This window comes from Paraburkholderia sp. SEWSISQ10-3 4, from assembly GCF_030464785.1.
Lineage (GTDB): Bacteria > Pseudomonadota > Gammaproteobacteria > Burkholderiales > Burkholderiaceae > Paraburkholderia > Paraburkholderia aspalathi.
The window spans coordinates 115,344-172,518 of sequence record NZ_JALPRI010000014.1 but is presented as its reverse complement, the minus strand read 5'-3'; the positions used below and the strand labels follow the sequence as shown (position 1 = coordinate 172,518).

Annotated in this window: 54 protein-coding genes (2 of these 54 only partly in view); 33 read left to right on the top strand and 21 right to left on the bottom strand. The window is 61.4% G+C overall.

What is annotated here, in order from left to right; all coding sequences use genetic code 11:
• Positions 1-405: the 5' portion of an acetylacetone-cleaving protein gene (locus tag M0D68_RS24140; RefSeq protein WP_256456368.1), read on the bottom strand. The gene continues 33 nt to the left of window position 1, outside the view; only the first 405 of its 438 coding nucleotides appear in the window; the start codon lies at positions 403-405; its stop codon lies beyond the left edge, outside the window.
• 327 nt (positions 406-732) lie between these two features.
• On the opposite strand from M0D68_RS24140, the gene M0D68_RS24135 reads away from it, so the two are divergent.
• Positions 733-2,055, top strand: coding sequence for a TIGR00366 family protein (locus M0D68_RS24135; RefSeq protein WP_093632328.1), 1,323 nt, complete (start codon positions 733-735; stop codon positions 2,053-2,055).
• Positions 2,056-2,109: 54 nt separating this feature from the next.
• Here the strand turns inward: M0D68_RS24135 and M0D68_RS24130 are convergent, their stop codons facing one another.
• On the bottom strand, positions 2,110-2,328 hold the full coding sequence (locus tag M0D68_RS24130; protein ID WP_093632330.1) for a hypothetical protein: 219 nt from the start codon (positions 2,326-2,328) through the stop codon (positions 2,110-2,112).
• A complete protein-coding gene (locus tag M0D68_RS24125) occupies positions 2,328-2,675 on the bottom strand; it encodes a hypothetical protein (protein ID WP_167378270.1) in 348 nt (115 codons plus the stop codon). Before M0D68_RS24125 ends, M0D68_RS24130 begins: the two co-directional genes overlap by 1 nt.
• Positions 2,676-2,965: 290 nt before the next feature.
• Between M0D68_RS24125 and M0D68_RS24120 the strand changes: the two genes are divergently transcribed.
• The 5 genes from M0D68_RS24120 (at position 2,966) to M0D68_RS24100 (ending at position 6,357) form a co-directional block, all read left to right on the top strand.
• A complete protein-coding gene (locus tag M0D68_RS24120; protein WP_266225599.1) occupies positions 2,966-3,352 on the top strand; it encodes a lysozyme inhibitor LprI family protein in 387 nt (128 codons plus the stop codon).
• A 188-nt stretch (positions 3,353-3,540) separates the two neighbouring features.
• Positions 3,541-4,563 (top strand): tryptophan--tRNA ligase, encoded by a 1,023-nt coding sequence (gene trpS, locus M0D68_RS24115; RefSeq protein WP_266225598.1) that lies wholly within the window; start codon positions 3,541-3,543, stop codon positions 4,561-4,563.
• Positions 4,564-4,710: 147 nt separating this feature from the next.
• Positions 4,711-4,995, top strand: coding sequence for a hypothetical protein (locus M0D68_RS24110; protein ID WP_175053332.1), 285 nt, complete (start codon positions 4,711-4,713; stop codon positions 4,993-4,995).
• Between the two features lie 114 nt (positions 4,996-5,109).
• A complete protein-coding gene (locus M0D68_RS24105; RefSeq protein WP_211701780.1) occupies positions 5,110-5,448 on the top strand; it encodes a hypothetical protein in 339 nt (112 codons plus the stop codon).
• Positions 5,449-5,646: 198 nt separating this feature from the next.
• Positions 5,647-6,357: a 1-acyl-sn-glycerol-3-phosphate acyltransferase gene (locus tag M0D68_RS24100; protein ID WP_093632338.1), complete on the top strand. Its 711-nt coding sequence runs from the start codon at positions 5,647-5,649 to the stop codon at positions 6,355-6,357.
• 42 nt (positions 6,358-6,399) lie between these two features.
• Here M0D68_RS24100 and M0D68_RS24095 read toward each other — a convergent pair whose 3' ends face one another.
• From M0D68_RS24095 to M0D68_RS24075, 5 genes are all read right to left on the bottom strand, one after another.
• Positions 6,400-7,572 (bottom strand): patatin-like phospholipase family protein, encoded by a 1,173-nt coding sequence (locus M0D68_RS24095; protein ID WP_266225597.1) that lies wholly within the window; start codon positions 7,570-7,572, stop codon positions 6,400-6,402.
• Between the two features lie 139 nt (positions 7,573-7,711).
• Entirely contained in the window at positions 7,712-9,079 is a 1,368-nt protein-coding gene (locus tag M0D68_RS24090) for a sensor domain-containing diguanylate cyclase (RefSeq protein WP_266225595.1), read from the bottom strand.
• Between the two features lie 194 nt (positions 9,080-9,273).
• The gene (locus M0D68_RS24085; RefSeq protein ID WP_266225593.1) at positions 9,274-10,167 is read right to left on the bottom strand and encodes a LysR family transcriptional regulator; all 894 of its coding nucleotides are present in this window, start codon (positions 10,165-10,167) and stop codon (positions 9,274-9,276) included.
• Between the two features lie 72 nt (positions 10,168-10,239).
• Positions 10,240-10,848, bottom strand: a complete 609-nt coding sequence (locus M0D68_RS24080; protein WP_266225592.1) for a cysteine hydrolase family protein — start codon at positions 10,846-10,848, stop codon at positions 10,240-10,242.
• A gap of 124 nt (positions 10,849-10,972) precedes the next feature.
• Positions 10,973-11,860, bottom strand: a complete 888-nt coding sequence (locus M0D68_RS24075) for a LysR family transcriptional regulator (RefSeq protein WP_266225591.1) — start codon at positions 11,858-11,860, stop codon at positions 10,973-10,975.
• A 98-nt stretch (positions 11,861-11,958) separates the two neighbouring features.
• Here M0D68_RS24075 and M0D68_RS24070 point away from each other — a divergent pair, with 98 nt between their 5' ends.
• The 13 genes from M0D68_RS24070 to M0D68_RS24010 all read left to right on the top strand — a co-directional run bounded on the left by M0D68_RS24070 (position 11,959) and on the right by M0D68_RS24010 (position 25,732).
• Positions 11,959-12,735 carry an HpcH/HpaI aldolase/citrate lyase family protein gene (locus tag M0D68_RS24070; protein WP_093632348.1) on the top strand — a complete coding sequence of 259 codons (777 nt, stop codon included), beginning with the start codon at positions 11,959-11,961 and terminating at the stop codon, positions 12,733-12,735.
• A gap of 22 nt (positions 12,736-12,757) precedes the next feature.
• On the top strand, positions 12,758-13,636 hold the full coding sequence (locus tag M0D68_RS24065) for an amidohydrolase (protein ID WP_093632748.1): 879 nt from the start codon (positions 12,758-12,760) through the stop codon (positions 13,634-13,636).
• 17 nt (positions 13,637-13,653) lie between these two features.
• Positions 13,654-14,805, top strand: a complete 1,152-nt coding sequence (locus M0D68_RS24060) for a DUF5624 domain-containing protein (protein ID WP_266225590.1) — start codon at positions 13,654-13,656, stop codon at positions 14,803-14,805.
• An 83-nt stretch (positions 14,806-14,888) separates the two neighbouring features.
• Positions 14,889-16,205 carry an MFS transporter gene (locus M0D68_RS24055; RefSeq protein WP_200618608.1) on the top strand — a complete coding sequence of 439 codons (1,317 nt, stop codon included), beginning with the start codon at positions 14,889-14,891 and terminating at the stop codon, positions 16,203-16,205.
• Positions 16,192-17,298, top strand: coding sequence for a hypothetical protein (locus tag M0D68_RS24050; protein WP_266225588.1), 1,107 nt, complete (start codon positions 16,192-16,194; stop codon positions 17,296-17,298). Before M0D68_RS24055 ends, M0D68_RS24050 begins: the two co-directional genes overlap by 14 nt.
• Before the next feature lie 122 nt (positions 17,299-17,420).
• Positions 17,421-18,536 carry a porin gene (locus tag M0D68_RS24045; protein WP_200618606.1) on the top strand — a complete coding sequence of 372 codons (1,116 nt, stop codon included), beginning with the start codon at positions 17,421-17,423 and terminating at the stop codon, positions 18,534-18,536.
• Between the two features lie 120 nt (positions 18,537-18,656).
• Positions 18,657-20,249 carry a carboxylesterase/lipase family protein gene (locus M0D68_RS24040; RefSeq protein ID WP_266225587.1) on the top strand — a complete coding sequence of 531 codons (1,593 nt, stop codon included), beginning with the start codon at positions 18,657-18,659 and terminating at the stop codon, positions 20,247-20,249.
• Positions 20,250-20,439: 190 nt separating this feature from the next.
• A complete protein-coding gene (locus M0D68_RS24035) occupies positions 20,440-20,688 on the top strand; it encodes a hypothetical protein (RefSeq protein WP_200618604.1) in 249 nt (82 codons plus the stop codon).
• A gap of 220 nt (positions 20,689-20,908) precedes the next feature.
• Positions 20,909-21,376, top strand: coding sequence for a rhodanese-like domain-containing protein (locus tag M0D68_RS24030; protein WP_093632362.1), 468 nt, complete (start codon positions 20,909-20,911; stop codon positions 21,374-21,376).
• A 42-nt stretch (positions 21,377-21,418) separates the two neighbouring features.
• Positions 21,419-22,399, top strand: a complete 981-nt coding sequence (epsC, locus tag M0D68_RS24025) for a serine O-acetyltransferase EpsC (RefSeq protein WP_200658807.1) — start codon at positions 21,419-21,421, stop codon at positions 22,397-22,399.
• Positions 22,396-22,671, top strand: coding sequence for a helix-turn-helix domain-containing protein (locus M0D68_RS24020; protein WP_093632366.1), 276 nt, complete (start codon positions 22,396-22,398; stop codon positions 22,669-22,671). Before epsC ends, M0D68_RS24020 begins: the two co-directional genes overlap by 4 nt.
• 108 nt (positions 22,672-22,779) lie before the next feature.
• A complete protein-coding gene (locus tag M0D68_RS24015) occupies positions 22,780-23,712 on the top strand; it encodes a family 2A encapsulin nanocompartment shell protein (protein ID WP_054040017.1) in 933 nt (310 codons plus the stop codon).
• The gene (locus M0D68_RS24010) at positions 23,687-25,732 is read left to right on the top strand and encodes a family 2A encapsulin nanocompartment cargo protein cysteine desulfurase (protein ID WP_266225584.1); all 2,046 of its coding nucleotides are present in this window, start codon (positions 23,687-23,689) and stop codon (positions 25,730-25,732) included. The genes M0D68_RS24015 and M0D68_RS24010 overlap by 26 nt, the downstream gene beginning before the upstream one ends.
• A 49-nt stretch (positions 25,733-25,781) precedes the next feature.
• On the opposite strand, the gene M0D68_RS24005 is transcribed toward M0D68_RS24010, so the two are convergent.
• From M0D68_RS24005 to M0D68_RS23985, 5 genes are read right to left on the bottom strand one after another with little or no spacing between them, the layout of a single operon-like run.
• Positions 25,782-26,060 (bottom strand): DUF971 domain-containing protein, encoded by a 279-nt coding sequence (locus M0D68_RS24005; protein WP_266225582.1) that lies wholly within the window; start codon positions 26,058-26,060, stop codon positions 25,782-25,784.
• Complete coding sequence (locus tag M0D68_RS24000) at positions 26,060-27,061, bottom strand: HEAT repeat domain-containing protein (protein WP_266211642.1); 1,002 nt, start codon at positions 27,059-27,061, stop codon at positions 26,060-26,062. Before M0D68_RS24000 ends, M0D68_RS24005 begins: the two co-directional genes overlap by 1 nt.
• A 24-nt stretch (positions 27,062-27,085) precedes the next feature.
• Positions 27,086-27,331 carry a ferredoxin family protein gene (locus tag M0D68_RS23995; RefSeq protein WP_054040025.1) on the bottom strand — a complete coding sequence of 82 codons (246 nt, stop codon included), beginning with the start codon at positions 27,329-27,331 and terminating at the stop codon, positions 27,086-27,088.
• Between the two features lie 9 nt (positions 27,332-27,340).
• Positions 27,341-29,074: a fumarate reductase/succinate dehydrogenase flavoprotein subunit gene (locus M0D68_RS23990; RefSeq protein ID WP_266211641.1), complete on the bottom strand. Its 1,734-nt coding sequence runs from the start codon at positions 29,072-29,074 to the stop codon at positions 27,341-27,343.
• Positions 29,071-29,850, bottom strand: coding sequence for a GntR family transcriptional regulator (locus M0D68_RS23985; protein WP_266225580.1), 780 nt, complete (start codon positions 29,848-29,850; stop codon positions 29,071-29,073). Before M0D68_RS23985 ends, M0D68_RS23990 begins: the two co-directional genes overlap by 4 nt.
• A gap of 241 nt (positions 29,851-30,091) precedes the next feature.
• Between M0D68_RS23985 and M0D68_RS23980 the strand changes: the two genes are divergently transcribed.
• Positions 30,092-31,420, top strand: a complete 1,329-nt coding sequence (locus tag M0D68_RS23980; protein WP_266225578.1) for an LLM class flavin-dependent oxidoreductase — start codon at positions 30,092-30,094, stop codon at positions 31,418-31,420.
• Between the two features lie 110 nt (positions 31,421-31,530).
• Here the strand turns inward: M0D68_RS23980 and M0D68_RS23975 are convergent, their stop codons facing one another.
• Entirely contained in the window at positions 31,531-32,886 is a 1,356-nt protein-coding gene (locus tag M0D68_RS23975; protein WP_200654409.1) for an LLM class flavin-dependent oxidoreductase, read from the bottom strand.
• Between the two features lie 367 nt (positions 32,887-33,253).
• Here M0D68_RS23975 and M0D68_RS23970 point away from each other — a divergent pair, with 367 nt between their 5' ends.
• From M0D68_RS23970 to M0D68_RS23930, 9 genes are all read left to right on the top strand, one after another.
• Positions 33,254-34,768 carry a sugar ABC transporter ATP-binding protein gene (locus tag M0D68_RS23970; RefSeq protein ID WP_266225577.1) on the top strand — a complete coding sequence of 505 codons (1,515 nt, stop codon included), beginning with the start codon at positions 33,254-33,256 and terminating at the stop codon, positions 34,766-34,768.
• Positions 34,765-35,820: an ABC transporter permease gene (locus M0D68_RS23965; RefSeq protein ID WP_266225576.1), complete on the top strand. Its 1,056-nt coding sequence runs from the start codon at positions 34,765-34,767 to the stop codon at positions 35,818-35,820. The genes M0D68_RS23970 and M0D68_RS23965 overlap by 4 nt, the downstream gene beginning before the upstream one ends.
• Before the next feature lie 122 nt (positions 35,821-35,942).
• Complete coding sequence (locus tag M0D68_RS23960) at positions 35,943-37,181, top strand: SfnB family sulfur acquisition oxidoreductase (RefSeq protein ID WP_266225574.1); 1,239 nt, start codon at positions 35,943-35,945, stop codon at positions 37,179-37,181.
• 31 nt (positions 37,182-37,212) lie between these two features.
• Positions 37,213-38,595 carry an LLM class flavin-dependent oxidoreductase gene (locus tag M0D68_RS23955; protein WP_266225572.1) on the top strand — a complete coding sequence of 461 codons (1,383 nt, stop codon included), beginning with the start codon at positions 37,213-37,215 and terminating at the stop codon, positions 38,593-38,595.
• A 119-nt stretch (positions 38,596-38,714) separates the two neighbouring features.
• Positions 38,715-39,713: a substrate-binding domain-containing protein gene (locus M0D68_RS23950; protein ID WP_266225612.1), complete on the top strand. Its 999-nt coding sequence runs from the start codon at positions 38,715-38,717 to the stop codon at positions 39,711-39,713.
• A 41-nt stretch (positions 39,714-39,754) separates the two neighbouring features.
• Positions 39,755-41,113 carry an LLM class flavin-dependent oxidoreductase gene (locus M0D68_RS23945; RefSeq protein WP_266225570.1) on the top strand — a complete coding sequence of 453 codons (1,359 nt, stop codon included), beginning with the start codon at positions 39,755-39,757 and terminating at the stop codon, positions 41,111-41,113.
• A 132-nt stretch (positions 41,114-41,245) separates the two neighbouring features.
• Positions 41,246-42,085, top strand: coding sequence for a CmcJ/NvfI family oxidoreductase (locus M0D68_RS23940; protein WP_266225568.1), 840 nt, complete (start codon positions 41,246-41,248; stop codon positions 42,083-42,085).
• Positions 42,086-42,336: 251 nt separating this feature from the next.
• A complete protein-coding gene (locus tag M0D68_RS23935; RefSeq protein WP_266225567.1) occupies positions 42,337-43,710 on the top strand; it encodes an MmgE/PrpD family protein in 1,374 nt (457 codons plus the stop codon).
• Positions 43,707-45,035, top strand: a complete 1,329-nt coding sequence (locus tag M0D68_RS23930) for an LLM class flavin-dependent oxidoreductase (protein WP_093632393.1) — start codon at positions 43,707-43,709, stop codon at positions 45,033-45,035. Before M0D68_RS23935 ends, M0D68_RS23930 begins: the two co-directional genes overlap by 4 nt.
• A gap of 119 nt (positions 45,036-45,154) precedes the next feature.
• Here the strand turns inward: M0D68_RS23930 and M0D68_RS23925 are convergent, their stop codons facing one another.
• The 6 genes from M0D68_RS23925 to M0D68_RS23900 all read right to left on the bottom strand — a co-directional run bounded on the left by M0D68_RS23925 (position 45,155) and on the right by M0D68_RS23900 (position 50,733).
• Complete coding sequence (locus M0D68_RS23925) at positions 45,155-46,009, bottom strand: amino acid ABC transporter ATP-binding protein (protein WP_211701755.1); 855 nt, start codon at positions 46,007-46,009, stop codon at positions 45,155-45,157.
• Entirely contained in the window at positions 45,996-46,802 is an 807-nt protein-coding gene (locus M0D68_RS23920) for an amino acid ABC transporter permease (protein WP_093632397.1), read from the bottom strand. Before M0D68_RS23920 ends, M0D68_RS23925 begins: the two co-directional genes overlap by 14 nt.
• Positions 46,792-47,553: an amino acid ABC transporter permease gene (locus tag M0D68_RS23915; RefSeq protein WP_093632399.1), complete on the bottom strand. Its 762-nt coding sequence runs from the start codon at positions 47,551-47,553 to the stop codon at positions 46,792-46,794. Before M0D68_RS23915 ends, M0D68_RS23920 begins: the two co-directional genes overlap by 11 nt.
• The gene (locus M0D68_RS23910; protein WP_266225565.1) at positions 47,550-48,395 is read right to left on the bottom strand and encodes a transporter substrate-binding domain-containing protein; all 846 of its coding nucleotides are present in this window, start codon (positions 48,393-48,395) and stop codon (positions 47,550-47,552) included. Before M0D68_RS23910 ends, M0D68_RS23915 begins: the two co-directional genes overlap by 4 nt.
• Before the next feature lie 388 nt (positions 48,396-48,783).
• Positions 48,784-50,424, bottom strand: coding sequence for a chaperonin GroEL (groL, locus tag M0D68_RS23905; RefSeq protein ID WP_093632401.1), 1,641 nt, complete (start codon positions 50,422-50,424; stop codon positions 48,784-48,786).
• A gap of 18 nt (positions 50,425-50,442) precedes the next feature.
• Positions 50,443-50,733: a co-chaperone GroES gene (locus M0D68_RS23900; RefSeq protein WP_007177123.1), complete on the bottom strand. Its 291-nt coding sequence runs from the start codon at positions 50,731-50,733 to the stop codon at positions 50,443-50,445.
• A 290-nt stretch (positions 50,734-51,023) separates the two neighbouring features.
• Here M0D68_RS23900 and M0D68_RS23895 point away from each other — a divergent pair, with 290 nt between their 5' ends.
• Both M0D68_RS23895 and M0D68_RS23890 read left to right on the top strand, forming a co-directional pair.
• Complete coding sequence (locus M0D68_RS23895) at positions 51,024-52,241, top strand: acyl-CoA dehydrogenase family protein (RefSeq protein WP_266225563.1); 1,218 nt, start codon at positions 51,024-51,026, stop codon at positions 52,239-52,241.
• A gap of 54 nt (positions 52,242-52,295) precedes the next feature.
• Positions 52,296-52,640 (top strand): DUF3088 domain-containing protein, encoded by a 345-nt coding sequence (locus M0D68_RS23890; RefSeq protein WP_266225561.1) that lies wholly within the window; start codon positions 52,296-52,298, stop codon positions 52,638-52,640.
• Between the two features lie 103 nt (positions 52,641-52,743).
• Here M0D68_RS23890 and M0D68_RS23885 read toward each other — a convergent pair whose 3' ends face one another.
• Positions 52,744-53,973 carry a porin gene (locus M0D68_RS23885; protein ID WP_266225560.1) on the bottom strand — a complete coding sequence of 410 codons (1,230 nt, stop codon included), beginning with the start codon at positions 53,971-53,973 and terminating at the stop codon, positions 52,744-52,746.
• 311 nt (positions 53,974-54,284) lie between these two features.
• On the opposite strand from M0D68_RS23885, the gene M0D68_RS23880 reads away from it, so the two are divergent.
• Positions 54,285-55,919, top strand: a complete 1,635-nt coding sequence (locus M0D68_RS23880; RefSeq protein ID WP_266225559.1) for an ABC transporter substrate-binding protein — start codon at positions 54,285-54,287, stop codon at positions 55,917-55,919.
• 187 nt (positions 55,920-56,106) lie between these two features.
• Positions 56,107-57,175, top strand: the 5' portion of a protein-coding gene (locus M0D68_RS23875; RefSeq protein ID WP_266225558.1) for an ABC transporter substrate-binding protein. Its footprint extends 536 nt past the window's final position; 1,069 of the gene's 1,605 nt are visible here — the first part of the coding sequence; its start codon is at positions 56,107-56,109; its stop codon lies beyond the right edge, outside the window.

Below are 57,175 nucleotides of genomic sequence, written 5' to 3'. Positions count from 1 at the left end.
GGTCACCACCACGATCGGCGTGCCATCTTCCTTGATGAAGGATAGCGGCCCCAGGAACGTCATGTAGAACTCGCTGTCGACCGGGAACGCGGTTTTGTCATGACGCGCATTTGCGGACTCGTAACCGTACGCCGGCGCGACGACCGTGTCGCCGCCGTGTTCGCTACCACCGCGGACGTCCATGCGGCCCTTCGTCAGCAAATATTCGCCCGGCCCGACGTGAAAATGCGCGTTGAAGGACGAGCCCGCGGGGCAATCAAAAATCGCGGTCCATGCGCCCATTTCGGGGGAGGCGTGAAGCATCTTCCAGCGGATTCCTCCTTGCGAGAGAGCCTCCGGGAAGGGCTTCCACGGGATCTCATCGATTTGAACCGCTTCTTCGCGAACCTTCGGTTTGATGTCCATCGTCGTCTCCAGATTTCGCCAAACCGAATTCGAGTTCGGCGTGGTTTGTGGGTGATTCAACGATATCGCAGGGGCGCGCCGGAGGATTGCACGGTAGTGCAAGTCGAGTTGCCTGTCAGTGCACCGGAGGGCTCAGAACACGTCTTATCGGTTTAATTACAACGCGCTTCGCGCCCGCCTTCTCAACGACTGCAAAAGCAATTGCGCTCCTCGACGCAGGATTTTTCGTTGTGTGCAAAAATCGGCGCGCGACATAAGGTCCATACGGTTTACAGCCCATAACAAGGACAGTTGGCCGCATCTATAAAGGTGACGAGGAGTAGACAATTGATTCAGCGTATTTCCGCTTTTTTCACTCAGGTGGTGCATCGGGTGTTGCCCGATCCCCTGATTTTTGCCATTTTGCTCACCGGCGTCACCTTCGCACTCGCGCTTGGTTTGACGCCGAAAGCGCCCGCCGACCTCGTGATGCTGTGGGGCTCCGGATTCTGGAACCTGCTCGCATTTTCGATGCAGATGGCGATGATTCTAGTAACGGGACATGCGCTGGCTAGCTCGGCGCCCGTCAAGCGAGTGCTTGTCGCGCTAGCGAGCTCTGCTCGCACGCCAGGTCAAGGCGTGATGTTGGTGGCGTTTGTGGGCGCCGTTGCGTGTGCCATCAATTGGGGATTCGGTCTCGTTCTAGGCGCGATGCTTGCACGAGAGGTCGCCCGACGCGTCAAGGGAACCGACTATCGGCTGCTCGTGGCGAGTGCTTACATGGGTTTCCTGACCTGGCACGGTGGCTTGTCTGGCTCTGTGCCGCTCGTCGCTGCCACCAAGGGCAATCCGATGGAGAAGACCGTCGGTCTGATTCCGGTTTCGCACACCATTTTTACGGGCTACAACGCGTTCATCACCATCGGCCTCATTATTCTTTTGCCCATCCTGGCAAGACTCATGATGCCGAAACCTGAAGACGTGGTTACGGTAGACCCGGCTCTATTGCAGGATCCGCCGAGTGTGGAGCGCAAACTTGCGCCCGACGCGACGTTCGCTGAGCGAATGGAAGAAAGCCGTGTACTGGCCATCCTCGTGGCAGCACTCTGCGCCGTCTTCCTCGTCATCCGGTTCATCAACAAAGGGTTCGCACTGGATATCGACACCGTCAACCTGGTGTTCCTCGCAGCGGGCATCGTTCTTCACAAGACCCCCATGGCGTACGCACGCGCGGTAGCGGCGGCAGCGAAGGGCGCGTCCGGCATCATGATTCAGTTTCCGTTTTATGCCGGCATCCAGGCGCTGATGGACCACTCGGGTCTCGCGGGTGTCATCACGAAGTGGTTCGTTGATATCGCCAACGTCCACACATTCCCGTTGCTCGCGTTCCTCAGCTCGGCACTGATCAACTTTGCCGTGCCATCCGGTGGTGGTCATTGGGTCGTGCAGGGCCCATTTGTTATGCCGGCCGCGCAAGCGCTCGGCGCGGACCTCGGCAAATCCGCGATGGCGATTGCGTATGGTGAGGCCTGGACAAACATGGCGCAACCATTCTGGGCGCTTCCGGCGCTTGCCATTGCAGGCTTAGGCGTGCGCGACATCATGGGCTACTGCGTCACGGCGCTTCTGTTCTCGGGCGTTATTTTTGTGGCCGGCATGTACCTGTTCTAACTTCCAGGAAAGGGCGGTCCGTCTCGACGTGAGGGGGATCGCCACGCCATACCTCTAACCGTGGCTGTCGACCCACGCGCGAGCCCAGTCAAGTCCGGCGTGCTGGGCTTGCTCTTCGGTATCGAAATAGCCAAGGACGCCGGATGCTTCAACGAGCTTGTTGTTTCGAGTAATCGTGCCGCTTGCTGCGTACCGTTCCGGCTGGAGAATGCCTTCCTGCTGCAGGATGGCGTGCCCCCACACGCTATAGCCGTGGTAGCTCTCCAATTCCATCAGCGCGTGACCTCAGCCGACATGCCACGAGAATCAACCCGAAGCACATTTCCCTCGGGCGTGAACTGGCGCGGAATTGCCGACATATCGGGTTCGTCTGTCGGCGCGGTTTTCTGCACGTGGCTTTGCTTCGCCAGCAGCCTGGGCGCGGATGTCGGCGAGCGCCGCGCATGCACGTTCATCGGGTGAGCAACGACGGGTCGATGAACCGCGAGCTTGCGTGCAGCGCCGACCCTATGGGGAGCGGTTGCACGGGCCTCAGGCGGATTCCAGACTTCCGTGTAGCCAGCCGCGTATACGGCCGGCGTGAGCGTCGCCATCAGTATGGCCAATCCAATACGTTTCACGCTTTCTCCTTGCCTGCTTTCCGTTGCAGCCACTCTTTGCAACTCACCCCTTGCCCGACGCAGCCACCATCGCAGCCGGGACAATAAAAGTGCCAATTCGTTGCCGTGAAATTGCGCCGCGCAGTACTGTATAAATATACAGGTTTTTCGTGGCCCGTGTCCATCGTTACCGCTCTGTGGCAACTGCGCAAATTGGGTTACCTTCACACGTGCTGCGGGAGAAGGCTGAAAGGCCGGAATTGGCTCGCGACTTTGAGGTCAACCAATTGGGCTGCGCAATGGGTTCAGTCATGTCAAGAACGACGATGGATAAACAACGAGATCACAGTTTTGGCCATCATCTGCGCCTGGCGCTGTTGATAGCGATCACAGCCGGCTCAGTACCCGCTTCAGCGGCGAGCTTCGACTGCAATCGCGCGCGTCTGCCGGACGAACAAGCGATATGCGCATCCCGGCAATTGAGCGAATTGGACGTCGAGATGTCAGTGCGCTACCAGATGCTGACGGGTCTTGTTGCCATGGGTACGCGCGGTGACATGGGGGACGAGCAACAGTCCTGGTTGAGCGCGAGGAAGAAATGCGGTGCGAACCAGGCTTGCCTGCTTGGGGCATATCGGTCGCGAATTCAGACGCTAAAGGACGAGTACGCCCACCTGGCTAGCCGTGGGCCATTCTAGAAGCAGCGTGCTGCGTTATACTCACTTCATGGAAACGAATCCGATCTCGCTGAAGCTGTATTGTTGGTGGCACGCCTGACCCAGGCGGCCCGTTTTCACACGTACATCTACAACGTGATGCCGCCAGTCCTGGCGGCATTTTGTTTTTGCGCGCATGACTGGTGGTGTCCCCAAACACTGAGTTCACCATGTCACAGGCGAAACAACCCGTTATCCTCACTGGCGACCGGACAACCGGTCCCTTGCACCTCGGCCACTACATCGGCTCGCTGCGCACCCGCGTGCAGCTTCAAAACGAAGCGCAGCAGTTTTTGCTGCTCGCCGATGCGCAGGCGATGACGGACAACGTCGGCCGTCACCAGAAGGTGACCGACAACGTTATCGAAGTCGCGCTGGACTATCTGGCTGTCGGTATCGACCCTGCCAAATCAACGATCTTTATCCAATCGCAGGTGCCGGAGCTCGCGGAATTGACGCAGTATCTGCTCAATCTCGTGACGGTTGCACGCCTCGAACGCAACCCGACCATCAAGGCGGAAATCGTACTCCGCGGGTTCGAGCGGGATATCCCCGCCGGTTTCCTGACGTATCCGGTCAGTCAGGCCGCCGACATCACTGCGTTCAAGGCGACGCGCGTGCCTGTCGGTGACGACCAGTTGCCGATGATCGAGCAAACCAACGAACTGGTGCGCCGTTTCAACAGCACGGTCGACAGGCAGGTGCTGGTCGAATGCGAAGCGGTGCTCTCGCACGTCGCGCGGCTGCCGGGCCTCGATGGAAAGACCAAGATGAGCAAGTCACTGGGTAACGCTATTACGCTCGGCGCGAGCCCGGACGAAATCACCAAGGCCGTGAACAACATGTACACCGACCCTAACCACCTGCGCATCAGCGACCCAGGCCAGGTTGAAGGCAACGTTGTGTTCGCGTTTCTGGATGCGTTCGAGCCGGACGTACCGATGGTCGACGAACTCAAAGCACACTATCGCCGTGGTGGTCTGGGGGACAGTGTGGTCAAGCGCGCACTCAATGATCGGCTGCAGGCGATGCTTGCACCGATTCGGGAACGCCGCCAGGAGTTGGCGACCGACCGCGCGGAAGTGCTTAACGTTCTGCGCCGCGGGACCATGCGCGCTCGGGAAGTGGCGGATGCGACGGTATCAGAGGTGAAAGCTGCGCTTGGTTTGAATTACTTTCAGAACTCACGGTAGAAGATCAGCAAGCCGCGTGGCTGTAAACCCGGCGCAGGCCGGGCGTCGCGCGGTCGTACTTGCCCAGTCGTAGCTTTGGCGGGGCGGTGTGATGTATTGTCACATTCAGTTGATATACAGGACGGGCAATCCTCGAAGGAGATTGATTTGACCGTTCGAAAATCAACGTTGTACGTCGAGAATGCAACAAAGCATCCGTTTGAGAGCTGCTTCGTCGACCTTGGCGGGCACTCCGCAGAGCGGGCCCTCACTGTGCTCACTGCCGCAGTCCATGCGGCTCAACGTGAAATGAATGCTTTTGACTGGATTGCAGACGCGCTTCCCGGCGCGACGCTCAAACCGGCCCTGGCATTCGGCACAGTCGGCGAACTGTATCGGTCATACACGAGACCCGCTGAGCTGGGACGCCTTAAAGGAATATTGCGCTCCTAACAAGGGCATTCCAATATGTCCCGCTTTCAAGCATAGGCGTCTATAGTGGAGTCATCGTCCCGCCACGGGCGAGCTTCGTTTTCTGGACCGACGCAATTGATGGGGGACGGCGATATGCCTGCTGATTCTGGTTTGGCTTACGACCCACAGGGACAAACGCCTGGGTCATTGCTGACGCTGGTTGGATATCTCGAACTCTCGCTGGATGAGGGCGAGTGCGTCGTCATGATGCGGCAAGGTACAGACGTCTGTGCGGTCTACATCGGCGACCCGGCGGACGAGGACAACCCGTTGACCGGTCACGGAACGATCGCAGCAGGCGTGGCCAATGAGATTCTCGAACTGACTCACGCCGGCCTGAACCGGATAACGGTCGGCGACCAGACGTACCGGTTCGTTCGAAGCTTCACTCATATCGCAGACGTTGGAGCCGTGATATTTGCGCCAGCGTAGGCTTGTGAGCATCTCATCCTGCCTTTGCGGCATCGCGAGCCGGTTCTGCCAACGCGTCCGCTTTCGTCTCCAGAAACCCGGTCCCGAACCACTCCACTGTCCTTTGGAGGCGGGTGGCATACGAACGCATCGCTCGCGGCATGGTCTCACCTGTCAACGGTGAATGTTCCACCGCAAACCAATCTGAATCAGGCCCCGATGCGTTCGACTTTCACTAAATGGCTCTTCATCGTCTACGTTCTCGGTAGCGGGACACTTTATTCAATGGCCATACTGCTCCTGTTCCCCTTCGTCGGCAGGGGTGGACGATACTGGTTGGCAAAACAATGGTGTCGTGCACTGGTGGCGGTGATGCGCTGGCTGCCGGGCGTTTCATGTTCGATAGAAGGGCTTGAACATCTTCCTGAAGGGCCGGCGATACTGCTGTGCCGTCACGAATCGACCTGGGAGACGCTCGCATTTCTTGCGCTCTTTCCACGGCGCATCAGTTTTGTTTTCAAGGAAGAGCTTCTTCGTATTCCTTTTTTTGGCTGGGTGCTGCGTGGCCTTGACATGGTCAGCCTGAACCGCGGCTCCGCTCGGCAGGCTCATCAGGCGGTGACGCAGGAAAGTGCTGAGAGGCTGACGAAGGGGGATGTCATCGTCATTTTCCCGGAGGGGACGCGGGTGCCACACGATGCCCCGTTGAGAATGACATCGGGCGGCGTTCGATTGGCTTGCGCGACTGGTGTGCCTGCTGTTCCGGTGGTGCTCAACGCGGGCAAAGTCTGGCCGGCGAAAGGCTGGCCCAGCGGCCGTGGACAAATTCGTGTGGTGGTCGGCCCGGCATTCTCTCCTCGGGACCTGTCACAGCAGGAACTGGGGCGAGCCGTCCACGAATGGATGAAAGACGAACTGCTGCGGCTTTGATACCGTTCCAGTCTGACTGCAGGCTCGTTTTGCCGTGCTTCTTTAGTTACCTTTGGCCTCATCCCCAGACCCCATTCGAAACACCGAGATCCCCTCCATAGGGTCCAGTGTTTCGCGCCAGGGTGCTCGCTCCAGCAAGCGGATCGTGTCTTCATAGCCCACGGCCCAGCGTCGCTCGATGCCACTCGACGAAAAATCGATATCCCTGTTCAAATCGTCGTTGTCGAATGCCGGCGCGTCGAGCTCCAATACTTGCATCGTCGTGCCGCAGCCCCAGCCGAGGAGCGCTTGAACCTCCGGCGTATCGCGTTTCTCTTCAGGCACGTGCTGACTGAGTTCGCGAATCACATGCCGCAGCCGGTGAATCTGCTTCTGTCGATCGAGATGGCTTTCCGCGCGACTCGAATACTGAATGTCGCGCTGCCGGCTCATGACCTGCAGGATGGATTCGGGTTCCGGACCGCTCGATGGCCACAACTGCACCGAAAAAATCACCGAGCTGCAGCGTGGCCGATCATCAAGCACGGCTTCAAGCGGCGTGTTCGAATAGATGCCGCCGTCCCAGTACGATTCGCCTTCCAGTCGGACCGAAGGGAAGCCGGGTGGAAAAGCGGCGGATGCCATCACGTGCTCGACGTCCATCGGTGCATCGCGATTAGTGAAGTACCGCATACGTCCGCTGCAGACATTGACCGTGCCGACCGTCAGCCGCGTCGCCTTGCGATTCAGGTAGTCGAAGTCGATCAACGAAGACAGGGTTTCACGCAGCGGCTCGGTCGAATAGAACGCCGCGCGCTCCGGCCCAACACGCGCCTGAATATTCGCCCATGAGCCGGGTTGCGGGGTGAAGAACGACGGCACGCCTTGCGTGACGATCGCGAGATCGCGCGACCAGTTGGCGAGCCCTGGCAACAGCCAGCTTGCCGCATCGACGCCACGGCGCGCCACGCCGTTCCAGAACTGGGTTAATCGCTCAATACGGTTCTCGGGCAGATTGCCCGCGATGATCGCGCCGTTTATCGCACCGATCGACGTGCCGATCACCCAGTCGGGTTTGACCTTGCGGTCATGCATCGCCTGATAGACACCGGCCTGGTACGCGCCGAGGGCGCCGCCTCCCTGAAAGACAAGAACAACCTGTCCGGGAATATCCGGTGCGGCCTCCGACTGGCCTGCCGCGTTAGCGTTGCGTTTGCCGTGCGTCTTGTAGCCCATTGCAGGTCTCCCGGACCAATGCCGCGGTGCGGGTGATTTTGCCACGGGTGGGGTGGGCCTGGCGCTGCGGTTTTCCCTTGCTACCGTAGTGGGGAGCTTGCGGGGTTTCAGGACTCTGCTGCCTGAAAGGCATCCAGCTTTATTGTCTGGGCGTGACGGACTGGACCCGATTGCGTCCTGCACGTTTCGCGTCGTAGAGCGCCGCGTCCGCCGCCTGAACGAGTGCGTTGGGTGTGTTCAGCGTGCTCTGCTCGCTCGTCGCGCACCCGGCACTGATGGTGACCTGACCGGCAGGAATTGGCGCCGTCAGTTCCAACTGCATGACGGCGAGCCGGGCTTGCTCGGCAATGACCGATGCTTCTTCCGATCCCGTGTTGGGCAACACCACGGCGAATTCTTCGCCACCGTAACGGGCGACGAAATCGCTCGACCGGCGTGCTGTTCCTGCCAGCGCTTTCGCAATTGCGCTGAGGCAAACGTCGCCGCGAAGATGGCCAAAGGCGTCGTTGTAGTCCTTGAAATTGTCGACATCGATCATGACGAGCGAGAGCGGCTGACCGTTGCGCGCGGCACGTTCGAATTCCCTGCGAAACTGGTCGTCAAAGTAGCTACGGTTATAAACGCGCGTCAGGGCGTCGCGTGTGGACGTATGCAGAAGCGAAGCGTGCGCTTCGGACAATTCGCGGTAGAGCACGGTCACTTCCCAGACCAGCACGCATACCAGCACGCCGGGCGCCAGCATGCTGAAAACCCGTGCGACGTACCAGCCAAGCGTGAACTGAACCGTGCTCAACAGATTCAGACTGGCGTCCGCAAGGGAGGCGAGCAGGGCAATGGCGATCCACAGATCGAGCACGGTCCGCAGGCGCCCTTTGAACAGGACCACGCCGATCGCGAGCGCATCGAGCGCGCAGATGACAAGTCCGGTGCGGCCGCCTAAAAGCGCGTTCGTTTCGGAAGCCGTATGAAAAGGCGCGGACAGGTTCGCATGAATGGCGAATACACCAAGCGCTGCGGCAAGCGCAGTGGGAACGCCGATTAACGCCCAGGTCCAGACATCGATGCGAGGCAGCCCGATCGGCTTGCTCGGGAGGCGGTCGCGGATGAGCGCGGCCAGAATGACGAGCAGCGGAAATCCTGCATGCCAGAAAACCCACATCCACGCCGCGCTCTGAGGGCCTGCACCGAACAGGCCGGTGCGCGTGAAAACGCCTGGGAACATCAGCAATTGCAAAGCGACGGTAATCGCCGTGAACGCATACGCTCCGCCCAGCGCGCCGAGCATGGGTTGTTGCGTCACGCTGAAGCGGGCGCCAAGAAGAAACGCGGCGATTCCCGACGTGGTGAACACCGTGAGCGCACACATCGGCATGAAAGGCGTGATTGCCGGCAACGGCTGGTGCGCACGCTGACCGGCAATCGCGAATATGAGCAGAACGAGCAACGCACATGTACCTGCAAGAACGGCCTGTTTGCGTGTCGCGGGCCCTATAAGCAAGCTGTCCATTCTGACCTGGTCGGTTGGTGTTCTGGTCGTCTCAGTACATTCGTGTCGCCAAAGGCACAACGCATATGCCGTGCCCGACAATACATCGCGGAGTTTTTCATGGACCGCGTTGATGCTTTGCCGGCAACGCGCGATGGAGCGCCGCAGCCGGTCGGAACCTATTGTCCTACAGATCGGCCCCGATAATCGAGTTGTCAGCGTTCGCGATAGTGCTCGGCCATATGGTCGACGAAAGCTCGCACCTTGGGCGCTACGTGCCGTGTTTGCGGGTAAAGGGCGTAATAGTGTCGCGCGCCGAGGGAGTAACCGGGCAGGAGGTGGACGAGGTGGCCGCGAGCCAGATCGGTCTGAACGGTGTGCCGAGTGAACGCGGCGATGCCCGCACCTGCCAGGGCGGCGGAGTAAAGCGCGGTGATCGCGTCGAATGTGAGGCGGCCGTTCAGTTCGACGTGGGCCGGTGCGCCTCGCCCGGAGGTCAGCATCCAGTGGTCCGCCGCATGGGCGCCGGAAAAGGTCAGCAACTCGTGTTTGGCGAGTTGTGGAGGCGTGCGCGGCAGTCCGTGTTGTGCCAGATAGGCGGGTGACGCGACGAGGACGATGTCCGATACCGTCAGCGTTCGGGCAACCAGGCTGGTGTCGGCCAAAGGCCCGCTGATCCGCAACGCAACATCGAAGCCCTCCGCCACGAGATCGACAAACTGATCGCTGCAAGACAGGTCGAGCTGGAGGTCGGGGTAACGTTTCTGGAACGCCGGAAGCCAGTCCGCCAGTTCAAGCGTGCCGATGGCAAGCGGCACGCTGACGCGCAAGCGGCCAGCCACCGTTTGATGCTCACCGGCCATCGCCTCGCTTGCAGCATCGACACGTTCGAGAATGTCGACGCTCGCCGCGAAGTAGCGCTCGCCCGCAGCGGTGAGCGCAAATCGCCGCGTGTTACGGTTGATCAGCTGGACACCGAGCGTGGCTTCGAGTTGCTTGAGTTGGCGCGATATGGTCGAGTGAGAAGTGCCGAGCCGTTCGGCGGCAGCGGAGAATCCTTTGGCATCCACGATGCCGCGGAAGACCCGCATGGCGAGCAGTTGATCCATGAATCGAGCCCGTTGTCGAAGCGTCGGATGCTATCACGACCCTGCAGCCGAACGGCATGGCGAAGAAGCCCGTTACGAAGTTAGCGACAGCAAATCCCGTGTGTTCACCACGGAGCCAAAGGTATCCGCGATTTCGGCTAACGCAGACAGATGCAACATCTCATGCGAGACGCTATACGTGCCGTTGAACTCGATGTCCCGGGTCGCGCATGCGTCGGCTACCACCACAACGTCAAAGCCCGCAGGCACCGCATCACGCGCCGCGCCGGCAACACAGGCGTGTGTCATCAGACCGCACAACACGAGATGAGTCACGCCTTCTGCTTTCAGCGTCTGAGCAAGATCGGTGCTGGCAAACACACTCACGGAAGTCTTCGTGATCAGCAGGTGGCTGGGTCCCGGCTGGATATCGGAACGGATCTCGGCGTTCCGGCTATTAGCGGCGAATAACGGCGACTCTGCCGGCGCAATGTGCTGCACGTGCACGACTTTCCAGCCATGACGATCGGCGTAATCGACGAGGGCGCGCGCATTCTGCAACGCACTGATGCCGTTGGGAATCGGCAATGAACCTGTGAAATATTCGTTCTGGAAGTCAATCACCAGCAATGCGGTGGTGCGTGCCGGCAAAGAAGCTGGCGTACCCGCACCGAGGATGCTACGCAGTGTGCGCTTCGACATGATGAGGTTCCTTTCGATGGACTGGAAAGGAACGAAGTCTAGGGGCCGGAGGGTGTCGCTACAATGCCGTGTGCATCACAAGTTCTGTGCATGATGTGCACAGTGTCGACGGTATCAGCGCACTCTACCGAAGCCCCAGCGCCAACTCCACAAACAGCATCGCCCGCGCGTTGGCGTCACCACGACGATGAGCGATGTACAGCGTCGTGATGGTGTCCGTCTCGTCCAGCTCTCTGAACACCACCCCCGGCACTGCGATGGTCTGCAGTGTCGAGGGCACGAGCGCAATACCGAGCCCGGTAGCGGTCAGCCCGATCAGGGTGGATGCCTGCTGGGCCTCCTGCACGACCTGAGGTTCGAAGCCACGCTTCGCACACAACGCGATAATCTTTTCGTGGACCGCGACCCCCGCTTGCCGCGGATAGGCGATGAACGGCTCGTCGCGCAGATCCTTCACCTTGATCGACGCGGCTTTGGCGAGCCGATGCCGCGCATGCATGGCGAGCACGAGCGGCTCTTCCATCAACGGCGTGAACACCAGATCGGTAGGGGGCACGCTTTCGGGCATCCGCAACAAACCGACGTCGATTTCGCGCTGCTCGATCGCCTCGATCTGCCGCGACGACGACAACTCCAGCAGCGTGATATTGACCTTCGGACGCTGCGTCCGGTACGCATGAATCAGCTTGGGAAAAAACGGCGATAGCGTCGAAGCATTGGTAAAGCCGACTCGCAAACGCCCGACGTCGCCGCTCACGGTCTCCCAGACGCTTTCCTTCGCGTGTTCGATCCGCGCGAGGATCGCCCGGGCGTCGTCCAACAAGGCCAACCCCGCCTCGGTCAGCGCGACCGAGCGGCGCGTGCGGTGGAAGAGCCGCGCGCCCAGTTCCATCTCCAGCGACTGGATCGCGAGGCTCAGCGGCGCCTGCGTAATGCCCAGCCGCTCGGCGCTGCGGCGGAAATGCAGCTCCTGCGCCAGCACCACGAAAAATTCCAGATGACGGATATTCATTGATTTGCTCTGTAAATCAATAACCTTGATTTGGAGAATAAATCAAAACTGTTTCCCGGGCGATACTGTTTTCCACTTACTCAAACGACGGAGACAGCATGAACGGTGCGGAACTGGTCGAACGCCTGCGAGCGCGACACAAGATCATTGCGCTGGGAATTCGCGCTTCGCGCACAACGGATGCGGTGCGCTGGGCCAAAGCGGCCGGCTACGACACGATCTGGGTCGATATGGAACACAGCTCGTTGCCGGTCGATACCGTGTCGCAACTGTGCTCATGCGCGGTCGACCTCGGCCTGATGCCGTGGGTGCGCGTGCCGGAACGCGACTACGGCACGATCAACCGCGTGCTGGACGGCGGCGCGCTCGGCATCATCGTGCCGCGTGTGGAAACCGCCGAGCAGGCGCGCGACGCGGTGATCGCCACGCGCTTTCCGCCGCTCGGCCAGCGCTCGCAACTGGCGACGCTGCCCTACGTCAACTTCGAAAAACTTCCCGCTCGCGAACTCAACCGCCGTCTCAATGACGCGACCGTGCTCAAGGTGCTGATCGAAAGCCGCGCCGGCGTCGAAGCGGCCGATGCGATCGCGGCGATCGAAGGCGTCGACGTGCTCGCGCTCGGTTGCAACGATCTCTCCGCCGATCTGGGCCATACCGGTGAATCGGCGCATCCAGAGGTCGTAGCTGCATGCCGCAAGGTGATCGCGGCGGCGCAGCGTCACGGCAAGGTGGTGATCGTGGGCGGCATGCCCGAGTGCGAGGCGCTCAATGAATTGCGCCGCGAGGGCGCCGCACCGTTTGTCTTTGCCGGCATCGACAGCGATGTTTATCTGGCGGCGCTGCGTGAACGCGTCGAACAGGCACGTCAACTTTAATTCGAACTTCCACTTTCAGATCATGGCAGAAACCCCGCTGATTTCCACGCCGATGCGTGACTATGAAACCCTGTCGCGCCCCTCGTTCACGATGCCGCCGCTTGCCTGCGACGCGCACATGCACGTGTTCGGTTCCGAAGACAAATATCCGAAGGTCGAGCATCCGCATTACACGCTGCCGGACGGTAAGCTCTCGCACTATCTGCAGATGATGAGCGTGCTGCACCTGAAGCGCTTCGTGATCGTGCAGCCGAGTTTTTACGGCACGGACAACCGCTGTCTGATCGACGCGCTGCACGTGGCGGGTTCGATCGCACGCGGTGTCGTGATGATCGAGGAGAACACGGACGCGGCCACGCTGGATAGCTTCCGTCAGTCCGGCGTTCGCGCGGTGCGTCTTGATCTGTTTGCGCGTTCCGGCCTGCCGACCGTCGAGATCCAGCAGTACATCACGCGCATGGCGCGCCTGTGCGCGAGCCTCGGCTGGCACGTGCAGTTCTATGCGCCGGGCTGGGTCGTGCGAAATCTGATTCCGTTTCTCGCTGACGTTCAAACCGATTTCGTCATCGATCACATGGGCTACATGCTCGAAGAAGACGGCCTCACGCAGGCGGATTTCGACCGTCTCCTCAGCTTGCTGAAGGACGGCAACTGCTGGCTTAAACTCAGTGCGCCGTATCGGATCGCCAAACATCGCGGCTATGAAGCCGTGGCGCCGATGGCCGAGGCGATCATCAAGGCGGCGCCGCAAAAAGTGATCTGGGGTTCGGACTGGCCGCACATTCCCGATTCGACGCGCGACACCGGCGAATTGCTGAATCTGCTCGGCGCATGGACCGACGATCCCGTGGTGCACAAGATGATTCTGTCCGACAACCCCGCACGCTTGTTCGACTACTGAGGCAATCCAACCACACTATGTCCTACCAACCCAACGCAGCGTTTGCCGGTCTCTTTCGCGCGTTCACGTCGGACCCGCAGAGCATTGGCATCCATCTGACGCAGCAGATGGCGCAGCTGCAGGCGGACGATCCAATGCTGGTGTCGACCGGCAGCGATATCGTGCTGTTTCCCGGCGCTGGGCGCGCGCCGTCGATCGAGAGTTTTCGCAAGTCGACGCGTGGCTTCATCGAGTTGACGGCGGTATCGCATTTGCCGCTGGCGCTGGCTTATCTTGCGCGAATGCGTGAACTGTCGCCGCACGACAATGCGTGGCAACGCGACGCGTCGAACCTGCGTAGTCATGCGGAGGCAACGCGCGCGGCGAACTCGCTGGAGTTGTGGCGCGATCAAGTCGCGGTCGCCAGCTTTGCGGGCCACGAGCAGAAGATCGCCGATCTCGTCGACTACACCTGCGGCGTGACGATCGATCTGCTCGATCGGATCGAGAAAGATCACTCGCTGCTGAGCTTCGAACGTCTGAACGAAGAGTACTTCGCCGCGCCGTCCACGAGTGCGTTGCCGGTGCCGATGAACGACGTGATGTTCGCGACTTTCGGGCTGGCGTTTCTCGACATCGTCTACCGCATCGGCAACTGGTTTCGCGCACAAGCAATCGACTGGAACCGTCTGATGTTCCTCGTCAGCGGACAGTCGGGCCGGCCGACCGCCGGTGTGAGCTGGGCGTCGAACAACATCTGCTATCTGGTGTGGTGCGCATCGGATCGTGTGCTGTTGCCGGAGCGCGTGCTCATCGCACCGCATGCACCGTCGTTCTCGGTCGCCGAATTGCCGGACGCCGCGGGCATGGCGGAATTGGAGCGCACCTATCGGGCGTTGTGGCTGAACACCCGTTCGAGTATCGATGTCGCGCGCTTGCTGTTTCCCGGGCAGCGGCCGTTTCACTTCGATCCGGTGCCGGCCGGCGGCATGCCGCCCATCACCTCGATCGACGACCGCGATGCGACCACGGCGCGCCTGCGCCGCATCATGGAAGATCCGACGCAACTGTTGTCGAACTGCGTTGCCGATTACATCGTCGATCAGTTGTACAGCAATGGCAATCAGCCGCAAAAGGTTGCGATTCCTGGCTTTACGAATGTGACTTTCCCGAGCGCCGTGCAGTCGTAACGACGGACGCCGGACTCATACCCGCGCGTAAGGGCAGCCGCGCGGGCCATAACAAAATGCCCTTGATGAAGGAGACAGGCTTCATGAATTCACTTGCACAAGAGCCGTCGGCGGGTCCACCGCTCAGCAACGTGCTGCGCATCACGCTGGTGTGCTTCGCGGTGTCGATGATCGACGGCTTCGACACGCTGATGCTGTCGTTCGTCGCGCCCTTGCTGGCGAAGTCGCTGCAGATCGATCACGCCACACTGGGCCGCGTGTTCGGCGCCGGTTTCATCGGCACCGTGCTCGGCTCGCTGATCATCGGCCCGCTGGCGGACCGTTTCGGCCGACGGCCGATGCTGCTGCTGGCGCTTGCCGTAACCGGCATTTTCACGCTGGGCTGTGCCTTTGCCACGTCGGCAACGATGCTGGCCGCGCTCCGGTTTATCGGCGGCCTCGGTATGGGCGGCGCCATTCCGCCGGTGGCGGCGATCACGGCCGAGAGCGGTTCGCCGCAACGCCGCTCGTCGCTGGTGATTCTGATGTTCATCGGCTTTCCACTTGGCGCGGTGGTGGGCGGTGCGATCACCGCGGCGTTGATGGTGCGTTTCGGCTGGCCCTTCGTGTTCCTGATGGGCGGCACGTTCGCCTTGCTCGCGATGATTCCGGTGCTGCTCGTGATTCCGGCGCAAACCTTGAGCCGCGCCGAACGGGTGGCAGCGCGGTTGCATGCGGCGCGCGGTCTGAGCGTGATCGGCGGCGTGTTTGCCGGCGGCCGGCTGCCGGCGACGCTGGCGCTGTGGTTCGGCGTGCTGTCGAGCATGATCCTGTCGGGCTTCCTGGTCAGCTTCATGCCGACCATTCTCAACATGAACGGCGTCGAACCGGGCCGCGCGGCGCTCGGTTCGGTCGTGCTCAATTTCGGCGCGATCGGCGGCGCGCTGGTGATTTCCACTCTGGTCGGCAAGCGCGGGCCGTTCGTGCCGGTGGCGATTTCCTTTCTGGGTGGCGCTGTGTTGACGGTGGCGTTAGGCCAGATCATCGGTGCGGGCAATGTCGCGCTTGCGATGCTGTTTGCCGTCGGCGGGTTTCTGGTCGGCGGGCAATTGACGTTTCCGGCGATTGCCAGCTATCTCTTTCCCGCTAACGTGCGGGCGGCCGGTGTCGGCTGGACGCTGGCAATCGGACGCATCGGTTCGATCGTCGGGCCGGTGGTCGGCGGCATCCTGCTGTCGCAGCATCTGTCGTTCGAAGCACTTTTCATGCTGGCGGCGATCCTCGCCGTAGGCGCGGCGCTCGGCATCATTCTCGCCAATGTGCTGCGGCCGCGTGAAACAGAGAGTGGCGCGGTCACGCCGACTGCGTCGTTTGCGATCACGAGTTCGGAGTTGGGAGAGGCGGGTCATGGCAAGAACTGAATTAGGCGCGGGTCTGCTCACCAGGCTGCAGGAGCTGCCGACCAGCGGCGCGCGCGCAGTCGAAGTCTTTACGACGGACGAGGGCACCTTTCTCGGCGTGCCGCAACTCGCGCGCGATGTGCCGGGTGAGGCGCCTTACATGAACGGCGGCGACAGCGACATCGAAGCACCGATCTACCGCTGGCAGGACGGCCGTTTCGTCGAGCATGAAGCGCTGCCCTTGCCCGGCGGCGAAGACCTCGAGTACTTCGAAATCGACGGCCGGCGTTTTCTCGCGGTGGCGGGCATTCGAACCGGCAAGGGGCCATACGATCTCGATACCGATGCAGTGCTGTATGAACGCATCGCCGGCGCATGGGTGCCATTGCAAAGCTTTCCGGTATTCGGGGCGAAGCAGTGGACGGCTTTCTCGTTCGACTCGCGTCATTTCCTCGGCTTGTCGCAAGGCGTGGTGGTCGACGGTGTCGAGCCGAAACATCCTCGCGAATCGTGCCTGTTCGAGTGGAATGGCGAGCGCTTTGTGCCGTTCCAGACTTTCAACGGACAGTGGGGCTACAACTTCGCGTTCGTGTCGTTCGGTGGCGAGCACTATCTCGCGTATGCGGACCACGTTAGCGGGTCGTCGGTGAATCGCTGGAACGGCGAGCAGTTTGTCCCGCTGCAAACGTTCGAGGAAAACGGCGGACGCGCGTTCCGGTTCTTCGAAGCCGACGGCGCGCTCTGGATGCTACACGCGAACCTGCTCAAACACACCACGCTGTATCGATTCGACGGCGCGCAATTCGTCGAGACGCAGATGCTGGGTGGCCCAGGCGGGCGCGAACTGTGCCTGATCGACGGAAAGGAGGGGCGCTATCTGGTGCGCGTGTGCTTTATCACCGGCACGCCGAAAGCACCGGTTGTCGTGCCGCAATCGGAGATTTTCCGCTGGCGCGATGGGTGCTTCGAACTGGTGGGCGATTTCGCGACATCCGCTGCGACCGACGCCGCCAGCTTCGTCGATGACGGTCAGCGCTATCTGGTAGTCAGCAACAGCCTGAGTGAAGAGATCCGCTTTCGCACTGATTCGACGTTATACCGGTTCAACGGTTAGCGCCTAAACGACATCCCCAGCGCCCGGCCTCCCGCCGGGCATTCCCGACAGGGAACAGATATCCCTTCTGCGAGGGAGGGCACCGTTTTGCCTTTTAAAAATAAAACCACTGGAGACGAGCAATGAAAAAGTTTGCCTTGAGCTTAAGCGCATCCGCTGTACTGGCATTGAGCATGAGCAGCCAGGTTGCGCACGCACAAAGCAGCGTGACGCTGTACGGCATTATCGATGCGGGCATTACCTACTTCAGCAACGTGAACGGCCATTCGAACTTCGTCGCCAACGACGGCTCGATCCAGTCGAATCGCTGGGGCCTGCGCGGTGTGGAAGACATCGGCGGCGGCACGCGGGTCGTCTTCGTGCTGGAGAACGGCTTCAATCTTTACTCGGGCACGATGGTGCAATCGGGCGTGCTGTTTAGCCGGCAGGCGTGGTTGGGCATCGAAAATTCAACGTACGGCCGGTTCACGCTCGGCAAGCAATACGACTTCTTCTGGGACAACCTCACGCAGTTTGCGATGGGGCAGGTCGCCGGTCAGTACTCGTGGCATCCGGGCGACTTCGATCACCTTGCGGGCACGCTGCATATCAATAACGCGATCAAGTACACGTCGCCGAACTACCTGGGATTGCAGGCAGGCGCGCTGTATGCATTTCCTTCGCAATCCGTATCAGCGGGAACGGGACGCGTGATTGCATTTGGGCTGCGTTATTCGAACGGTCCGTTGAACCTCGGCGCCGCGTACACCGATACGCATGATCTTGGGCTGAATGGGCCGAGCCAGGCCGGCACAACGTTCTTCCCCAATCTGCCTGCCACGCCTGTGCTGGCAAGCAGCGTCAGCAGCTTCGGTGTGGGCGGCAGCTATCGCTTCGGCAGGAGCCTGACGCGCTTGCTGTTCACCGATACGCACTTCCGCATCGGCCACGACAACGGCTCGATGCCGACCTATGAAGTGAACGAGGTGTTTCAACTCACCCCCGCCACGACGCTGATGGGCGGCTACTGGTACAGCAAGCTCGGCTCGCAGAAGTGGCAGAACGGCACACTCCTGCTCGATTACGCGCTGTCGAAGCGCACCGATGTGTATACGAGCGCGACTTATCTGCGCGCATCGGGCGGCGCGGCACCGGTGTTCCTCGGCGGCGGTGCGGCGCCGGTGTTTGCCAATGGCGTGTATGTCGGCACAGGTCAGTCGTCGACCGCGGTGCGGGTGGGGCTGCGCACACTGTTCTAGACCTGACGCGTTAGCAGCGATGGCGCGGCGTATTGGCCGAGGTTCATTTCAAACCGCCAGTTGGACCCGATCCGGAGTAAGCGCCAGGCGGTGGCGTTCTCCGGAGATCAGGAGACAAGCATGGATACCTATCACCAGCGCGTCATTCGATGGTTCATTGCAATAGCGATTCCACTGGTCATTCTCGGGTGCGGCGGGAGTGTTCACGACACAGCGCCCGCCGACCCCACTGTCGTCAAGACCCAGCAAGGGCAGGTTAAAGGCGTCACCGTCAACGGCGTGCGTGAGTTTCTCGGCTTGCGGTATGCGGCGCCGCCAACAGGCGCACTGCGCTGGAAACCTCCTGTAGTTGCCGCGGCCTACTCGACGAGCATGTACGACGCGTCGCACGTCGGCTCGTCGTGTGTACAGGGGACCGCGACGGCCCCGACCGGCAGTGAGGACTGTCTCTTCATCAACGTCTACGTCCCTGGCGCCACCGCAAGCACCACGGCGTTGCCTGTGCTGTTCTGGATTCACGGTGGCGGTTTCATCGTTGGCTCCGGGTCCGCGACGGATGGCAGCGCGCTTGCCCAGAAGGCGAACGCGATTGTGGTGACGATCAACTACCGTCTGAATGCGCTAGGCTTTCTGGCTCATCCGGCACTAGCCGCGGAAGATCCCAACGGCGCTTCCGGCGACTACGGCATCATGGACCAGACCGCCGCGCTTGCTTGGGTGCAGAAGAATATCGCTGCTTTCGGCGGCGATCCTGCCAACGTGACGATCTTCGGCGATTCGGCGGGCGGCCATTCGGTGTATGTGCAACTTGCTTCGCCCGGAGCGGCGGGTCTGTTTGCGAAGGCGGTCGCTATGAGCGGTGGCTTCAGCCGGCAGCAGGAGACCTTGCAGCAGGCCGAAACGGACGGCATTGGCTACGCCAAAACTTGGGGCTGCACGGACACCACCAGCGCCGCTTGCCTGCGCAATCTGCCGGCCTCCGCACTGCTGCAAGGCAACCCCGTGGCCTGGTATGCGACGATCGACGGCAAGGTACTGCCGAGTTCGACGAGCGCGGCATTTGCCAGTGGCCAGTACAACCGCGTGCCGGTGATATCCGGTTTCACCGAGGACGAAGGAACGTACTTCGTGGCGGCGGCATTCGACGCGCAGGGCAATCCCGTCACATCCGCGGGCTACGAAACGGCGATCCAGAATTTCCTCGGCGTGGCCGGTGCCCCCACCGCGGCGCTCTATCCGGCGAGCCAATTCACGTCGCCGAGCCAGGCACTGGCCAAAGCCACGGGCGACTACCTGTTCACCTGCAGCGAAATGCAGGACGCCGACAACCTCGCAAAGTATTCGCCTGCGGCTTACATGTACCGCTTTTCGGATCCCGCGCCATACAGCGTACATAGCCTGATTTCATTGCTGCCGCCCACCACCATGAATTACGGCGCCTTTCACTCATCGGACCTCGACTACTGGTGGCAACTGATCCCGAGCCCGACGGCGAACCAGGCAAGCCTGTCCACGGCGATGACAACCGCACTTGCAGGTTTCGCGCATTCCGGTAATCCGAATTCGGGCAGCACGGTGGCGAACTGGCCGTTGTACACATCGGCGACCCGGCAAACGCTCGACTTCGGTTATCCGGTCTCGAACACTTACGATGCGTACACCGCGCATCAGTGCGGTTACTGGTACGGCGAGGCGCCGTCGCACGGGCTGTAGCGTATTCAGGACGGCAGGGAAGAGCGCTGCCCGTGATACATGAGTGCACCAGGCGGATGCATCACGGGCAGCGCAAAACACTACTTACTGTTTGATCCGTTCTCCGAAAACCATTCCACAAAAGCTTGTTTGCGATTCCGTATCCAGGTCGCTAGATTCATTCATATCGCAATGAATCGACGGAGGCCGTATGGCCGCACTTTCAGCGACGCTCATCTGGGGCGGACTTCGGCATCCTGTGCGAAGCCTGCAGAAGCAATTGTCAAAACACGCACCTGTTACGTCTGAGCAATCCTCGGACGAGACGGCTGCCGTGACCTATACCTCCCAATCGCCCGAACGGCTCGAACGCATTGCGGCTTACGCGCGCTGCGGCTATTTCCATATGGAATACACCGCGGGCATGTTTGTCGTGCCGCTGGAGATCCCACGGGAATAACGCGCGGGGCGGCGGTGGCGTGGCAATTCCGCGGCGAACGGGCAGAGCAGGGGCGCTGCAAGCCGGAGCATCCGAACCGATGCTTCTTTAGAAATGAAAATTAATTGGTTCGGCTTCGGCTGACTCTCTTTCATAGTGTCTTCTGATGGCTATAGGCGGTTGCATTCGCAGATGGCTTAGACCCGCGCGTACTGATTCGCGCGATATCGACGGAGACATCATGACGCTTGAACTCGCAGAACGCCCCACGCTTGCATTGCTCGAAGCCGCTCGTGCGAAGGCCGCCGAAGCCGGCTTGCCCTATGCCGGAGGCCTGTCGCCACAGGATGCGTGGGCGCTCGTCCAGGCCGGCGACGCCGTGCTGGTGGACGTGCGCACCGCCGAAGAACGCAAATTCGTCGGACTCGTGCCGGACAGCCTGCATGTCGCGTGGGCGACGGGCACGAGCCTGACGCGCAATCCGCGCTTCGTGCGTGAACTGGAAGCGAAAACCGGCAAGGACGCCGTCGTGCTGCTGCTGTGCCGCAGCGGCAACCGCTCGGCACTGGCCGCCGAGGCCGCGGCGAAAGCCGGCTTCACGCAGGTATTCAATGTTCTGGAAGGCTTTGAAGGGGAACTGGACGGCACGCAACGGCGCGGCGCCAGCAATGGTTGGCGCTTTCATGGCCTGCCGTGGATTCAGGACTGACAGTCTGATCGTTCATGCTGCACTTTACGGGGAGTAACCGCTGTGGCTGTGTTTGATGTCGATGAGATTGTTCACGCGCTTCAGACGGTCCGCCAGCAATGGCGCGAAGTGCAGAAGCGCTCGCTCGAGCCGGGCGGGCGCGAATTGCCGGGGCGCGAAGCGCTCTCGGAGATCATTGAAACGCTGAAGGGCGTGCTTTTTCCGATGCGGCTCGGACCACCCGATCTGCGCCAGGAAAGCGAAAACTTCTACGTCGGGCACGCGCTCGACGCCGCGCTGCATGCGTTGCTGAGTCAGGCGCGTCTGGAATTTCATTACCGCAGCCGCCATCAACCGCCGCCCGCCGCCACGATCGAGGCGCAGGCCGGTATCGCCGTGCGCGCTTTCGCGGCGCGCTTGCCGGCGATCCGCAGCTTGCTCGATAGCGACGTACTAGCCGCGTTTCACGGTGACCCGGCGGCCGGCAGCGTGGATGAAGTTCTGCTGTGCTACCCCGGCGTGCTGGCGATGATCCACCATCGGCTCGCCCATGAGTTGTACGGGTTGGGACTGCCGCTGCTGGCGCGCATCATCGCCGAGCTCGCGCATGCGCAGACCGGTATCGACATTCATCCAGGCGCGCGGATCGGCGCGGGATTCTTCATCGATCATGGGACGGGTGTGGTGATCGGTGAAACGGCCATCATCGGCGAACGCGTTCGGCTCTATCAGGCGGTCACGCTGGGCGCGAAGCGCTTTCCGCGCGACGCGCAAGGACATCTGGAAAAGGGCCATGCACGGCATCCGATCGTCGAGGACGACGTCGTGATTTACGCGGGCGCCACCATTCTTGGACGCGTCACGCTCGGGCAGGGCGCGGTAATCGGCGGCAATGTGTGGGTCACGCAGGACGTCGCGCCCGGTTCACACGTGACGCAGGCCGTGTCGCGCAACGAAGGCACCGGCTCCGCCGCAGGCCGCGAACGGCCGCCGCGCGATCAGGCGACAGTCGCGGAGCCTGCCACGGCCGGGGCGGCTCGATGAGCGTGCTCGTCAGAGACTTCGGCGCCGCGGTGCGGCGCTTTCGTGAGGCGTCCGGCTGGTCGCAGGAGCAATTGGCCGAGCACGCCGGACTCAACCGGTCTTATGTCGGCGAGATCGAGCGCGGTTCCGCGATCGCGTCGATTGTCACGCTCGACAAGCTTGCCCGTGCTTTCAACGTGCCGGTCGAACGCCTGCTCAGTCATTCGTCCGATGGCGTGAGCGTTGCCGCTCGCCCGCATTCCGCACTCATCGATCCTGCATCTGCCCGTTAGACCGCTGCTTTGCCGTCTATAGCATGTTGAACGGCCAGGGGCGTCTTCCCATAATCAGTTTCGTTCATAAGCTTTCCTGTTTTTCTTCTATCAATCCTGGAGCTTCAGATGACAGCAACAGTCGGCGGCCTGACGGCGCTCGGCGATACCGCAGCACGGCAACTAGCCAATGCCACCAAAACCGTTCCGCAACTCGCCACGATCACGCCGCGCTGGCTCACGCATCTGCTGCAATGGCTGCCGGTCGAGGCAGGTATCTATCGTCTGAACCAGGTGAAGAATCCTGAAGCCGTCAAAGCGGCCTGCACCGCGCGCGAAGATGAAAGCATCCTGCCGCGCACATTCGTGCCGTACGAAGAGCAACCGCGCGAGTACTTCCTGAATGCGGTCAGCACGGTGCTCGACGTGCACACGCGAATCTCGGATCTGTACAGCAGCCCGCACGACCAGATCAAGGAACAGCTGCGCCTCACGATCGAAACGATCAAGGAGTTGCAGGAAAGCCAGCTGATCAACAACCCGGATTACGGCCTGCTCGCAAATGTCGCCGAAGAGCAGCGCGTGTTTCCGCTGACCGGTGCGCCGACGCCCGACGATCTCGACGAGTTGCTGACCAAGGTATGGAAAGAGCCGGCGTTCTTCCTGACGCATCCGCTCGCGATTGCCGCCTTCGGTCGTGAATGCACGCGCCGTGGCGTGCCGCCACCGACGGTCAGCCTGTTCGGCTCGCAGTTCCTGACGTGGCGCGGCATTCCGCTGATTCCGTCGGACAAGGTGCCGGTTGCCGACGGCAAGACCAAGATCCTGTTGCTGCGCGTGGGCGACAAGCGCCAGGGCGTGGTCGGTCTGTTCCAGCCGGGCGTGGCCGGCGAACAGGGTCCGGGGTTGTCGGTGCGCTTCATGGGCATCAACAATCATGCGATCGCGTCGTATCTGATCTCGCTCTATTGCTCGCTCGCGGTGCATTCGCCGGACGCGCTGGCAGTTCTCGATGACGTGGAGATCGGCAAGTACCATGACTACCCAGACACCTACAAGTAAGCCCATGGATAGCGTCCTGCCGCACGATGTGCCGACGGGTCCGCCCGCGGGTTTGCCTGACCCGGCGACGTTGGCGTCGCTAGCCAATGCGTTCTTCTCTGCGCTGCCTGGCAACGCGCCGCAGGTAGGCGGTGCACCCGACGTGGCCGCCACTCTGCCGTTCACGGCGCCTGTGACCGGCGAGATCAGCAACCCGGCTCCGGCCGGTTCGCCGCTCGCGGGTCCCGGCGGCGCGGGCACGGGTGTGCCCGGTGCAGCGTTGCCGCAGGGGCATGTGCCGGGAGGCAACCTGTTGCCTTCAGCGCCGACGCATGTTCTGTCGTTGGGGAATCGCGCGCCTGCGTTGGCTCCCCATGCCGTTGCGCAGAACGGCTTGCCGGATAGCGCGGTGACCGTTGCGCCCGCACTCGATCCGCGCTTTGGCGGAGCGGCGCTAGGCGTGCCTGAAGCACATGGTGCGCAGCGTCCGTCCGCGGGTGGTGCAGCGCCTGCGTCGCCTTACTATTTCCTCGGCGAAACGGCGCAAGCCCGGACGTCGACGGTGTCTTCGCCGGATATCGTCGTGCCGGGTTGGAATGAAGTCAGCGCGCAATCGCTTGGACTCCCTGGTGTCGATCAGCCGCTCGCCGAGCAGCGCTTCCCGTACGACAGGCCGGCAGCATCGCAAGCGGCGTCGGGTGTCGCACCGGCGCAGCACACCGCCGGTTCGCACTATTTCCTGAATCTGAATGAGGGATCGCAGTTTCCCGGGCACTCTTCCGCTAAGACGGATGGCGTGCCGCATGCCGGGCCGTCAGCGCATCCGCCGTTCGATGTGAATGCGATCCGCCGGGACTTTCCGATTCTGCAGGAACGTGTGAACGGCCGTCAGTTGGTGTGGTTCGACAATGCCGCGACCACGCACAAACCCCAGGCGGTGATCGATCGGCTTGCGTATTTCTACGCGCATGAAAACTCGAATATCCATCGGGCCGCCCATGCACTGGCCGGCCGCGCCACGGATGCGTACGAAGCCGCACGCAGCAAGGTGCAGCGTTTTATCGGCGCGGCCTCGCCGGAGGAAATCATCTTTGTGCGCGGCACCACTGAAGCGATCAATCTGATCGCGAAGACGTGGGGCGTGCAGAACGTTGGCGAGGGTGACGAGATCATCGTCTCGCACCTGGAGCATCACGCCAACATCGTGCCGTGGCAGCAGCTTGCCGCCCAAACCGGTGCCAAGCTGCGCGTGATTCCGGTCGACGACAGTGGCCAGGTTCTGCTCGACGAATATCGGCGCCTCCTCAATGACCGGACGAAGATTGTGTCGGTGACGCAGGTGTCGAACGCGTTGGGCACCGTGGTGCCGGTGAAGGAGATCGTCGAGCTCGCGCATCGTGCAGGTGCGAAGGCGCTGGTCGACGGTGCTCAGTCTGTGTCGCACATGCGGGTAGATGTGCGGGCGCTCGACGCGGATTTCTTCGTGTTCTCCGGTCACAAGGTGTTCGGTCCGACCGGCATCGGCGTGGTCTACGGCAAGCGCGCGATTCTGGAAGATATGCCGCCTTGGCAGGGTGGCGGCAATATGATCGCGGACGTTACCTTCGAGCGCACCGTATTCCAGCCTCCGCCGAATCGTTTCGAAGCGGGCACGGGCAATATCGCTGATGCAGTGGGTCTGGGCGCTGCGATCGACTACGTTCAGCGCGTAGGCATCGAGAATATCGCGCGCTATGAACACGATCTGCTGGCGTATGCGACGAGCGTGCTGCGGCCCGTGCCGGGCGTGCGCCTGATTGGCACGGCGCGCGACAAGGCCAGCGTGTTGTCGTTTGTGTTGCAGGGCTACGAGACCGAGGAAGTCGGGCAGGCGCTGAACGAAGAGGGCATCGCTGTGCGCTCGGGGCATCATTGTGCGCAGCCGATCTTGCGGCGCTTTGGCGTGGAAGCCACGGTGAGACCGTCGCTTGCGTTCTATAACACCTGCGATGAAGTCGATGCGCTGGTGTCGGTTGTGCGTCGGCTGTCTTCGCGACGCTAATGAAAAACGGCGGCCGTTTATTGCGGCCGCCGCTTTCCTTCGCCTGCATTCAGGCAATCCCTGCCAGATAATCCCACGGATAAATTCCTTGCGCGTGTCCGTCGCTGAACGCGATCTGCACGCCGTAGCCCATCGGCTGCATGTCGACAATCGCGAGGTGCGACTCGATTCGCGTCGTCTTGCCCGAATGCGTCAAGCGACGGCATGTTGAGCAAGGGCACCGTTCTCTCAGTGTGGCGTTGTCGATCCACTTCGTTTGGCCATCACGCCACGTTAGGGACAGTCGCCCCGTCGCGGTATGAATCGTTACGTGTTCGGGCGCGTTCATCAGTGAGCCTTTTCAATTTGCGCCAGCGCTATGCGTGCGGCCTTGCGGACTTCCGGGTCGGGATCGGTTGCGGCTGTGTGCAAGGCCGGCAACGACGCTGTGTCGCCCAGTTCGCCGAGCGACAAGGCCGCTTCCTTGCGCAGATTGCTGATTGCATGCGTGAGCAGTGCGGCCACTGCTGCGTTCGCGGTTGCATTTGCATCGCCGAGTTTGCCTAACGCGCGGACTGCCTGGAGACGGACTTGCCAGTAGTCGTCATCGAGCGCCGCGATCAATGCACCCTGTGCGCTCGACGCGCGCAGTTTGCCGAGCGTGGCCGCAGCTTCTTCACGGACCTGCCACGCGGCATCGAGCAACGCGCTCAGCAACGCGGCGATGGTTTCATCCGTCGCTGCTGCGCTGATACCCAACGCGCCGATTGCCGCGCGTCGCACGGCGGCGCTCGCATCCTGCGCGGCGATGGCGGTAAGAGGACCCAGCGCGCGTTCGCTTTTCAACCAACCAAGCACGCTCACGGCTTCGAGTCGCACACCATCCTCGCTTGCGCTCAACGCGGCCAGCGCGGGTTCCAATGCGCCCGTATAGCGCAATTCGCGCAGACCGCGAAGCGCAGCCTGACGCACGAACGCATCGCTATGCGTGGTCCAAGGCGCGAGTAAAGGTCCGGATTCTGGGTCCTTCAGATTGGACAGACTCTGCGCGGCTGCGTCGCGGACATTTTCAGCACGATCTGCCAGCGCTTCGCATAGCGCCTCAACCGCGTCGGTGCGCTCCCATGCACCGAGCACTTCGGCGGCCTGAGCCCGAACGTCCGATGACGTGTCGGTGCGTAACGCGGCGACAATCGGTCCGAGTACGGCTTCGTCTTCGAGATCGGCGAGCGCAAGGAGGGCGATGCGGCGCACGGCGGCGTCCGCGGACGCGAGGCGCGGCAGGAGTGCGGCGGCTTCCGGATCGAGGGAGTCGGGGTCGAACGTCAGCGGAAGCGAAATATCGGTCATGAGTTGAGTGGTGTCTGGAGTGAATTAGCGCAGCAGATAAGGAATGTCGACCCTGACCGCGTCGGTCGGGCAATCCTTCTCGCACGGCATGCAGTACCAGCATTCGTCGAACTTCATGTACGCCTTGCCTTTGCTCAGGTCGATCGCGAGCAGGTCGAGCGGGCATACATCCACGCAGACCGTGCAGCCTTTATCGGCGATGCATTTGTCTTCGTCGATCGTGACCGGCGCGGCGCTGCGCTGGAAAATGTTGTGCGGTGTCGTAGACATGGTGGCTCCTCAAGCGTCGGCCAGCGCGGGCTCGCCGATGCGCAGGTTCTGATAGGCGTGACTCTCATGGTCGTCGAGTGGCACCACGTACGGTTCGACGGCGCGTTTTTCGCTGACCATGCGACCCGCTGCGTCTTTCTTCAGATGCGTGTGGCAGAACCACTCCGCGTCGTTACGCTGCGGATAGTCGACGCGATGGTGGTACAGGCCCCAGCGGCTTTCCGTGCGATACAGCGACGCGTGTGCCGCCATTTCGGCGCAATCGCGAATCGCCCGTACTTCCGCGGCGCGCATCAGTTCGTGCGGATTGTCGGCTTTGATCTGGTCGATATCGGTGGCGATTTCAGCGAACCGTTGCAGGCCGATTTCCATCTTGCGCGTGACCTTCGGCGGCTGAAGATAGTCGTTCACCATGCGGCGCAGCTTGTATTCGACCTGAGCCGGCGCAAGTCCTGTCTCGCGTTCGAGCGGCGCATAGATTCGCGCCCGTTCGGCTTCTATCTGCTCGCTATCGAGCGCCGCAAGCTCACGATCCTCGACGTATTGCGCCGCGTTTTGCCCCGCGAACCAGCCGTAGGTGAACGCACCGAGCATGTAGTTGTGCGGTACCGCGGCCATGTCGCCTGCGGCGTAGAGACCGGCGACCGTGGTTTCCGCGCGCTCGTTCACATAGACGCCGGAAGCGCTATGGCCGCTGCAAAAGCCGATCTCCGAGATGTGCATCTCGATCATCTGCTGCCGGTAATCGGTGCCGCGTCCCGCATGAAAGCGTCCCCGGCTCGGGCGCTCATTCGTGTGCAGAATCTGCTCGATGGTTTGAATGGTTTCTTCGGCAAGATGGTCGAGCTTCAGAAATACCGGCCCGTTACCGCTTTGGAGTTCCTGATAGAACTCCCACATCATCTGGCCGCTCCAGTAATCGCATTCGATAAAACGTTCGCCCTTGCCGTTGGCGGTGAAGCCGCCGAGGGGGCCCGTCACATAGGCGCAGGCGGGGCCGTTGTAGTCCTTGATCAGAGGGTTGATCTGGAAGCACTCGAGGTTCGCTAGCGCTGCACCAGCGTGATAAGCCATCGCGTAGCCGTCGCCGGCGTTGGTGGGGTTCTCGTAGGTGCCCATCAGATAGCCCGAGGACGGCAAACCGAGCCGTCCTGCCGCCCCGCAGCTGAGAATGACGGCCTTCGCGCGCACCACGTAGAAATCCGCCGTACGGCAATCGAAGCCCAACACGCCGCAAGCGCGCCCTTGTGCATCGGTCAGAACGCGCGTGACAACGATGCGATTGGTGATCGCAATGCGCGCGCGTTTGAGTTGCCGGTAGAGCACTTTCTTGATGTCATGGCCTTCCGGCATCGGCAGAACGTAGGAGCCCATGTGATGCACTTTCTTGACCGCATAGTCACCTGTGCCATCTTTTTCGAACTTCACGCCCCAGCGATCGAGTTCTTCGATGGTCTTGAAACTGTGCTGGGCGTAGGCGTAGACGGCGGCCTGATCGACGATGCCGTCGTTGGCGATGGTGATTTCCTTGGTGTACTGCTCGGGCGTGGCGTGGCCCGGGATGATGGCGTTATTCAACCCGTCCATGCCCATCGAAATCGCGCCGCTGCGTTTCACGTTGGCCTTTTCCAGTAGCAGTACCTTCAGATTCGGATTCTGTTCTTTTGCTTTGACGGCAGCCATCGGACCGGCGGTGCCACCTCCCACGACGACCAGGTCGTACTCGATCACGTGCGTATTCATTTCGTCTTCCTTGTGGTCTTCTTCTCTTTCTGGCGGTCGATGCGAAAGCGGTACTGAAACGCGTCGCCGCGGAAATAGAGGTATTCGTAATCGATCGGTGTGCCGTCCGCGCTATGCGTCAGACGTTCGATGCGCAGCACCGGGCTGCCTTCTTCGACGTTCAATGCTTCGACGATTTCATCGTCGGCGAGAATCGCGTCGATGGAGACGTCGGCGTGGCCGAGCGGCACCGCGCAGTCGTTCTCGAGAATCAGGAAAATGTCGCGCGTGACGAGGTCCGCGTTTGAGAGGCGTTTGCCCAATGCTTCCGGCACCCACGTGATTTCGAGCGACACTGGCTCGCGATTGAGCATCCGCACGCGCTGGATTTCCGCGACCTTCGCGCCCTCGGGCAGTTGAAGCCGGCTTGCAATGTGCGTGGTGGCAGGAATGAAGCGGATATGTTTGAGCTGGTTGACGATCTCATAGCCCATCGACGACATCGCTTCGGCGAAGCCTTGCAACACACTGACGTTCTGGAAGGCCTTCGGCTTGGAGACAAACGTGCCCTTGCCGTGCAGTTTGAAAACGAGGCCTTCTTTTTGCAGATCGCCGAGCGCTTGCCGAACGGTAATACGGCTGACGTTGAACATCGCGCAGAGGTCGTTTTCAGACGGCATCTGCGAATGGGCCGCATACGTGCCGTCGAGAATGCGCGAGCGCAGAGCAGTCTTTATCTGCTCATAGAGCGGCGGGACGGAAAGAGGCAGCACGTTGGCCGGGTTGGGTTTCTGCATGATCTGTGGGTTGTCTGTACTTGTTATGACAAGTTGCATCACAGTCTAGTGAGGGAGCCCGGAGGGGCGAACGAAGATTTTGTGCTTTGCATTTCTGCGGAACAGCTTTTGGTGTGTCCGATAGCGCCGGAGCCCCGGTGCAGCGTGTTCGGCGGGCGGTTACCGAGTGGTGGGCGGGCGCAAGCAGCGTCGGCGAAGGACGATTAAACTGGCCCGACCTGTTTGCGATGGAGCTTGCTACATGTCACGTCAGCTTCGCCTCGGCGCCTTCATGCGTCCGACGACAATACACACCGGCGCATGGCGCTATCCCGGCGCTTATCCCGACGCCAACTTCAATTTTGCGCACCTGAAACGCTTCGCCCAGACGCTCGAGCGCGGCCGTTTCGACGCCTTCTTCATGGCGGATCACCTCGCGGTGCTCAACATGCCGCTGGACGCGCTCAAGCATAGCCATACGGTTACGTCGTTCGAACCGTTGACGCTGCTGCCCGCGCTGGCGGCGGTCACGGAACGGCTGGGGCTTATCGCCACAGCGTCCACTACGTTCGATGCGCCGTATCACGTCGCGAGGCGGTTTGCCTCGCTCGACCATATCAGCGGCGGCCGCGCCGGATGGAATCTCGTGACCACATCGAACCCCGATGCCGCGCTCAATTTCGGTCTCGACGAGCACGTCGAACACGACGAGCGGTACCGGCGTGCCCGTGAGTTCTTCGACGTGGTGACCGGGCTCTGGGACAGTTGGGCAGACGATGCCTTTATCCGCGATACCGAAACCGGCACCTTCTTCGATCCGGAGAAACTGCATGTGCTGAACTACAAGAGCGAGAACTTCTCGGTGCGCGGCCCGTTGAATATTGCGCGCCCCGTTCAGGGATGGCCCGTCATCGTGCAGGCCGGATCGTCGGAAGCAGGGCGCCAGATTGCTGCCGAAACCGCCGAGGTGGTGTTCACCGCGCAAACTCTCCTCGCTGACGGCAAGCGCTTTTATGCCGATGTGAAAGGCCGCATGGAAAAACTCGGCCGAGAACTCGATCATATGAAAATACTTCCGGCCGCCTTCGTGGTCGTCGGCGACACCCTGGAAGAGGCACTGGAAACACGGGCGCGGCTCGATACGTTCGTGCACTACGAGAGCGGCATCGCGTCGTTGTCGATTGCATTGGGGCATGACGTGTCCGGATTCGATCCGGACGGCCCGTTGCCCGAGATTCCCGAAACCAATGCGAGCCGGACAGCGCGGCAGCGGGTGGTCGAATGGGCGCAGCGCGACGGGCTGACGATTCGGCAACTCGCTCAACGCATCGGCGGATACTCGGGGCTCGAGATGGTGGGTACGGCGAAAATGATTGCCGATCAGATGGAGCAATGGCTGGTGGAAGAGGGCTTGGACGGGTTCAACGTGATGTTCCCGTATCTGCCGGGCGGCCTCGACGACTTCGTGGACAAGGTCATTCCCGAATTGCAGAAGCGCGGCTTGTTCCGGCGCGAATACGAAGGCGCGACGCTGCGCGAGAATCTGGGTTTGCCACGGCCTGAGAACCGCTTTTTCGCTCGCGTGAAATAACCGGACTACAAATTGGCTTACTTCACGGCGCGTTTACGCGCCGAAGTAACGCCCGGAATCTCAATCGCGTGTTCGCCGGTCCGAGTATGCAGCGTGTTGAAAAAGAGCGCTTACGCGGTAGCGGCCGCTTCCCGTGGATGCAGGTGGCGACTGACAGGCCGTCGCAACCGGAAGTGTTCGCGCAGCGTGCTGCCCTCGTAGTCGGTACGGAAAAGACCACGTTGTTGCAAAAGCGGAACCACACCGTCGGCGAAGTCCTGCAAGCCGCCCGGCAGAACATCCGGCATCAGATTGAAACCGTCGGCAGCGCCGCCTTTGAACCAGTGTTCGATATCGTCGGCGATCTGTTCCGGCGTACCGACCACGACACGATGTCCGCCGCCGCCCGCAAGCGCGCGGATCAATTGCCGCGCCGTGTATCCGTGGGTCCGCGCCTGTGCGAGCGTGGCGTTGAAGAACGTGTGATTGCCATTGCCGTTGCCGGGCAATGAGAGATCGTCCGGCAGGCGCTCGTCGAGTTTCAACCGGTCGACGCTAATGCCCAAGATGCCCGCCAGTCGGGTGAGGCTATAGGTCCATGGAATCAGATCGACCAGTTCATCGCGGCGGCGCAGGGCCTCGGCTTCGGTTGCGCCGATTATGGTGGTGAGTCCGGGTAGCACGCGAATTGCGTTGTTGCCACGTCCCCACGCCGCGGCGCGAGACTTCAGTTCGCGCGCGTAGGCGGCGGCTTCGTCGAATGATTGCGATGCTGAGAACACGGCTTCCGCGTGCCGTGCCGCGAGTTCGCGTCCGTCAGCTGATCCGCCTGCCTGAATCAGCACGGGGTGCCCCTGTGCACTACGCGGCAAGTTGAACGGACCATCGACACTGAAGTATTTGCCGCGATGGTCGATGCGATGCACCTTCGTGGTGTCGATGAAGCGGCCGCTCGCCTTGTCGCCGATAAAGGCGTCGTCTTCCCAGCTATCCCACAGCGCCTTCACCACCTCCGTGAATTCGGCTGCGCGCTCGTAGCGTTGCGCATGATCCGGCACCGCCTCGCGGCCGAAATTGCGGGCTGAGCCGAGATCGGCGGTCGTCACGATGTTCCAGCCGGCGCGACCCGCACTGAGCTGATCGAGCGTGGCGAAGCGCCGCGCGATGTTGTACGGCTCGTTATAGCTCGTCGATGCCGTGCCGATTACGCCGATATGCGTCGTGGCCGCAGCAATGCCGGCGAGCAACACGGTCGGCTCCAACGCGGTGATCGGGCGGAAGTCAATCTGATCGGCAATCGAGGCGTTATCCGCGAGAAACACGGCATCGAATTTCGCCGCCTCGGCAATCTGCGCCACACGAACGTAGTGGGCGATATCGACGAAGGCGCGCGGATCAGCTTCGGGCGTACGCCATGCGGAAGGGACAAAGCCGGAGTGGAGGATATTGACGTTCAGATGAAGCTGGCGCGGCGGGTCGGTTCTCATGGTCTTTTCGAATGCGGAAGCAGCCAGCAACGAACGGACGAACGCTCTGACCGATTTGCCCATTGTCGAATAGCGGATCGTTCGAGACCACGAAGGAATTCTGGCATCGATATGCCGGCGAAGACTAAGCGCAGGGCTACGGCGCTCTCTGGTCGCGGTTCGCCATGCGCGACGCTTTGCATATCAGAACAAATTGGTTTTCCGCGAGTCCCGCCCAGGCAGACAATCGTTTCTGGGTGACGGTAAGCAATGCGTCCCGTTTGCCGCATTTGTCGAGCCCACCAGAGAACAATGAAACGTTCGCCTCGCTCAATTCGGGTATATGAAGGCCGCCATTAACTTGACCCGTTCACCGCATCCCGATCGTATGGAAAAGCTTCCGCGTTCAAGCGAGCCGATCCTGACTGCCTCCACGCTCACGAAGCGTTTTGGTGCAACCGTCGCGCTATCCAACCTCGATTTCTCGATCCATCCCGGCGAAGTCGTCGCGTTGATGGGCGCCAACGGCGCGGGCAAGTCGACGCTCGTCAAGATCTTAAGCGGCGTGTATGCGCCCGATGGCGGGACCTTGACGCTGCTGGGCAAGCCGTATCGACCGGCTTCGCCCCAAGCCGCTAAACAACTCGGCATTGCCACGGTGCATCAGTCGATTGCAGACGCGGTTGTACCGGCACTGTCGATTGCGGACAACCTGCTGCTCGACCGCTTATGCGATCCGGCGTCGCCCTGGCGCGTGCCGCCGGCGGCGCGCCGTGAGGCTGCGAGGCCGCTTGCCGAACGCGTCGGGCTGGATGTCGATCTGTCGGCGCCGCTCGGGTCGCTCTCGCTCGCGAGTCAGCAGCTCGTGACACTGGCGCGCGCGCTGGCTTCGCGCCCCAAGCTACTGATTCTCGATGAGCCCACCGCCAGTCTGTCTGCTGTAGAAGCGGAGCGGCTGTTCCAGCGCGTCGAGCCATTACGCGAGGAGGGCGTCGCTATCCTGTTGGTCTCACATCGGCTGGGTGATCTGCGGCGCATGGCGGATCGGGTAGCGATCGTGCGCGACGGACATCTCGTCGCCGATCTGCACCCGCCAATCGATTTCGACGCTGCCGTCGAGACGATGATTGGACGGCCTCTGCCACAAGCTCGAACTCAGGATGAGAAAGACGCAGCCTCGCTCGAACCCTGTTTCAGCGTGCGCGATTTTCAACTGACGCCGACAAGCCGCTCATTCGACCTCGACGTCCAGCGCGGCGAGATCGTCGCGGTAGCAGGGCCGGTGGGTGGCGGCAAATCGCGTTTCGCAAGAGCGATTTTCGGTGCGGCACATGCGAGCAGTGGTCGGATGGTGCTCGACGGCAAGCCATGGCGTCCTCGTTCACCGGCCGATTCGATTCGCGCGGGCGTGTTCCTCGCCGGCGAGGATCGTTGGCGCACCTCGTTGTTTCCCGACAGCGTGCCGTTCGCATCGATTGCGGGGACGCTCAGCTTTCCGTTCCTGTCGAACTGGTTCAGGCGCGGCGTGGTACGCGAAGCCGCAGAGCGCGATGCCGCGACCGACGCGATCAGAACCTTTGGCATTCGCTGCACCGGCCCCGACGATCGCCTGACGCGTTTATCCGGCGGCAATCAGCAGAAAGTCGTTCTCGCGCGTTGGCATGTCGAACGCGCGCGCTTGTTGCTGCTCGACGAACCGTTTCAGGGCGTCGACGCTGGCGCGCGCGCCGATATCGTCGATACCTTGCGGCGCCATGCTCATGAACGCGCGACGATCGTATTCGTCAGCGATCTCGAAGAGGCCCTGGAGATTGCTGATCGCGTCGTACGGTTCGATCGAGCGACGCTCGAGCGCCCAACTGTTCAACCCATCCATGACGCGAGCTCTGAACTTCATTCATGAAACACCTTACCCCTTCTATTCCCGGCGACGTGGCATCCGACCAACGGACGCAGTCAGCATGGCGTAGTTTGCGCGATCACCTGGAGCGCACCGGCATCCTGCTCGTGCTGGCGATTCTGATTGCCGTGTTCGCCATCAGGGAACCCGCCTTTCTGAACATCGACAATCTGTTCAGCATTCTCCAGGCTGTATCGATCGTGGCGTTGCTTGGCATTGGCGTGACGATCACGTTGGCTGCGGGTGGCTTCGATCTCTCGGTGGGCAGCGTGGCTGCTTCGGCGCAGATGGCGGCGAGCTATGTGCTGATCGTCTGGCATGGCAGCGCGCTGGCGGCCGTGGCCGCGTGTGTCGCGCTGGGCATCGCGGCTGGCCTGTTCAATGGCTTGTTGATTACGCGGCTGCGGGTGCCGGACCAATTGGCGACGCTCGGCACTCTGTTCCTGCTGGCCGGTCTGCAACTGATCCCGACGGGCGGCCGCTCGCTTGCAACCGGAACCGTGTTGCCCGATGGCACGGAGGCGAGCGGAGTATTCTCGGACGCGTTTCTGGCGTTAGGACGTCTGCGTCTTTTCGATGTCGTGCCATTGCCTGTTCTGATTCTCATTGCGTTAACGGTGCTCGCCTGCGTCGTCATGGAGACGACGCGCTGGGGACGCGTGATCTACGCGATCGGCGGCAATGAGACGGCCGCGCGGCTGGCGGGTGCGCCTACGGCCCGCTACCGGATCGCGGCCTATGTCGCCTCGGGGGCGATTGCGTCGTTGGGCGGCGTGCTGATCGCCGCGCGTGTCGGGCGAGGCGATGTCAGCGCCGGACACTCCCTGCTGCTCGACGCCGTGGCGGCTGCGCTGATGGGTTATGCAGTGTGGGGCGCGAAGCGGCCCAACGTGTTCGGCACCGTAGTAGGCGCGGTGTTTGTCGGTGTGCTCCTGAACGGCCTGACCATGCTGAATGCGCCTTACTACATGCAGGATTTCATCAAGGGTGTGCTGCTGGTTCTCGCGCTGGCGTTTACGTTCAGTGTTGGACGGCCTGCGGACTCACGCGGCTGAGGTCACCGGACCGCCGAAATGTCGTTTGCCATCCGAAGGAATATCGATTGCCGAATCGTTCAGTTTGCGCATGCGGTGTCCGCTGATAGATTGAGCGAACAGTCATTCAAGCGGAGATTCCCATGGCAGAGTTTGGCGAAGCGGCTTCATCGAATATTCGCGACGAGAGTAGACATGCGGTCCGTGTGATCGCCGATGACGCGCAGGCCATTGCTGTTGCGCACGAGCTTGCAGGCCGCCTCGCGCAAGGCGCTGCCGCACGCGATACCGAACGCCGCTTGCCCCACGAGGAGATCGAGTGGTTCTCGCAATCCGGGCTATGGGCCATCACGGTACCGAAGGCTTACGGCGGAGCGGCCGTGTCGTTCGTTACGTTGACTGAAGTCATCAAGATCATTGCAGCAGCGGATCCGTCGCTCGGGCAGCTACCGCAGAATCACTTCGGCCTGGTCGACGTGATCGCGCTAACCGGCTCGGAGGAGCAGAAGAAATACTTCTTCGCGCAGGTGCTGGGCGGCAAGCGTTTCGGCAACGGCTTCTCGGAGAAGGGCACAAAGAACGTTCTCGATCTGAAGACGAGCGTGACGCGGGATGGCGGCGATTACGTCGTACAGGGCACCAAATTCTATTCGACCGGCGCGCTGTTCGCCGACTTCGTCCCCGTGCTGGGTCTCGATAGCGAACGCAAAGGCTGGCTCGCTTACATTCCGAAGGGCACGCCAGGGCTGACTGTGATCGACGACTGGTCGGGCTTCGGTCAACGCACTACGGCAAGCGGCACAGTTGTGTTGGAAAGCGTACGCGTGCCGGCCTCGCATGTGTTGCCGGCACATCGTGTGTCCGATTTTCCAACGCTCAACGGCCCGATTTCGCAGATCATCCAGGCCGCCATCGACGCTGGCATCGCGAAGGCGGCGCTCGACGACACGCTGACGTTCGTGCGCTCGCGCTCGCGGCCGTGGATCGACAGCGGGGTCGAGCGTGCGAGTGACGATCCGCTGACCGTGCGGGAGATCGGTCATTTGCATATCCAGTTGCACGCCGCCGAGGCCTTGCTCGAACGCGCCGCGCGCGTGATCGACGAGATCGCAGCGAAGCGGGAAACGACCGAGGACGACGTGGCACGCGCATCGGTTGCGGTGGGCGAAGCGAAAGTGTTGACGACGGAAATCGCCTTGCTGGCAGGCGAAAAACTGTTCGAGCTCGCCGGTACCCAGTCGACGCTCGGTGAACACAATCTCGACAGGCACTGGCGCAACGCACGCGTCCATACGCTGCATGATCCGGTGCGCTGGAAGTATCACCTGGTCGGTAACTACTATCTGAACGGCGTCAAGCCGGCACGTCATCCCTGGAATTAACGCCAGGCGCAATCCTTAACCGAACCCGATCATGGCCAGAGAAATCCGCCTTAACGCATTCGACATGAACTGCGTCGGGCATCAGTCGCCAGGCTTATGGGCGCATCCACGCGACACGTCGTGGCGTTACAAGCAAATCGATTACTGGACCGACCTCGCGAAACTGCTCGAGCGCGGCAAGTTCGACGGTCTTTTCATCGCCGACGTGCTGGGTATCTACGACGTCTTTAACGGCAACGGGGAAGCCGCGATTCGCCAGGCCGCGCAAGTCCCGGTCAACGATCCCGTGTTGCTCGTCTCGGCGATGGCGAACGTGACCGAGCATCTCGGCTTCGGCGTGACCTGCTCGCTTTCTTACGAGCACCCGTATCCGTTCGCACGGCGCATGTCCACACTCGATCACCTGACTAATGGCAGGGTTGGCTGGAACATCGTCACGTCGTACCTGGACAGCGCCGCACGCAATGTCGGCTTGCCGGCCCAGGCCAATCACGACGAGCGTTACTCGCTTGCCGAGGAATATCTCGAGGTCTGCTACAAGCTGTGGGAAGCGTCGTGGGAAGACGACGCCGTGGTGCGTGATGCCGCGCGGAAGGTCTTCACCGAACCGTCGAAGGTCCATCCCATCAATCACCGTGGGCAGTATTTCGACGTGCCGGGCATTCATCTCTGCGAGCCGTCGCCTCAGCGCACGCCCGTACTCTACCAGGCAGGCGCCTCGAAGCGCGGTAAGGACTTCGCCGCGCAGCACGCCGAGTGCATTTTTATCGCTGCCCCATCGCGCACGATCCTGAAGAATTTCGTCGCCGATATCCGGGCACGCGTGAAGTCATTTGGCCGCGATCCGCACGACGTGCTGATTTTCAACCTGCACACGGTGATCACAGGCAAGACGTCAGCGGATGCACACGCGAAGCACGCCGACTATCGCCGCTATACGAGCGACGAGGGTGCGCTCGCGCTGATGTCGGGGTGGACCGGCATCGATCTGTCGAAGTACGACCTCGACGAACCGCTGCGCTATATCGAGAGCAACGCGATTCAATCGGCCGTAGAGGCTTTATCGAGCGCGGATCCGACACGAGTGTGGACCGTGCGTGAGATTGCGAAGTGGGGCGGCATAGGGGGACTCGGACCGCTTTCAGTGGGAAGCCCGCAGGAGATCGCCGACGAGTTGCAGTCGTGGGTCGAGGAGACCGACGTCGACGGATTCAACCTTGCGTATGCATTGACTCACGAGAGCTTCGCAGATTTCGTCGACCTGGTCGTGCCCGAGTTGCAGCGACGAGGCGTCTACAAGACCGACTACACCAACGGCACGCTGCGCGAAAAGTTGCATGGCGGTGGTCCTCGACTGGCCGAACCGCATCCTGGTGCGGCCTACCGCACGCGCACGCCGGCCCATGCCGGATAGCACCCCGCTTACTCATAAAACATCGACTAACAGGTTGGAGATCATTGATGAAATCGTTTCTTCGTCGCAAGCTGGATGTGAGCCTTACGTTTCGCACACTCGCCCTGGCGGCGGCCACGATGCTTGCGGGCGTCGCAGCGCACGCAGCACCGCTCAAAGGTGCGCCCGCACCATTCGACAAGGGCGGCGTGAAGATCGCGCTCGTCAACTATCTGTCGACGGGCGATTTCTTCCAGGCTTATGAAGCCGGTGCGCAAAAGCAGGCCAAAGCGCTTGGCATCGATCTACGCATCTACGAAGGCCGTCAGGATGCGGCCGAACAACGTGAACAGATTCAACAAGCGATCAGCCTGGGCGTGTCCGCAATTATCGTGAATCACGGTTTGCCTGAATCGCTCAAGGACGTCGTGCAGCGTGCGTTGGATAAGGGCATCAAGGTCGTGGCGTTCGACGTCGACCTGGGCAATCCGAAGGTACCGCAGATCGAGCAGAGCGATCGCGATCTGGCAGCGCTGCTGCTCGATCAGGCGGTGAAAGACAACGGCGATACCTTTGCCGCCGGCTATGTGTACGTAGCGGGTTTTGCACCGCTCGACCGGCGCGATGCGGTATGGCGTGACTTCAAGGCTGCCCATCCGAAGGTTCAGGAGAAGGCGCGCTGGGGCACGGTGGACAATCCGATCGCGCAGTCGGTGGCCAACCAGGCTGCTGCGGCCTATCGTGCGCACCCTGAAATTCGTGTGGTTTTCGCGCCGTACGACGAATTCGCACGCGGCGCGAAGCTCGCTGCGGACGAGGCGAACCTGTCGTCGAAACTGCGCATTTACAGCGCCGATATTTCGACCTCCGACATCGAGGCGATTCGCGCGCCGAATAGCGCGTGGGTGGCGACCGCGGCGACGAATCCGGCGGTGGTGGGTGCGGTGTCCGTACGGGCCGCGGCTTTGCTGCTCGCGGGGCAGACGCCCGAGCACCGGATTGTTGTCAAGCCGACGCTGATCACGCGCGACGATCTGGTGAAGAACAACATCAAGACGATTGCCGAGCTCGGCGATAAATTCCCGGCATTCCGTTCGAGCGATGCCGCGACGGCAGCGTGGATTCCGGCAGCGGACTGAGTGTCAGAGGCCGCACCGTCAATCATCTCCTTTGGACTTAAATGAGCAAACGTAGCGGACACCTGCGCCTCGGCGCTTTCCTTTACCCTGCCGGACACCACATCGCGGCGTGGCGACATCCCGAGGCGCAGGCGGACGCCGGCGTGAACTTTCGCCACTACGTCCGGCTCGCACAAGCGGCCGAGGCCGCGAAATTCGATCTGATCTTTCTCGCCGACGGCGTGGGGACACGCGGCGACAACGTCGATTTTCTGAGCCGCACCGCGCACAGCTACGTGGCGCAGTTCGAGCCGATCACGTTGCTGTCGGCATTGGCAGCTGTGACCGAGCGCATCGGTCTGGTCGGCACAGCCTCGACGAGCTTCAACGAGCCGTATCACATTGCCCGCAAGTTCGCTTCGCTCGATCACATTAGCGGAGGACGTGCGGGTTGGAATCTGGTCACTTCGTCGAGCGAGCACGAAGCGAAGAACTTCAACCGTGACAAACATTTCGATCACGCCGAGCGTTATGCCCGCGCCGCTGAATTCGCGGAAGTCACAGCAGGTCTGTGGGACAGCTGGGAGGACGACGCGTTCGTCCGCAACAAAGCTGAAGGGCGTTTCTTCGACCCCGCCAAACGGCACGTGCTGGATCACAAGGGACGCTTCTTTCAGGTCAAGGGTCCGTTGAATGTCGCGCGCTCTCCGCAGGGGCATCCGGTCGTCGTGCAGGCCGGGTCGTCCGAAGCAGGCCGGGACCTCGCAGCAAAGACGGCCGAGGTGATTTTCACGGCACAGCAAACGCTGCAGGACGCGGCAGACTTTTACGCTGACGTGAAGGGGCGCATGACGGCGTACGGCCGTCATCCGGACGATCTGAAGATTATGCCGGGCGTGTTCCCGATCGTGGGACGCACCGAAAGCGAGGCGAAAGAGAAGTTCGAGCGGTTGCAGTCGCTCGTCGACCCGAAGGTCGGACTTGCGCTCGTATCCGGGTTGACCGGTGGGTTCGATCTCTCGGACTATCCACTCGACGGGCCGATCCCTGAGCTGCCCGAAACGAATGCGAGCAAGAGCCGTCAGGTGTTGACGATCGAACTGGCTCGCCGCGAGAACCTCACGATTCGCCAGCTGTATTTGCGGGTTGCGGGTGCACGCGGCCATTGGCAACTCGTCGGCACGCCGGCGCAGATTGTCGATCAACTCGAAGAGCGCTTTGTGAATCACGCCGCTGACGGTTTCAACGTGATGCCGCCGGTGCTGCCGGAGGGTTTGACCGATTTCGTCGAACTGGTATTGCCGGAGTTGCGGCGACGTGGGTTGTTCCGCGAGGACTATGAAGGACGCACGCTGCGCGAGAACCTGGGATTGCGACGGCCGAAAAGCCGCCATTCTCCTGTACTTCAATCCGGCGCATAACTTTCCACGATTCGTTATTTCCTCCGGGCGCGGCCGTCGCCTACGCTGAAACGATAGATGCATGCGTCTGCCGCCGCGCGTTGCGTGCTGCGGCCGTTCAACGAATCGTTTCAACGTGATGAGGATGCGAACATGAGCGATATCGTCATCGATGCACCGGTGTCTGCCGCGACGGTCGAGGCAGACTTGAACTACCTCGAGTTCACTGGCGAGAAGCCGGTGTCGTACCAATACGAACCACCGCCGGGTGTGCCGAAGCGCAGTGGCGTGTACCGGCCGCATCGGGTGAGTATTTCGAATGCCCGCGTCGCGCCACCGCCTGGCGCGTTGTCGCTCGATCGTAACGGCTTCGAACTGCATCGGCACGCTAGCGTGCTGAGCGATTTCTCCGATCCGGCAAAGATCGAATCTGTCTACTATCGCGAAGCGGAGCAGTTGCTAAAACAGGCCACCGGCGCTCGCCGGGTGGTCGTGTTCGATCACACGCTGCGAGACGGCAATCCTGAGCGCAGCAATGGTGTGAGGGAGCCGGTCAAGTACATCCATAACGACCAGACGTTCGTGTCGGGGCCGCGCCGGGTGCGCGATCATCTGCCGACTGGTGAAGCGGAGCGCTTGCTGCAGGGCCGGGTGGCCATCGTCAATCTGTGGCGCCCGATCGGAGAAACGGTGCAATCGTCGCCGCTCGCGCTATGCGATTCGCGCAGTATCACGCTCAACGATCTGGTGGCCTCGGACCTAGTTTATCCCGACAAGGTCGGCGAGACGTATGCGTTGGTCTTCAACCCGCGGCATCGCTGGTACTACTTTCCGCAGATGTCGCCCGATGAATTCCTGCTGCTGAAGATTTACGACTCGGCGGGCGACGGCATCGCGCGTCTCACGGCCCATACGGCATTCGACGATCCCACGTCGCCGGCCGATGCGCCGCCGCGCCGGAGCATCGAATTGCGCACACTGTTGTTCTTTTGAGCGCCGGCGTTGAGCGCGCCGGCATGCCGTGAAATGCAGGGCGGCCGATAGCGGGACGCGTCTGCTGCAGCATCGCAGAATCTGCAATATCGAAAGCGTGAATTCTTGTTTGTTTGTGACGCAGCGTTTGGTTAGCATGCGGCGTTTGGGTCGTTGCTTTACTTCTTTGGTCGACGCGGCTTTGGTTTTTCGTCGAAGGAGGTAAGCGTAACGCTTGCCCGGTGCGTTTTCACAGCTCTCACGCCTTCGACATGTCAAGCCTCCATGCATCCAACGCCGGCCAGCAGGCCACCGGCGTGACACGACGGCTGGCCGCCGCGATCGCTCAGGCGTCGCCGTCGCGCGACGCCGACGCCATTGCCGCCGCAAGACGCGGCATTCTCGACTTTCTCGCTGCCGCCTTTGCCGGCGCGAGCGACAGCGGCTGTCAAAAACTCCTGTCAGTCAGCGCCAACGACTCGCGCGGCGAAGCCTCGGTGATCGGCAGCAGCGCCCGTGCATCCGCGCAGCAGGCTGCGTTGCTAAACGGTTACGCGGGGCACGCACTCGATTACGACGATGTGCACAGCAGCGTAAGAGGACATCCTGCGACGGTCTTGTTGCCCGCGCTGTTCGCGCTGGCGCAAACACGCGGCAGCAGCGCGCTCGACCTGCTCGACGCCTACGTCGTCGGCGTCGAAACGATGGCGCGCCTCGGCCTTGCTCTCGGCAGCCGGCACTACGAGCAGGGCTTTCACAACACCGCGACGTTGGGCGCGCTTGGTGCGGCAGCCGCTGCGTCTTATCTGCTGAAACTCGATGCCGCCGCCATTGAGAACGCGCTGGGTCTTGCCGCCACACAATCCGCCGGCTTACGCCTGCAGTTCGGCAGCGAAGCGAAACCCTTGCATGCCGGGCTTGCCGCCCGCGCCGGTTTATTCGCCGCCGAGCTCGCGGCAGCGGGACTGCAGGGCTCGCCTGAAGCGCTGGACGGACCGGTCGGCTTTTTCGCCGTGTTCAGCGGCGGCGCAGCGCAACCCGAACGCGTGCTCGACGGCTGGGGCGCACCGTGGCAAATCGCAGCCCCGGGTTTGTACTTCAAGCCGTGGGCATGCTGCACGGCGACGCACTACGCCGTGCATGCCGCATTGACGTTGCGCGACACACACCGTCTCACGCCGGACGACATTGCCGAGGTGACGGTGATATTTCCGCCCGGCGGCGACACACCGCTTTCCAGACATTTGCCTTCGACCGGACTTGAAGCGCGTTTCAGTGTCGCTTACGCAGTTGCGGCCGCGCTGACGGATGGTTCGCCCAGTGTGGCCACATTTGCCGATGTGCCAGTGCGCGACGACCTGATCGCGCTCGCACGGCGCGTGGCAAGCCGCCACGATGAAAGCGCCGCGCGCGCGTCGACCGATCCGGCCACGCGTTTCTCGACCGTCGAAATCGCATTGCGCAACGGGACGGTACTGAGCCATAAGACAGACCGTCTCTACAGCGCGACGGATCTGGCCGCGAAATTCGCGGACGCGACCGGTCACGACGAACGTCTCGCGTTCATCCCCGCGCATATCGACACGATGCAGAGCACCGCCGACCTCGCGTCCCTTTTCAATGTCTTCGCACAGATCCACGTATGAGCACGAATAACAGCAGTACCCGCAGGCAAATGCGTCTCGGGCTCTTCATTCAGGGTGCGGGACACCACGTCGCCGGCTGGCGGCATCCTGACGCGCAGGCGGGCAGCGAGAATCTGGCGTTGATGCAGCGCATCACGCAGACCGCCGAGCGTGCGAAATTCGACATGGTCTTTCTCGCCGACGGTCTCACCAGCGGCCCCGATGCGCATCCGTCGATGGCGATGCGGCTCGAGCCGCTGTGCCTGCTGTCGGCGCTCGCCATGGGCACGCGCCACATCGGTCTCGCCGCCACTGCGTCGACCACATATAGCGAGCCGTATCACGTCGCACGCGCGTTTGCGTCGCTGGATCATCTGAGTAGCGGACGCGCAGCGTGGAACGTCGTGACGACTTCGTACGACCGCACGGCCGCGAACTTTACACGTGGCAATCATCCGGATCACGCGCTGCGCTATGAAATGGCGGGTGAATTCGTCGACGTCGTCAAGGGGCTGTGGGACAGCTGGGATGACGACGCGGTGCTCAAGGACAAGGCGAGTGGCGTCTACTTCGATCCCGCCAAGGTGCATACGCTGGATCACAAGGGGCAGTTCTTCGCCGTCAAAGGTCCGTTGAATGCGTCGCGTCCGCCACAGGGGCATCCTGTGGTGATCCAGGCCGGCTCGTCCGGCCCGGGGCAGGACCTGGCCGCGCGCACGGCGGAAGTGGTGTTTACCGCGCAGCAGACTATCGAAGAAGCGCAGGTCTTCTATCGCGATCTGAAAGGCCGCTTGCCGAAATTCGGCCGTGAGGGTCAGCAGTTGCACGTGATGCCGGGCGTGTTTCCTGTCATCGGCAGGACGGAGCAGGAAGCGAAAGACAAATACGCGCAGTTGCAGGAATGGACCGATACATCGGGTGCGTTGTCACTGTTGTCCGACCGGTTGGGGCATGACGTGTCGAAGTATCCGCTCGATGGTCCTTTGCCGGAGTTGCCCGAATCCGATCAGTTGAAGAGTCGCGCCAAACTGCTGACCGATCTCGCACGCCGCGAGAATCTGACTTTGCGCGAGCTGTACTACCTGGTGGCCGGCGCGCGTGGGCACCGCATCGTTTGGGGCACGCCTGTGCAGGTGGCGGATGCGCTCGAAGAATGGTTCACGGGCGAAGCGGCCGACGGTTTCAATATCATGCCGCCGTATTTCCCGGGTGGCCTCGACGATTTTGTCGAACTCGTCGTGCCGGAATTGCAGCGGCGTGGGTTATTCCGCACTGAATATAGCGGCACTACTCTGCGTGATCACCTCGGTTTGCAGCGGCCTGTGAGCCGCTATGCGGGGCAGTGAGATACAAGAAGTAAAAGGCGGAAAGTAAAAAGCGGCGTCTGCTCAGCAGACGCCGCTTTTTTTTCAAGCTTGCATCCCGATTCGCGCCGTACTGGCAGGTGCGGATCATTCGAGATCGCCTAAATCGCGAAGTGGCGCAGATCCAGTGCCAGCGATGTGCGGGGTGGCACCGCATGAACGGTCTCCGGCGCGGACGGCGTATGCGCCAGAAACTCACGCGTACGCGGACTGACTGGCGCGCGGAACAGCGCGTTAGCCGGGCCGTGTTCGACAATCACACCGGCCTCGGTGAAATACACCGCATCGCTCACTTCCTCGGCAAAGCGCATCTCGTGCGTGACGAGCACGCAGGTCATGCCGTCCCTCACCAGATCGCGGATCACGGTCAGCACTTCGCCCACGGTCTCCGGGTCCAGTGCCGAGGTTACCTCGTCGAAGAGAATCAGATCCGGCTGCATCGCGAGCGCGCGTGCAATCGCCACGCGCTGTTGCTGACCGCCCGACAGTTCACCCGGATACGCATGCGCCTTGTTCTCGAGGCGCACCTTCTTCAGCAGATCGTAAGCGGTGCGAGTGGCATCGGCTTTGTCGCGCCCGAGGATGCGCACCGGCGCGACAAGCAGATTGTCCAGTACGCTCAGATGCGGAAACAGGTTGTATTGCTGGAACACGAAGCCGACGCGCTTGCGTAGTTCGATCTCGTCGCGTTCAGAGGCGAGTTGATCGACTCGGGTACCGTCGACTTCGATCTCACCGTACTGGGGACGCAATAGCCCGGTAATGCAGCGCAAAATCGTCGACTTGCCCGACCCGGACGGTCCGATGATCGATACGGCCTGACCGCGGAACACGTCGAGGTCGATGCCCTTGAGCACCGGCGTCGCGCCGAATGACAGATGCACGTCGCGCAAGCGGACCAGAGGGCGCGGACCCGCAGCGGCTGCGGGAGCGAGCGAGACATCAGCTGAAAGCATAGCGTTTCTCAAGAAGGCGGGTGAAGCGCGCGATCGGGTAGCAGTAAGCGAAGAACAGGCCGAGCACGGTGAAATAGACGAGGACCGTGAAATCCGCGCGCGCCACGGTATTGCTCGCCACCTGCGCGGTGTCCAGCAAATCGTGCACACCCACCAGCGAAGCGAGCGCGGTCGCCATCGTGATGCTCGCGTACAGGTTCATCCACGGCGGCAGCATCCGCTTCACGCATTGCGGCAGGATGATCCAACGGAACACCTGGCTTCGGCTGAACGCAAGCGAACGTGCCGCATCCCACTGTGCATGAGGAATCGACTGGATTGCGCCGCGGAAGATCTCGGCGAAGTTGGCGCTGGCAGGCAGCGCGAGACCGAGCGTGACCTTGAACCAGTCGGGAAACGGCACGACGTGTTGCCCGAGCGCGATTTCGAATGGGAATACGTAGGTCGAAAAATAGATCAGCACGAGCAGTGGGGCGTTTCGAAACACCTGCACATAGCCGCGAACAATCAGCCGGACGCCCCGGATCGGAGACAACAGCAAGGGGCCGAGCGCAAGACCGGCGAGTGTGCCGAGCGCGACGGCAAGCAGGCTGATTTCGATGTTGACCCACAGCGATTTGCCGAGCGCCGGTGCCCACGTGATGAGTGCGGCGAGTGCGGGATAGCTTGGGCCATGCGCGATCTCGTGTTCGGCGAGCGCCAGCAGCGCGGCGACGCCGACTACGCTGGCAAACGCAAAGAGGGAACGGTAGCGTCCGTCCCGCGCGGGCACGGTGATGGATTCAGTGGCCATAGCCGGGCATCCTCAGACGAACTTCGAGCCAGCGTCCCGCGCGATTGATCGCAAAGGTCAGTGCGCCGAAGAACAGCAGGATCAGGATCATCAACTCGAGCACGTTGTCGCGCTGCGTCCAGATCATGATCGATGCATACGTGATGTCGCCGACGGCGATTGCGGAGGCAACCGTGGTCATCTTGACCAGGTCGACCATGTTGTTAACGAGCGCGGGGAGTGCATAGCGCAGCGCGAGCGGCAACTGCACGCTCCAAAGGCGCTGGCGGCGGCTGAAACCGAGCGACTGGGCCGCTTCGAGTGTGGTGCGCGGCACGGCTTCGATACCGGCGCGCAGGGCTTCGGCATGAAACGCGCCTTTGTGCAGCGAGATGACGATCGCGCTCCAGATGAACGGCGTCAGCGGATTGCCGCCCAGATTACGCAGCGCCTCGCTGAGCAGCATGTTGATCACCAGAAAGGCGCAGAACAACTGCACGAGCGTCGGCGTATTGCGCGTGATCTCGACGAACACGCGAGCGGGGCGCGCGAGCGCCGGACGCTGTGAGGTGAGTAACGCCGCCAACGCCACACCGGCGCCCAGACTGCCGAGCGCCGTCACGAGCGAGAGTTCCAGCGTGACCAGCATGCCGTGCAGGAACGACGCGAGTTCATCAGGCGCGAGCACGAAACTGTAGTTCAGCCCGATCCTGCTGATCGCATCGACCACGCTAGTTGCGGCGTGCGAGAGCACTTGCGTCGACTCGCTCATGCACCTTGCGCCTTGTACTTCGTATGCAGATCGAGCACGGCCTGCGAGGGCTGCATGCCGTTCTTGTGCTCGACGTCGATCAGCCAGCCGCTGCGATGCCAGTCCTGCACGATTTTTTCGAGCGCGCTCTGCGTATCCGTTTCACCCTTGCGAACCCAGATCACCGACGGCGACGGAATCAACTCGTTCGATACGGGAATCGTGTAGTCCTTCCAGTCCGGATTGCGTGCGACGAGCAAGCGTAGCGTAGGGGCAACGTGAACCGCGGCGACGCAGTTATTACCGCGCAGCGCGAGCAGCGACTCCGGCTGGCCGCGGAATGCCTTGACCTGTGCGCCATATTCTTCGGTAAGCGGTTTCGTATAGTTGCTGCCCTGCGAGACGCAGACGGGCTTGCCGCGCACGTCGTTCCAGGTCTTGATGCCGCTGTCCTTGCGGGTAATCAGCGCGCCGCCGATTTCCTCAAACGGGGTTGGCGGATAGGAGAAGAGCTCCGCGCGCTCCTTGGTGACTTCCATGTTGGCGATCAGGGCATCGACCTTGCCTTGCTGCAGGAACTGCACGCGATTCGACGGTTGGACCGGCGTCAATTCCACGTCGACGCCGAGGCGTTTCGCGACGTCGTTCGCGAGATCGATATTAAAGCCGAGCGGTTTCTGTGTGGCCGGGTCCAGCGAGCCGAACGGCGGCCCCGACAGGATCACGCCGATGACGATCTTGTGCCGCTGATGAATCCGATCGAGTGTCGTATCGGCGTGGGCGGCACTGGCGCCCAATGCTGCAAAAAGCGTCACGGCGCGCAAGGCGCGCTGGAGGGTGGGGCGGGTCGGTCGGCTGAACATGAAAGAGTAGGCGGAAGTCAGGTTGGATCCTGATATCGCTCCGGCCGATCGGTGTGACGTCGTTGCTATGAGGCCACCATGACTCGCCGGAGGAGAAATACAGGATGCGATTCGGGACTGCCTATTCTCGGCATGTGTGACGCCGGAAAGAACCAAGGATTTTTCATACCGTTATCTGATTCGCGCATTTATGCAGACGTGAGCGTTGTTGAAGCGGAGAAATGGATGTTGTGGCGGATTTGACGGGCTAATTTGACCGGCGATCCACCGGTTGTGTGTACCGCGCTATATCCGGCTGATACGTTTGCTGCCTGTTGCGGCACGCCGGCATGCTTTTGGAAAGCATGCCGGCGTGTTTGTGCGGCTAGCGCGTTGATGCTCTTCTGAATCAGAAATCCAGTCCCGGCCCACCTGCGCCCGGACCGCCTGGCTGGCCGGCCGCCGGCGCATCCTTCGGTGCTTCATGAACGGTGGCGTCGGTGGTCAACAGCAGACCCGCAACCGAGGCCGCGTTTTGCAGCGCCGTACGCGTGACCTTGGTCGGATCGAGCACGCCCGATTCCACGAGGTCGCCGTATTGACCGGTCTGTGCGTTGTAGCCGAAGTTGCCCGTGCCCTCTGCCACTTTCGCGACCACTACGCTGGCTTCTTCACCCGCGTTCGTCACGATCTGGCGCAGCGGTTCTTCGAGCGCGCGCAGCACGATCTTGATACCCGCGTCCTGATCGGCGTTCACGCCTCGTAGGCCGCTGATGGCCTGCTTCACGCGAATCAGCGCAACACCGCCGCCCGGCACGATACCTTCTTCGACCGCAGCGCGCGTGGCGTGCAATGCATCGTCGACACGGTCTTTCTTTTCCTTGACCTCGATCTCGGTTGCGCCGCCCACCTTGATGACCGCCACACCGCCTGCCAGCTTCGCCACACGTTCCTGCAGTTTTTCGCGGTCGTAGTCGGAGCTTGCTTCTTCGATTTGCGTGCGGATCTGCTTCACACGCGCTTCAATGTTCTTGCTGTCGCCGGCGCCGTCGATGACCGTGGTGTTCTCCTTGCCTACCTCGATGCGCTTGGCTTGGCCCAGTTCAGCGAGTGTTGCCTTTTCGAGCGTCAGGCCGGTTTCTTCAGCGATCACCTGGCCGCCGGTCAGGATCGCGATGTCTTCGAGCAGGGCCTTGCGGCGGTCGCCGAAGCCCGGCGCCTTGACCGCGACGGTCTTCAGAATGCCGCGAATGTTGTTGACCACGAGCGTAGCCAGCGCTTCGCCTTCCACATCTTCCGCGATGATTAGAAGCGGGCGGCCGGCTTTGGCGACCTGCTCCAGAATCGGCAGCAGGTCGCGGATGTTCGACACCTTCTTGTCGTGCAGCAGCACGAACGGGTTATCGAGCACCGCAACCTGTTTGTCCTGATCGTTGATGAAATACGGCGACAGGTAGCCACGATCGAATTGCAGACCTTCCACCACGTCGAGTTCATCGTCGAGCGATTTGCCGTCTTCCACGGTAATGACGCCTTCCTTGCCGACCCGGTCGATCGCTTCGGCGATACGCTGACCGATCGACTCTTCGCCGTTGGCCGAAATCGTTGCGACCTGGGCGATTTCCTTGCTGGTCGTGGTCGGCTTGCTGATCTTCTTGAGTTCGTCGATCGCGGCGATCACGGCCTTGTCGATGCCGCGTTTCAGGTCCAACGGGTTGAGGCCTGCCGCGACGTATTTCTGGCCTTCACGCACGATGGCTTGCGCAAGCACGGTTGCGGTGGTGGTGCCGTCGCCGGCGGCGTCGCTGGTGCGGGAGGCCACCTCCTTCACGAGTTGCGCGCCGATGTTCTGCACGCGGTCCGGCAATTCGATTTCCTTGGCGACCGAGACGCCGTCTTTCGTCACCACCGGCGAGCCGAAGCTGCGCTCGAGCACGACGTTGCGGCCCTTCGGACCGAGCGTGACCTTAACCGCATTGGCCAGAATGTTGACGCCTTCTACGAGCTTCGAGCGGGCGACGTCGCTAAAAATGATTTCTTTTGCTGCCATGGTTTGATGCTCCGTTCGTTATTGCGTGACGACTGCGACGACATCTTCTTCGCGCAGCACGAGCAGTTCGTTGCCGTCGACTTTGACCGACTGGCCGGCGTACTTGCCGAACAGCACGCGCTCGCCGACTTTCAGGTCGGGCTCGATGCGTTTGCCGTCGCTGTCGCGCTTGCCCGGCCCAATGGCGATCACTTCGCCCTGGTCCGGCTTCTCGGCGGCGCTTTCGGGAATGACGATGCCTGAAGCAGTTTTGGTTTCCTGGTCGAGACGCTTGACGATCAAGCGGTCATGCAAGGGACGTAGGCTCATGGTTCGACTTCCGCGATTGAAATTTGGCACTCGTCGGTGGTGAGTGCTGACCGGAATCGAGTATAGAAAGATGCCGCGCGACGCTCCAATAACGGATTCATCGATCCTTATCGGCGAATGGCATTTCAGAAACGCGCATATCCATAGCTTGATTCGCTGGTTTTGCAAGGTGGGCCGCGTCCCTATACTGATCCGTCGAATCGGCACGTCCCATTGGGACGCCGATACACGCTCACAGGACAATCAGCCGGATCAAGCCTGATCCGTGCGCTTATACAAGGAATGACGGTATGCAGGTCTCTCAGGAAAGCACAGCACGTGCACGGCTTCAGGCGGCGCTCAGCGCGTTGCCGGCGCTCGCTAAAGCGATCGGCGAAGATGCCGCGCAACGCGAGGTGCGGCGCGAGTTGCCGTTCGACCGCTTCGCATTGTTTCGCGAATCGGGGCTCGGCGTGCTCCGTTTTCCGGTCGAGTGGGGCGGCCTCGGCGGTTCGCTGGAAGATCTCTTCCATGTGATCGCCACGCTGGCTGCGGAAGAGTCGAATGTCGCGCACGCATTGCGGATTCATTTCGATCTGACCGAGCAGTTGGTGCTGTCGCCGCGCTCCGCCTTCAACGACACGCAGATCGAGCGTGTACGGGAAGGGGCGATCTTTGGAGGTGCGTCAACGGAGCTCGGCACATCCAGGCCCGGCGAAATCGTCACCAAGCTGGTGCGCGACGGTGAGCATTTTCGCGTAACTGGCAAAAAATATTACTCGACCGGCACGGCGTTCTCCGACTACGCGCGTATCAACGTGCAGGATGAAAACGACGAGAAGGTATCAATCGTTATCCCGGTCTCACGTGAAGGCCTGCAAGTGATCGACGATTGGGACGGGATGGGTCAACGCATGACGGCGAGCGGCAGTCTCGTGCTCGACAACGTGCAGGTATTTGCCCATGAAATCGCAACGCGCGGCTATACGAGTCTTGCGGGCCGCCATGGCAGCGCGGTGCGGCAATTGCATCTGGTCACGGTCGCGGCGGGTATCGTGCGCAACATTCTCGCGGATGCGCGGCGCTACGTGACGCAATACGGTCGCCCGGTGCTGCATAGCCCGGCGCCCTCGGCACGCGAGGACGGTTTCGTGCAACAGGTGGTGGGCGATCTCGCGGCGCATAGTCTATCCATCGACGCGCTGGTCGCGCAAAACGCACGCACGCTGGACCGTTCGGCAAATGCAATCCGTAGCGGCGCAGCCAATGCGGAAGGACTCGTGCTGGAAGGGTCCTTGGCTACCGCCAAAACGCAACTGGTGGTCAGCAAGCTGGCCCTCTATGCGGGCGAGCGTCTGTTTGAAATCGGCGGAGCATCGGCCACTGGGCGAGCGCACAACTTCGACCGTCACTGGCGCAATCTGCGTACGATCTTCAGCCACAACCCGTTGCTGCATAAAGCACGCGTGATCGGCGATTACGAGTTGAACGGCGTGACCACGCATCTGACTGAAGGGCGCGTTTTCTGAAATGCCGGGAAAAACGCCACGATCCTTTCACCCATCATCCATTGATTGAATGCCATGAGCCGAGATCTGCTATTGCTGTTGGAACCGGGCTTCACCGATCCGAACCACCCCGGCGAGCGCTTCATCTGTCCTGATGGCGCGCCTATCGAAGGTCTGCTCGCGAGCGATCCTGCGCTCAACGCACGCCTGGATATTCGCCGTTTGCCGTTTCCGCGTCCGCGCGCCGCGGTGGTGGAAGCACTCAATGCCGAGCACCAGAGTCTGCCGGTGTTGATTTTCGGCGACGAACAGCCTGCGCCGGCAGATGCCCAGACGCTGGGCGAGAAGCGCTTCGTGACCGATACGCGCCGGATCCTCGATCTGCTCGCGCAGCGCCACGGTTTTCCTAAGGTGCATTGACGTAGTGACTGCATTGAGGCCGCCTGTTGATCCTGAGCGCGCCTCGTCACACGGCTCAGAAACAACAGGCACCCGATTCTCATCGGGTGCCACCTCACCTGCATCAGAACTGATGCTTGATACCTGCCGACACAGCCACCTGTTTGTCGGTAGCGGACGGCGTGAGATAGCCGATCGCAGCGACTGCGGTCCGGCCCAGCGAGTCCGTACCGCTGGCGTGCTGAAAGGCACTGGTCAGGTACAGATCGGTGGCTTTCGACAAAGAGTACGCACTCGTGAGATTCAACTGCTCGTATTTCGCGCTGCCCTTGCTGCCGACGCTTCCTCCTTCCGTATAGTCGAACGATGTGCCGAAGCGCAGGAACGGTGTGGCCTGATAGCGCAAGCTTGCGCTAACTGTGCTGAGCGATGTCGAGCCGCTGTAGTTGAGCGAATTGAGCGACGCGTTCGAGCCTAGTCCGCGGAACTGCGTATTCGAGTAGGCCGCGCCGAAGATCGCGCCGCCGCTCGTATAGGTTGCCGCAACCGAAACGGTCTGCTGCGTGTGTGCCGATGCGAAGCCGGCGATCGCCGGATTGGACTCGGGGGCGGTGGCCGATCCGGCGGACCCCAGGTTATTGCCCGTGGCGCTCGCATTGGCGTTGGTGCCGTAAAGCGAGGTATTCGGATTGCGTGCATTGACGATCGACGCAGCGAACGCGAATGCGCCACCGGTGTAGCTGGCGCCTGCGGACCATAGCTGGTTCTGCGTGACATTGCCGGCCACGCCGCCGACGCTGTACAGCGCGCCGAAACGGAACCCGTTGAAAGAATCCGACTGGTACTTGATCGAATTGTTGATGCGGTGCGTGAAGTTCAGATTGTCGTAGTCGGCCGGATGGATCGAAAGGTTTCCCCCAAACCAGACGTAGAGCAATGGCGATACGAAATCCACCGACGTATCGCCCTGACGTCCCAACGTGAACGTGCCGTAGCGGTCGGCGCTGACACCCACCCACGCCTGACGGCCGAACTCGGTGCCCCCTTGTCCTAGCGCGCCGCTATTCACGCTAAGCCCGCTTTCGAGCTGGAACAGTGCCTTCAATCCGCCGCCCAGATCTTCCACGCCTTTCAGGCCCCAGCGGCTCGACGACAGGCCTGATGTGCCGCTGTCGAATTGCGACACCTGGCTGCCGCCCTTAGGTTTGCCGGAAGCGGACGTTGCAGCGGTTTGTGTGTTGTTCGCATACGTGAGGTTGCCCGTGACGATCCCATACAGCGTGACGCTGCTTTGGGCACTTGCTGTGCCAGCCACTAAAGACGAAACGCCAAATGCGAAAAGCAGTTTTTTCATAGTTGTTGGAATCAATATTGAGGGAGCGCGAGAGAAGTGGTGCGTCGAGGTTCGCGGTGAAGTGAGCAGTCACGATAAGCAAAACGAACTTATTGAACAAACAAGAAAATTCGATATGGATATCGGTTGTTTCCCTAGAAAATGCGCTTAAACGGCGATCTTTAAGCAATAACGCCAACCATCGGCATTAGATATGCAATCCTGAATTCATTCGTTCTTTTGTCGTGTGGCGATTGATATCTTGCGGCGCATCCGATAGACATTGCAGAGCGCTGCCGACGGCATGACGCTCGCATTCGAAGGGAGTACGCTTGAGCCATCACAGGGGATTTCATTCCGGACGTCGTCACGCTTTGCTTGGGCTCGCGGGTAGTGCGGCCGGCATCGCGCTTGGCCCATTCACACCGTTGGCGCAGGCTGCGGTTCAGGCCAGCACGGTGTCGCCTCGACGCGGCGGCAGGCTGACGGTGCTGGTGAATCCGGAGCCGAACGCATTGGTTAACTTCGCAACCACGGCGGGTGCGGAACAGAGAATCAGCCCCAAGGTCACTGAAGGTTTGCTGGCCTATGACTTCAACGTGCAGCCGCGCGCGCAACTCGCAACCGCCTGGTCAATCAGCCCCGACGGTTTGCAGTACACGTTCAAGCTGCGAGAGGGTGTGCGCTGGCACGACGGCCAGCCGTTCACCTCGAAGGACGTGGCGGTGTCGATCGGGCTGCTGAAGCAGTATCACTCGCGTGGCCGCTCGACCTTCGCCAACGTGCTGGAAGTCGAGACGCCTGACCCGCACACGGCATTGCTGAAGTTATCAAAGCCTGCACCGTATCTGATCTATGCGCTTGCCGCGTCGGAATCGCCAATCGTGCCGGCGCACATATACGGCAGCGGCAATCCGCTGGAGAATCCCCATAACATCGACCCGATCGGCACGGGACCCTACCGGTTCAAGCGTTGGGAGCGGGGCAGCCATGCGGTGTACGTGCGCAATCCTGACTACTGGGACGCACCGAAGCCGTATATCGACGAACTGGTCGTGCGTTTCATCAGCGATCCCGCAGCGCGTGCCGTCGCACTCGAAACTGGCGAGCTGGATCTGGCCGGTGAGAATCCGGTGCCGCTGCTCGACATCCAGCGCTTGCAGGCACTGCCTCATCTTGCACTGGAAACGCGCGGATATAGCTACAACGCCGCGCAGACGCAATTGCAGTTCAATCTCGACAACCGCTATCTGGCGAAGCAAAAAGTTCGCGAGGCGATTGCGCACAGCATCGACCGCCAGACCATCCTGAAGTCGGTCTGGTACGGCTACGGGATCGTTGCGCCTTCACCGATCAGCCCACTGTTGACCCAGTTCTACGATCCGAGCGTGCCCACCTTGCCGTACGATCTCGCCAAAGCGGAGCAATTGCTCGATGAGGTGGGTTTGCCGCGGCAGTCCAACGGTTTCCGCTTTCCGCTGACGATCGACTTCAACCCCTACGATTCGACGTTCGCGCGTCTTGCCGAATATTTGCGGCAGACGTTGCGGCGCGTGGGGATCGAGTCGACGGTGCGCTCGCAGGATTTCGCCGCCTATGTGAAGCGGATCTACACCGATCGCGATTTCGATCTGGACGCCAACTTTCTCGGCAATACCTTCGATCCGACCGTGGGTGTGCAGCGCCTCTACTGGTCGCGTAACTTCAAGAAAGGGGTGGCGTTCTCCAATGCGTCGCACTACGACAACCCTGAGGTCGACCGCCTGCTCGAAGCAGCCGCGGTGGAGAACGATCCGCGCACGCGGGTCGACTATTTCAGGAAATTCCAGCAGGTGGTGGCCCGTGATCTGCCGATCGTCGATCTGATCACGCTCAAGCAAGTGACTCTGTACAACAAGCGCGTGCATAACCATACGGTGACCGCGGACGGTCTGGGTGGAAATCTGGCCGATGTGTTTCTTGCATGAGCTAACGATCCAGAAGGGTGCATCGCCTTTCCTCCGCACCGTGCTTTGCATATGCCTAACGATTGGTTCGTTTGCTGCCGCAGCGGCTTTATCGTGAGCGCTGCGGCAGCAGCATTGCCGAAAAAGACATGACGACATTTCACGCGGCCGTGACTGGCCGAATCATCGGCAAAAGGATCGGGATCACATGGCAGGGCTGAATCGACGCGATTTTCTGATTTCATCGGGCGCAGCGCTCGCGGCGGCCGGTATGCCGGCACTGGCGTTCGCCCAGGGCGAGGCTGCCGCGCCGAAGCGGGGCGGTACGCTAAACATGCTGATCAATCCGGAGCCGCCGGTGCTCGTGTCGATCTTTCAGACCACGGGTCCCGCGCTCATTGCGAGTTCCAAGGTGCTGGAAGGCCTGCTCGCTTACGACTTCGATTTGCAGCCCAGGCCGCAGTTGGCCACGGCATGGACCGTGAGCCCGGATGGCCTGAAATACACCTTCACGCTGCGGCAGAACGTCAAATGGCACGACGGGCAGCCGTTTACCTCAGCCGATGTCGCTTTCTCGATCGATTTGCTCAAGGCGGTGCATCCGCGTGGCAGGAGTAGTTTTGCCAATGTGACGCGTGTGGCCACGCCGGACGCGCGCACGGCGGTGATCGAATTGGCGAAGCCGGCGCCGTATCTGTTGAAGGCGTTGTCGGCGGGTGAGTCGCCGATCGTTCCCAAGCATCTTTATGCATCGGGCGATCCTCTGGCCAATCCGCACAACAATGCGCCGATCGGCACCGGGCCGTTCCGCTTCAAGTCGTGGACGCGCGGTGCGAATATCGTCTACGAACGCAATCCGGACTATTGGGACGCGGGCAAACCGTATATCGATGGTCTCGTGTTCAAGGTCATTCCCGACGCCGCCGCCCGTTCCGCCGCATTCGAAACTGGCGCGCTCGATCTGGGCGGCGAGAATCCGGTGCCGCTCACCGATCTGCCGCGGCTCACGCAATTGCCGCAGCTGGCCGTCGAAACGCGCGGCTATCGCTTTCTGGAACCGCTCGCCGAGATTGACTTCAATCTCGATCACCCGATTCTCAAAGACCTCCGCGTGCGCCAGGCGATCGCTCACGCGATCAATCCGCAGGTCGTACAGCGCACCGTGGCATACGGCTATGCCGATGTGTCACCCACGCCGATCACGCCCGGGTCTCCGTATCACGATCCCAAACTCGCGCCGTATGCATTCGATATCGGCAACGCGGAGAAACTGCTCG

Coding starts and splice junctions, on each gene's coding strand:
- M0D68_RS23995 (WP_054040025.1), bottom strand. CDS start 27,331: ATGTCTACGACACCGCACAACATTTTCCAGCGCAGCGCCGCGCCGGTC.
- M0D68_RS23950 (WP_266225612.1), top strand. CDS start 38,715: ATGCTTGCGGGCGTCGCAGCGCACGCAGCACCGCTCAAAGGTGCGCCC.
- M0D68_RS23970 (WP_266225577.1), top strand. CDS start 33,254: ATGGAAAAGCTTCCGCGTTCAAGCGAGCCGATCCTGACTGCCTCCACG.
- M0D68_RS24075 (WP_266225591.1), bottom strand. CDS start 11,860: ATGAATATCCGTCATCTGGAATTTTTCGTGGTGCTGGCGCAGGAGCTG.
- M0D68_RS24090 (WP_266225595.1), bottom strand. CDS start 9,079: ATGGACAGCTTGCTTATAGGGCCCGCGACACGCAAACAGGCCGTTCTT.
- M0D68_RS24055 (WP_200618608.1), top strand. CDS start 14,889: ATGAATTCACTTGCACAAGAGCCGTCGGCGGGTCCACCGCTCAGCAAC.
- M0D68_RS24080 (WP_266225592.1), bottom strand. CDS start 10,848: ATGTCGAAGCGCACACTGCGTAGCATCCTCGGTGCGGGTACGCCAGCT.
- M0D68_RS23890 (WP_266225561.1), top strand. CDS start 52,296: ATGAGCCGAGATCTGCTATTGCTGTTGGAACCGGGCTTCACCGATCCG.
- M0D68_RS24035 (WP_200618604.1), top strand. CDS start 20,440: ATGGCCGCACTTTCAGCGACGCTCATCTGGGGCGGACTTCGGCATCCT.
- M0D68_RS24000 (WP_266211642.1), bottom strand. CDS start 27,061: ATGACCGATATTTCGCTTCCGCTGACGTTCGACCCCGACTCCCTCGAT.
- M0D68_RS23895 (WP_266225563.1), top strand. CDS start 51,024: ATGCAGGTCTCTCAGGAAAGCACAGCACGTGCACGGCTTCAGGCGGCG.
- M0D68_RS23930 (WP_093632393.1), top strand. CDS start 43,707: ATGAGCACGAATAACAGCAGTACCCGCAGGCAAATGCGTCTCGGGCTC.
- M0D68_RS23925 (WP_211701755.1), bottom strand. CDS start 46,009: ATGCTTTCAGCTGATGTCTCGCTCGCTCCCGCAGCCGCTGCGGGTCCG.
- M0D68_RS23885 (WP_266225560.1), bottom strand. CDS start 53,973: ATGAAAAAACTGCTTTTCGCATTTGGCGTTTCGTCTTTAGTGGCTGGC.
- M0D68_RS23900 (WP_007177123.1), bottom strand. CDS start 50,733: ATGAGCCTACGTCCCTTGCATGACCGCTTGATCGTCAAGCGTCTCGAC.
- M0D68_RS24085 (WP_266225593.1), bottom strand. CDS start 10,167: ATGGATCAACTGCTCGCCATGCGGGTCTTCCGCGGCATCGTGGATGCC.
- M0D68_RS24120 (WP_266225599.1), top strand. CDS start 2,966: ATGTCAAGAACGACGATGGATAAACAACGAGATCACAGTTTTGGCCAT.
- M0D68_RS23955 (WP_266225572.1), top strand. CDS start 37,213: ATGGCCAGAGAAATCCGCCTTAACGCATTCGACATGAACTGCGTCGGG.
- M0D68_RS24015 (WP_054040017.1), top strand. CDS start 22,780: ATGACAGCAACAGTCGGCGGCCTGACGGCGCTCGGCGATACCGCAGCA.
- groL (WP_093632401.1), bottom strand. CDS start 50,424: ATGGCAGCAAAAGAAATCATTTTTAGCGACGTCGCCCGCTCGAAGCTC.
- M0D68_RS23915 (WP_093632399.1), bottom strand. CDS start 47,553: ATGAGCGAGTCGACGCAAGTGCTCTCGCACGCCGCAACTAGCGTGGTC.
- M0D68_RS24040 (WP_266225587.1), top strand. CDS start 18,657: ATGGATACCTATCACCAGCGCGTCATTCGATGGTTCATTGCAATAGCG.
- M0D68_RS24130 (WP_093632330.1), bottom strand. CDS start 2,328: ATGGAATTGGAGAGCTACCACGGCTATAGCGTGTGGGGGCACGCCATC.
- M0D68_RS23965 (WP_266225576.1), top strand. CDS start 34,765: ATGAAACACCTTACCCCTTCTATTCCCGGCGACGTGGCATCCGACCAA.
- M0D68_RS23985 (WP_266225580.1), bottom strand. CDS start 29,850: ATGCAGAAACCCAACCCGGCCAACGTGCTGCCTCTTTCCGTCCCGCCG.
- M0D68_RS23910 (WP_266225565.1), bottom strand. CDS start 48,395: ATGTTCAGCCGACCGACCCGCCCCACCCTCCAGCGCGCCTTGCGCGCC.
- M0D68_RS24030 (WP_093632362.1), top strand. CDS start 20,909: ATGACGCTTGAACTCGCAGAACGCCCCACGCTTGCATTGCTCGAAGCC.
- M0D68_RS23920 (WP_093632397.1), bottom strand. CDS start 46,802: ATGGCCACTGAATCCATCACCGTGCCCGCGCGGGACGGACGCTACCGT.
- M0D68_RS24105 (WP_211701780.1), top strand. CDS start 5,110: ATGCCTGCTGATTCTGGTTTGGCTTACGACCCACAGGGACAAACGCCT.
- M0D68_RS24045 (WP_200618606.1), top strand. CDS start 17,421: ATGAAAAAGTTTGCCTTGAGCTTAAGCGCATCCGCTGTACTGGCATTG.
- M0D68_RS23980 (WP_266225578.1), top strand. CDS start 30,092: ATGTCACGTCAGCTTCGCCTCGGCGCCTTCATGCGTCCGACGACAATA.
- M0D68_RS23940 (WP_266225568.1), top strand. CDS start 41,246: ATGAGCGATATCGTCATCGATGCACCGGTGTCTGCCGCGACGGTCGAG.
- M0D68_RS23935 (WP_266225567.1), top strand. CDS start 42,337: ATGTCAAGCCTCCATGCATCCAACGCCGGCCAGCAGGCCACCGGCGTG.
- M0D68_RS24020 (WP_093632366.1), top strand. CDS start 22,396: ATGAGCGTGCTCGTCAGAGACTTCGGCGCCGCGGTGCGGCGCTTTCGT.
- M0D68_RS24100 (WP_093632338.1), top strand. CDS start 5,647: ATGCGTTCGACTTTCACTAAATGGCTCTTCATCGTCTACGTTCTCGGT.
- M0D68_RS23960 (WP_266225574.1), top strand. CDS start 35,943: ATGGCAGAGTTTGGCGAAGCGGCTTCATCGAATATTCGCGACGAGAGT.
- M0D68_RS23975 (WP_200654409.1), bottom strand. CDS start 32,886: ATGAGAACCGACCCGCCGCGCCAGCTTCATCTGAACGTCAATATCCTC.
- M0D68_RS23945 (WP_266225570.1), top strand. CDS start 39,755: ATGAGCAAACGTAGCGGACACCTGCGCCTCGGCGCTTTCCTTTACCCT.
- M0D68_RS24010 (WP_266225584.1), top strand. CDS start 23,687: ATGACTACCCAGACACCTACAAGTAAGCCCATGGATAGCGTCCTGCCG.
- M0D68_RS24050 (WP_266225588.1), top strand. CDS start 16,192: ATGGCAAGAACTGAATTAGGCGCGGGTCTGCTCACCAGGCTGCAGGAG.
- M0D68_RS24005 (WP_266225582.1), bottom strand. CDS start 26,060: ATGAACGCGCCCGAACACGTAACGATTCATACCGCGACGGGGCGACTG.
- M0D68_RS24065 (WP_093632748.1), top strand. CDS start 12,758: ATGGCAGAAACCCCGCTGATTTCCACGCCGATGCGTGACTATGAAACC.
- M0D68_RS23990 (WP_266211641.1), bottom strand. CDS start 29,074: ATGAATACGCACGTGATCGAGTACGACCTGGTCGTCGTGGGAGGTGGC.
- M0D68_RS24060 (WP_266225590.1), top strand. CDS start 13,654: ATGTCCTACCAACCCAACGCAGCGTTTGCCGGTCTCTTTCGCGCGTTC.
- M0D68_RS24095 (WP_266225597.1), bottom strand. CDS start 7,572: ATGGGCTACAAGACGCACGGCAAACGCAACGCTAACGCGGCAGGCCAG.
- M0D68_RS24070 (WP_093632348.1), top strand. CDS start 11,959: ATGAACGGTGCGGAACTGGTCGAACGCCTGCGAGCGCGACACAAGATC.
- trpS (WP_266225598.1), top strand. CDS start 3,541: ATGTCACAGGCGAAACAACCCGTTATCCTCACTGGCGACCGGACAACC.